The organism is Haloarchaeobius amylolyticus (genome assembly GCF_042678045.1).
In the GTDB taxonomy this organism is placed as follows: domain Archaea; phylum Halobacteriota; class Halobacteria; order Halobacteriales; family Natrialbaceae; genus Natrinema; species Natrinema amylolyticus_A.
In genome coordinates, this window is sequence record NZ_JBHUDI010000011.1 from 227,119 (window position 1) to 284,789 (window position 57,671).

The window sequence follows — 57,671 nt, forward strand, 5'->3', positions numbered from 1 at the left end:
CGTCCCGGCCTGGTCGGCGAGGGACATCGGCTCCTCGGCGAAGTTGACGAAGACGAGGGGCCCGATCCGGTCGGTGTGGACCTCCATGAGGGCGTTTTCCTCGGCGTCGAGCTCGGGGACCTCTTCGTCCTCGAGGTCGGGGTTCAGCCGCGCGTCCTCGAAACTCTTTGGCGTGCTCGCGAGGTCGCCGTCCAGATCGTACGTCCAGAGGTGGTACGGACACTGGATTCGGCTTGCGTTGCCCGGATCGGTCATCGGCGTCTCTTCGACCATCGCGGAGCCCCGATGTGCACAGACGTTGTAAAACGCCTGAACGTCGCCGTCGTGGCTGCGAACGACGATGATCTCTCGATCACCGATCGTCCGGGTGAAGAAATCACCCGGCTCCGGAATGCAGTTCGCGTGTCCCGCGTATACCCAGTACTGGCCGAAAACCGCCTCTTTCTCCATCTCGTGGACATCCGGGTCGGTAAAGTACCGCGCCGGCAAGGCGTTCGTCTCGTCGGTGATGTCGGGACTGACCGGTTCGATCTCGTCGCGACCGTTGTTCCACTGTGACATACTATGTGGTGTGGCTTGCCGTATCACTCAATAAGGGTTGATCGCAGGTAGTTCGTACGTATAAGTGATGGGGGACGACCGCAGCGTCCGGGGGTCGTCGACGGGTCGAGAGATGGTTCACGACCTGCTCTCGGTGACGAACGATCGACGTTCCGGCCTCTATCCACCGACGGTTCAAAAAGGTACGATATGAGACAGACTAACAATCAAGGGATACGTCGTCGAAATCGACGGCAGTATGAGTACGACAGGTGGCCGGCACGATGTCGTCGTCATCGGCGTCGGCGGGATGGGCAGTGCGACGACGTACCACCTCGCCGACCGCGGATACGACGTGCTGGGACTCGAGCGCTACGACGTGCCCCACACGATGGGGTCGTCACACGGCATTACGCGCATTATACGGCGCGCCTACTACGAACATCCCTCTTATATTCCGCTTATCGAGCGCGCGTACGAACTATGGGACGATCTCGCGGCCGAGACCGGTCGCGAGGTGCTTCACCGGACGGGATCGATCGACGCCGGCCCCGAGGGCAACGTCGTCTTCGAGGGCTCGCTGCGCTCGTGCGAGGAACACGACATCCCCCACGAAGTGCTCACGAGCGAGCAGGTCTCCGAGCGGTTCCCTGGATACGACCTTCCGGACGGCCACCGGGCGCTGTACCAGCCCGACGGCGGGTTCGTCGTCCCTGAACAGTCGATCATCGGCCACGTCGAACGAGCACAGGCAGCAGGTGCCGACATCCGTGCCCGCGAACGGGTCCTCGAGTGGGAGCCGACGCCCGACGGCGGCGTCCGCGTCGAGACCGACCGCGGCACCTACGACGCCGAAAAGATGGTACTCGCCGCCGGGGCCTGGAACTACAAGTTCACCGACGCGCTTTCCGGCCTCGCGGTCCCCGAACGGCAGGTGCTAGGCTGGTTCCAGCCCGAGCGCCCGGCGACGTTCGAACCCGCGAATTTCCCCGTCTGGAACCTCAAAGTGCCCGAGGGCCGGTTCTACGGGCTGCCGGTCTACGACGTGCCAGGGTTCAAGATCGGCAAGTACCATCACCGCGACGAGCAGGTCGATCCGGACGACTACGACACCGAACCGAACCGCGAGGACGAACGGCTCCTCCGTGAGGTCACGGCGAATTACTTCCCCGAGGCTGCCGGGCCGACGATGCGACTCGCGACCTGCATGTTCACGAACTCCCCCGACGAGCACTTCATCCTCGATACGCTCCCCGACCATCCGCAGGTGGCCATCGGAGCGGGCTTCTCGGGTCACGGCTTCAAGTTCGCCAGCGTCATCGGCGAGATCCTCGCCGATCTCGCGGCCGACGGCGACACCGACCACCCGATCGAGATGTTTCGATTGGATCGATTCGACGACTGATCGCTCCCTTCCGTCTCCGATTTCGTCGGCTCGAGTCGATGGCCGCCGGCTAATAGAGTCACCACTGACAGTCACTGCACGCCCGATCGCACGACGGGAGTGCGTTCGGAGCGGGCACCGGGAGCGAGACCGCAGACTGTGCGATCGGTGTGGAAATCGGTTCAGCTGCTACTATAGCTCGGCCTGCCGTCAGGCGCCGGATCGGCCGGCGGCGGCCGGTCTGTCTGTGGGGTTGTTATAGGCCACAGATTATTCACCCGGATAGCTATGCTCGGTCGTCTGGCAGTAATTGTGTCACATGAGTACAGGGAACACACTTCCTGATAGCGCAGGAACTGTCATCGTCGGCGCCGGCTGTGTCGGCTGTAGCGCCGCCTACCACCTGACCCAGCTCGGTCGCGAGGACATCGCCGTCGTCGATCAGGGTCCGCTGTTCGAGACCGGGGGCTCCACCTCTCACGCCCCCGGGCTGGTGTTCCAGACGGGCGGCTCCAAGCTGATGACGCGGATGGCGTCGTACACGCGTGAGTTATACGAGGACCTCGAGAGCTTCCGGACGTGTGGCGGCATCGAGGTCGCCTACACCCAGGACCGCTGGGACTTCCTGAAACGAAAACGCGAGCGTGGCCAGGCCTACGGTATCGAGGGTGGAGAACTCCTCTCGCCCGACGCGGTCGCCGACCGCGTTCCCCAAATCGACCCCGAAACCATCCACGGCGGCTACTACGTCCCGACGGACGGGAAAGCGCACGCCGTTGACGCTTCGGCGACGATGGCCGAGCGCGCTCGAGCCGCTGGGGCCGAGTTCTACGGCGAGACGACGGTGACGGACCTCGAGGTCGAGGGCGGCGAGATTCAGGCGGTCGTCACCGACCGCGGCCGCATCGCGGCCGACGAGGTACTGCTGGCCACGAACATCTGGGGGCCGCTGTTCGGCGACATGGTCGACGTCGATATCCCGCTCGTCCCCTGTGCCCACCAGTACCTCGTCTCGGACGACCTCCCCGAACTCGCCGGCGCGAGCCGCGAGATCGAACAGCCGCTGTTGCGCCACCAGGACCGCTCGCTGTACTTCCGCCAGCACGGCGAGCGCTACGGCATCGGCTCGTACAACCACGAACCGCTGCTGGTCGATCCCGAGGACATCTACGGGCCCGATCAACTCGAGGATCTGGGCCTCGAGTATCCCTCGCTGCGGGAGTTCACTGCGGAGCATTTCTACGAAAACACCCATCCAGATCACGAGCAGACGGCCTACGACGCGGCCTGTGAACTCGTCCCCTCGCTGCGAGACGCCGAATTCGAGTCCGCAATCAACGGAATGTTCTGTTTCACTCCCGACGGGATGCCGATCCTCGGCCCGACGGAGGAGATCGACGGCCTCTGGTGGGCGCTCGCGATCTGGGTCACCCAGTCGGGCGGCGCGGGAAGCGTCGTCGCTCACTGGATGGAAGACGGCGTCCCCCGTCTCGACGGCGAGCGCGTCGACGCCACGGGCGCACACCTCTCGCGGTTCCAGCCCCACACGGGCTCGCGGGAGTACACGCGGGGCCGCGGCGCACAGCAGTACCAGGAGGTCTACCAGCTGATCCACCCGCGCGAGCAGCCCGAGGGACAGCGCGGGCTCCGCCGAAGTCCGTTCTACGGACGTCAGGACGAACTCGGCGCGGAGTTCTACGACTCCGGCGGCTGGGAGACGCCGCAGTGGTACGAGACGAACGAGGCGCTGCTCGAGGAGTACGACGTACCCGACCGGCCGGACTGGCTCGATCGCAACTGGTCGAAGGCTCAGGGTGTCGAGCACCAGGCTGTCCGCGATCGCGTCGCGATGGTCGACATGACAACCTACACTGGGATCGAGGTGACCGGCGACGGTGCGACCGACCTCCTCCAGCGGCTGCTGACGAACGATATCGACGTTTCGCCGGGCCGAATCCGTTACGCCGCGATGTGCAACGAGGACGGCGGGGTTCTCGCCGACGTAACGGTCGCACGGTTCGCAGACGATCGATACATGGTGTTTACCGGCGGGGGCAACTCCGCGACGCTGCACTCGCGGTGGATCCGCGAGCACGCGCCCGACGACGGCTCCGTTGCGGTGACGACCCACGACTCGAGCATGTGCGGAATCGGCGTCTTCGGCCCCGACGCACGCAACGTCCTGTCGTCACTCGTCGAGACGGATCTCTCGAACGACGCCTTCCCCTTCTACACCGCCCAGGAGACCTATCTCGAGAGCATCCCGGTCACGATGCTTCGGCTCTCTTACGCGGGCGAACTCGGCTGGGAACTGTATGCGCCGATGGAGTACGGCGCGCAACTGTGGGAGACGATCGAGGACGCCGGCGAGGAGTACGGCATCGTCCCGATGGGCTGGGAAGCGCTCGATTCGACGAGCATGGAGAAAGGGTTCCGGCTGTGGGGCACCGACATTACTCCCGAGTACAACCCTTACGAGGCCGGAATCGGCTTCGCGGTCGACCTCGAGACCGATTTTGTTGGGAAAGAGGCGCTGCTCGAGGCCAAAGAGACGGGCATCGATCGCAAGATCGCCCCGATCACGCTCGACGAGCCCGGAACCGTTGTCGATGCAGGGCACCCAGTGCTCGATCCCGACAGCGGTGACGTCCTCGGCGATGTCGTTCGCGCCGACTACGGCTACACGGTCGACGCCGGGATCGCCTACGCCTACCTGCCGGTCGAGTACGCCGAGGCGGGATGTGATGTCGAGATCAGCTACGAGAACGAGCGCCACGCCGCGACGGTCCGGGACGAGCCGCTGTTCGATCCCGACCGCGAGAAAATGATCCGTTGACAACCATGAGTCAGGAGTACAGCAGTGTCGACATCGCCGACATCGAAGCGGCCCGCGACCGACTCGACGACGAGTCGGTCGTCAAACACACGCCGGTCGAACGGAGCACCTCGCTCGACGAGCTGACCGGCGGCGAGGTCCACCTCAAGATGGAGCACCTCCAGTGGACGGGCTCGTTCAAAACGCGCGGCGCGTACAACAAGATCGCACAGTGCGTCGCCGATGGAGAGACAGATCGGGTCGTCGCGGCCAGCGCTGGCAATCACGCACAGGGCGTCGCGCTCGCAGCAACGGAACTCGGCGTCGACTCGACGATCGTCATGCCCCGTGGTGCACCCCAGGCGAAGGTCGAGGCGACCCGGGGCTACGGTGCCGACGTCGAACTCGTCGGCGACGACTTCCGCGAGGCGATGGATCACGCCAAGGGGCTCGTCGACGACGAGCGGACGACGTTCGTCCACGCCTACGACGATCCGGCGATCGTCGCCGGGCAGGGGACGCTCGGCCTCGAGATGTACGAGGACCTCCCGTCGGTCGACACCGTGGTTGTCCCGATCGGCGGCGGCGGGCTCATCTCCGGGATAGCGACGGCGTTCGCCGACTGTTCACCCGAAACGCGCATCGTCGGCGTGCAGGCAAGCGGCGCAGCGACCGTCGCAGAGAGCCTTCGCAAGGGAACGCCCGTCGCACTCGATTCCGTGGATACGATCGCGGACGGCATCGCGACCGGCGGCATTTCGGAACTGACGCTCTCGCTGATCGACGAGCACGTCGACGAGGTCGTCACCGTCACCGACGGCGAAATTGCCCGGGCAGTGTTGCTGTTGCTCGAGCGCGCCAAACAGGTCGTCGAGGGTGCCGGCGCGGCGTCGGTCGCCGCGATCATCAGCGACGAACTCGACGTCGCGGGCGAGACGGTGATGCCGCTGCTGTGTGGCGGCAACCTCGATATGACGATGTTACAGACGGTGCTCGTCCACGCGCTGACCGACCGTGAGCAACTGCTGCGGTTGCGCGTGCGGATCGACGACCGGCCAGGCAAGATGGAGGACGTCTCCGGTATCATCGCCGAACACGGCGCGAACATTCAGACCGTTCGTCACGACCGCTCGGCACCCGAACTCGACGTGGGTGAGGCGCATCTCGTCTTCCAGATCGAGACCAGCGGCTCGAGCCAGTCGCGGACGATCGTTCGGTCGATTCGCGACCACGGCTACGAGGTCCGCCACGTCAACGCTTGATACGGTCTGCTGTCACGATGTACCAGTGCAACCGCAGTGCAGGTCGCAGTTACACTGGAACTGACTGGCAGTAGTCCGTATGAGGCGGTTTGCTGTCCCGAGTGGCCGGTGCGACCGCAAGACGCTCGCGGTTGCACCGGAACTAACGTACAGTAGTCTGTATGACGATTTTCGTCTCAGTGTCGAACCGGTTCGGTCGACGATTAAAAGTAACGCTGATTATTAAGATGAACCTTGATTGTGGATGTTGTTATCTCTCACCATGGTGTATGGAATCATGGTATGTAATGGCACAGAGCCTGTGCCGGTACAGCACGACGGTGTATCCGGCGATCTGACCGCGTGTGTACTCGACCTGAATCGAACAGACAGACGAGACGCGGCACGCCACGGGCGTGTGATCCGCAATGAGTGAGCGCGATTCGGACGGCGCGGTCGGAACGTTCCTCGACGAACTCGATCCGACCGTCTTCGGGATCGGCTTCGTCATCGCCGTGCTGGTCGTCGCGGCGTTCCTGTTCTGGGAGAGTCGCACGCTCGAGTTCATGGAGGGAACCAACGAGTTCCTCTGGACGAGTTTCGGTTGGGCGTACCTCGTGTCGATGTTCGCCCTCGTGGCGTTCGTGTTGTACCTGATCCTCGGCCCGTGGGGCAACATCAAGTTGGGTGAGGAAGACGAGGATCCGGAGTTCAGCTTCCTCGCGTACTTCGCGATGTTGTACTCGGCGGGGATCGCCGCCGGCATCGTCTTCTGGGGGCCAGCGGAGGCGATCTTCCACTACTCATCCCCCTCGCCGTTCTCGGGTGTCGAAGCTGAGTCGACGGCCGCCGCCGTCAGCGCACTCCAGTACACGTTCTTCCACTGGGGGCTCTCGGCGTGGTCGGCGTACGTGATCGTAGCGATTCCGATCGCCTACTTCGTTTATCGCAGGGACGCGCCAATGCGGATCTCGACGATCATCGGGCCCATCGTCGGGTTCGACAACCTCGACAGTCCCTGGGCGAAACTCGTGGACATCCTCGCCGTCTTCGCGACGATCGGCGGCATCGCGACGACGCTTGGCCTGGTCGGGAATCAGTTCCTCGTCGGTCTCGAGTACGCCGGCGGCGTCGCTTTCGGCGACGCGGGGACCGTCCTCGTGATCACGGGGTTCACCGTGGCCTTCACCGTCTCGGTCGCACTCGGCGTCGAGCGCGGGATCCGCCGCATTTCGTACTTCAACATGGGACTGTTCGCCGTCCTGACGGGCGCAGCGTTTATCCTCGGACCGACGGTGTACATCATGACCGTCGGCACCCAAGCGCTGGGGGCGTACGTCAACGAGTTCATTTCGATGAGCCTCTACATGGGCGCGGGCGAAACCGGCGGCCAGGGAGCCGACGCCGGCTTCGTCGGCGCCTGGACCGTCTTCTATTGGGCATGGTGGTTCTCCTGGGCCCCGTTCGTCGGCCTGTTTATTGCCCGGATCTCTCGCGGGCGGACCGTCAGACAGGTCGCCGCGACCGGCGTCGTCGCCTCGACGGCCGTCACGATCCCCTGGTTCGCGACGATGGGCGGCACCTCGATTTTCATGCAGTCGAACGGTCAGGCCGACATCCTCGGCACGCTCGAGGCCTGGGGCTTCGAGGAGGCCGTCGCCGGCTACCCGCTGTTCGAGGCGCTGCCGGCTGGTGAGGTACTCACCGCTCTCTTCCTGGTGTTAGTGACGACCTTCTTCGTGACGTCGGCGGACTCCTCGACGCTCGCGCTGGGAATGCTCACCACTGGCGGCAAACAGAAACCCTCGACGATCAACCGCGTCATCTGGGGCAGCCTCATGGGCGCGCTGGCCTCGCTGCTGATGGTCGCCGGCGGCACCTCGGCACTGCAACAGGCCGCGATCATCGCCGGTGGCCCCTTCGCGATCATCACGCTGCTCGCCGTCGGCGTCATGATCTGGGTCTTCGGCAGCCGCCGGGCGGTCTTCTTACGCGAGGAAGACCGGTCTACCACCACGACCGGGCCGGCCACCACTGACGACGATTGAAGCGATCGCAGACGACTATCACGTCCCCGTCGCTTCAGGTTCCGTCGACACACTCGCGCGATAATGAGTGCATGACGGATGCCCGCATGACGGATGTCCGGTTCGAACGCATTATGAACCAACGCAACCCCGTCAGCGGACGGCGATCGCTAGTTGACGATTGCGCGCTCGTCGTTGCCGAACAACTGTCCGAGGAGTCGTTGTTGTCCGAATCGGAGGTGGCGGTTGACTGTTGGTTGGGACACATCGAGCAATTCGGCAATATCCTCACCTGTGCTCTCACGTGGCCACTCGAAGAAGCCGGCGTAGTAGGCCGTTTTCATGACCTCGAGCTGTCTCGGTGTCAGCTCGGCTACCAGCGACGTGACCAGCTCTTCTCGGGTGTGCATCGTCCGCTTGACGTCGCGTCTGGCGACGAGGTCGACGCTCGGGTACTGTTCGGAGAGCATCCCGACGAACTCCCGGACGTTGCTCGTTGGCGATACGTCGACGACGGCTTCGAGTTCCGTCTCGGTGGCCCGGATCGACCGCGGGCACGCACCGTGTCGGAGGAGTTTCGAGGCGATGACGCGACCGGTAATCGCCGCTTCGAAGAGACAGCGGTCGCCAGATTCATTGACGAGGGTGTGGCTTCTGACGGAGACGCAGTCTGCGAGATAGTCGCGGATCGCGTCAGGATTGCCACCGATCGTCGAAAAGAACAGGCGCGTTTCATCGACCGAATAAGCCGTGACTCCTTCGTACTCGACGTGACAGCCGGCGTTCCGTGCGACCCGTGCGAGGAACGTCTCTGCCCCGTCGAACCGAAACGTCAGCTCGAGGAGCGTGTCGGCCTGGAGCGCCTGTCGTGTCTTCACGGCGGTGATCGAGTTTGCGATACTCTCTCCTAGCTCTTCGAACACCGTTCGCTCGAGGTCGTCGAAGACGCCCGGTTCAGTGGCATAGACGGAGAGGACGCCGTACGAGTATTCGTCGACCGTGATGGGGACGGCCAGGCAGGACGAGAAGCCGGCAGTGAGGGCGTGCTTTCGCCAGGCGTCGGTTTTCAGATCCTCGAGGACGTTCGTGACGACCGTCGCCCGCTCGGCTCGCGCCGTGCGGACGGACGGCTCTCGAGACGGTCCGGTCGTCTCGAGGGAGACGGCATTCAGATAGTCCTGACTGGTACCGGCCCAACTGTGTGGCTGGAGCGTGGTCTCGCTGGCGTCGAGGCTCCCGATCCAGGCGAACGCGATGTCGTTGTTCGCCACCAGTCGTTCACAGACGGTTCGCTCGATCTCCTCGCGAGTGGTGGCGTTGACGAGTGACTGATTGACCGTCCGAATGATCTCGGTGATCCCCATCTGCCGTTCCAGACAGTCGGTTCGCTCCTCGAGCTCGGCGTCTTGTTCCCGGAGGCTTGCTTCGCTCTCGAGTCGATCGAACGCGGCTTCGGTCGTTGCCGCAAGCGTCTCGACAAGCTTCCGGGTCTCGTCGTCGATCGTCGATGGGGGTGCGAGAACGGCGAAGACACCGGACCCGCTGATCGGAACGAACAACCCACCGTCGATGGGCTCGTCGAACAGCTGTAACTGTTCAGCCGGTTCGGTCTCGTCGACGATCGTCTGTGTTTCCGTGACGAACGTCTGCCAGACGATGGAGTCGCTGTCGCCGATAGGGACGGACGGGGGATCACCGTCTCGGTCGCCGAATCCGGCGGTAGACGCGATGGGCTCGAGCCGACTCACGTCGTTGCTGAGTCGATAGATGCCGACACCGGTGACATCGAGGACGTCCTCGGTCGTCTCGACGATCAGTTCAGCGACGTCGGATGCCGTCGTCGTGTGGAGTAGCTCGTGGGTGGCCTCGTGGATCGAGGCCAGCGCCTGCTCGTATTCTTTTCGGTCGGTGATATCCAGCGAGGAGCAGCTCAAACCGACGATCTCTCCGGAATCGTCGCGCAGTGGTTCGACTGTCAGGTCGTAGGTGACGACGCTGCCGAATAGCTCGTACGTCACCTCCTTGCGGACGCCCTCGCCGGTCGCTAACACCGTTTGCTTCGGCGTCATAAGCGTCTCCGCTGCCGCCGGTGGTAACAACTCGTCGTCACGTTTGCCGAGCACGTCTTCGCGTCGGAACTCCGGGTGTGGATTGCCGATCCACGTGTAACGGAGGTCGGTGTCCATCCTGAACGCGACCATGGGCGAGTTCTCCAGTGCCACGCGGAAGTGCTCTTTCTCGGTTTGCAGTTCCCGCTCGAGGTGTTTGCGCTCGCGTACGTCCCGACCGATTCCCGCCAGTACCGGATTTCCGTCGAGATCTTCGAGTTCGACTGCGGTAAATTCGTGGGGAACGAAGTCACCGTCGGCAGTGCGGACGTCGGCTTCGACTCGAGCGCTCCCCGCCTCGTGAGCCCGCTCGATCGCCGTCCGGATCAGTTCCTCGTCGTCTCCCTCGTAGAACTCGAGGACGTGCATCGACTCGATCTCGTCGTTCGAGTAGCCCGTCATCGCGGGTAGTCGCTCGTTCCAGCGCTGGACGGCTCCGTCCTCATCGAGCACGTAGAACACGTCGTCGATCGCATCGAGCACGTCGTTGGTATGGCCGACCTGGCGCTCGAGCCGCCGTTCGCGATCCCGGACGGTCTCGACCATGGTGTCGATGGCGTTTGCCAAGTCTCCGAGTTCGTCGTCGCGGTCACTCGAGAAGTCCACGTCCTCGCCCGCGTCGAACCGCTCGATTTTCTCCGTCAACCGTGCGATCGCGTTCCCCGTGCCACCGGGGACGACGAGGCCGAGGAGCCCGACCCTCGACGGCCCCGCGAGCAGTGACTGGTCCGCGACGGATCGAATCGGCGCCGTGGTTCCGTCCCAGACGATAGCAAGGGCGACGAGCGTCAGTGCGAAGGCCACCGTCCCCGTCCGACTGGTGGAGAATCTAGCGGCCAACACTCGTCGGCGCGTAGCGTCTCTCATGTGCCTCTCTTAGCCGCGAGCGGCTATTACTGAGAGGGTCACCGTCCCGTACTGCCATCGACCGATCGCGCTCGTCGATCGGACCGCAGCGAGCAGTCGATTCGGATCGAGACGGCTCGAGAACAGTTTCGATGCGCAGCGGATGGCCACGACAGTACTATTCTCCTGACGGCGAGCTACTCGACGACGAATCGGTCGCCGACCAGACGCGCCGGTGTCTCGAGAACGTCGCCGCGATCCTCGAGTCGGACGGCGCGACCCTCGAGGACGTGCTCAAAGTAACGATCTTCCTCGACGATATCGACGATTTCGAGGCGATAAACGAGGCCTACGCAAACTTCTTCGACGGCGAACCGCCGGCCAGAAGCGCCGTCGAGGTCGGTCGCGTTCCGAAAGGAGCCGCCCTCGAGATCGAGGCCGTGGCAGTGCTCGAGTAGCGGCCGCGAGTCGGCGACGGTACGAGTTTCCTACGGCGAGCCACCCTTGATAAGTCGTAACACTGTCACGTGGTCGCTCTCGACCGGCTGGTCCTCGGGGACCGGACGGCCATCGACGAGAACGCTCACCTCGTGGGGACTCAGATCGACCGCATGCAGGAGGTCCGCGTAGGTCGGCGTCGAATCGACAGCGCTGTCGTCGGGACGATCGGACGCGTCGGTGGCCACCGCCTCGAGCTCGAGTTCGTAGGTGTCCTCGCCTTTGACGTCGACGGTGACGTGCATACGCCGGGTTACGAGGCGACAGTCTTGAGCGCGTCGCTCCGGTCCGACAGCGGGGGTCCCGGCGTCTCGTCAGTCCATCGCCGGTTCGTCCGAGCCGGTGCCGGCTCGCCGGTTTCGAACGTTTCGCCGGTGGCCGTACAGCGCCCGTGCGATCGCGCCGAGCCCGAGCAGGAGGACGAGCAGGTTGAACACGCCGCCGACGATCGGCACCCGAGAGAGTGCGGCCCCGACTAGCAGGCCGACGATCAGCGCGAGCCAGCGATTGCCGAGGCCGACCAGCGAGAGTACCCACGACGCGACGGCGAAGAGCCCGTAGACGGCCCCGATCCACAGCAGCAAGGCGAAGATCAGGATTCCGATGATCGACAGCGGAATGCCGATGACGGTGATCGCGAGTGCGATCAGCAGGATCGGCACGCCGACGAACACCCCCAGTCCGACCAGTCCGGTGCGAAGCGGTCCCGTCGCGACGCTGCTGGCGACGCGGCCGGAAAACCGTGGGAACAGCGCGAGCAGTATCGCACCGAGCACGAGGTTCACCGCGAAGGCGTAGGCGGCGAACAGCCACGTCGCGAACGGCTGGATCGTCGGCGCGACGTCGACGCCCAGCGAGGGATCTTCCTCGATGTCGCCCGCGACCGCGTCGGTGTTGCCCTCGAGATCGCCGTCGTAGCGGAGATCGCCCGCGATCGAGGCGGTTTCACCCAGTCGGATCGTCTCGGCTCCGATCTCGGCGTCGTCCTCGAGCGTGCCGTCGATGACCACGGTGCCGGCCCCGGCGGTGAAGGCACCGCCGACGACACCGGTCTCGGTCACCCGCACGCTTCCTGCACCGGTCTCGACGTCGCCGTCGACGGTGCCGGCGATCGTCACACTCCCCGCGCCGCCCTCGAGATTCCCGTCGACCTGGCCGCTCTCCTCGATTCGGACGTCACCACCGGCGGCACTGACGTCGCCAGTGACGGTCCCGCGGACGATGACGGTGCCGCCGACGGCCTGCAGGTCGTCGACCGTCTCCCCTTCCTCGACGACGACCGTCCCGCCGGCCTGGGGGGCGGACTGGCCGGCGACGACCGCCGGGACGGTGCCGATGACGACGACAGCGATCAGCACCGCGACGACGAGCTGTGACCCTCGGCTCTCTCCTCGTCTCATGTCTCGTCCTTCGACGAGCACGACCAAAAACGTGTTATACTGGTGTCAGGACTCGTGTCGGTTTCAACCCCGGCGAGCCGGGGTCCACCCCGGCGTTGATCCGCTCGAGCGTACAGCCCCGATCACCGCTCGATCGTCTCCGTCGGCTCGCGACGCGAGGCTGGCCTTCGGGCGATTTATCTTCCGTCCCGCTCTGTTGCCGGTATGAGCGAGGCCGAGGCCGACGCCGAGGCGGCGGGGCCCACTCCCGGGAAGACTGAAGTCTGGATCGAGAAGTACCGGCCGGAGCGACTCGACGAGATCAAAGGCCACGAGAACATCGTTCCGCGGCTCAAACGCTACGTCGAGCAGGACGACCTCCCGCATCTCATGTTCGCGGGACCCGCCGGCACCGGCAAGACCACCGCAGCGCAGGCCATCGCCCGCGAGGTCTACGACGACGACTGGCGCGAGAACTTCCTCGAACTCAACGCCTCCGACCAGCGCGGGATCGACGTCGTCCGCGACCGGATCAAGGACTTCGCGCGCTCGAGTTTCGGCGGCTACGACCACCGTATCATCTTTCTCGACGAGGCCGACGCGCTCACCTCCGACGCCCAGTCGGCCCTGCGCCGGACGATGGAGCAGTTCTCGAGCAATACCCGGTTTATTCTCTCGTGTAACTACTCGAGTCAGATCATCGACCCCATCCAGTCGCGGTGTGCGGTCTTCCGCTTTACTGAACTCGGTGAAGACGCTATCGAGGCGCAAGTCCGCGAAATCGCTGCCACCGAAGACATCGCAGTGACCGACGACGGCGTCGACGCTCTGGTCTACGCGGCCGACGGCGACATGCGAAAGGCAATCAATGCCCTGCAGGCCGCGGCCGTCATGGGCGAAACCGTCGACGAGGAGACCGTCTTCGCGATCACCGCCACCGCCCGTCCCGAGGAAGTCGAGGCGATGGTCGAACACGCCATCGATGGCGACTTCACCGCTTCCCGTGCCGCCCTCGAGGAGCTGCTGACCGACCGCGGACTTGCCGGCGGCGACGTCATCGACCAGCTACACCGCTCCGCGTGGGAGTTCGACATCCCCGAGCAGGCGACGGTGCGGCTGCTCGAGCGTCTGGGTGAAGTCGACTACCGGATCACCGAGGGTGCCAACGAGCGCCTGCAACTCGAGGCGATGCTGGCGTCGCTGGCGCTCGAAGACGAGACCTAAATTCCGTCGAGCGCTCGCTCGCCGTCGGCGACACCGCGACAGACGACGGCGATTCGACCGTTGGTTTCGACGACATCGACGCTCCAGCCGTGCGCGTCGGCGATGCGCTCGACTGTCTCGAGATCGCCGTCGGCACCGTTGAGCGCAGCCGAGCGGTTAGTGTCTGACTCCGCCGCGTCTGGCTCCGTCTCGAGATCGACAGTTGCCTCGGTGTCCACGTCCGGATCGTACTGTGTGAGATAGAAGCCGTCGGCAGTCACGTCGACGACGACAGCCGGGACTGGGCCGTCCGCGACGACGAGCCGAAACAGGCACTCGAACAATTCCCGCAGCCGGACCGTGTCGGCCGCGAGGACGCGATCGGTCGCGTTCTGCGTGACGAGCCGTGTGTCACCGGTGTCGACACCGATCCAGGCCCGCCGTGCGATGTCGTGGACGCCGACGGGCTCGGGCTCGACGAGTCTGTCTTCCGCGGCGATCGCGGCCACTCGCTCGAGTCGCTCCTCGACGCGCTCCTGTGCGTCCGCGACGGTCGCGACGTGTTCGTCGTTACCGGTGTCGGCAGCGAGGTCGAGGTAGTTGCGTGCGACGTTCAGCGGCGGCCACACCTCGTTGTCGAGTGCGTCCGCGATCCCCTCGAGTCGCGCGTCGGCGGCGGCCCGCGCTCGTCTGCTGCGGTGCAGTTCGGTTACGTCGTGGTAGACGAGCACTCCGGCTGCGTCGCCCGTGACAGTATCATCGGTCGCGGTCGCCTCGAGCGGGACCAGTGTCACCCGGAACTCGCGGACGCCGTCGACGGTGTCGTGGCGGCGCTCGAATTGACTGCGCTTGCCAGCCTGCAACGCCTCGCGCAGCGTCGTCTGCCGGTGCTCGAGGCCGGACGGGACGAGCCACTCGTCGACCGTGTCGCCGACGACTTCGTCGGGATCGGTGCCGAAGACATCTGCGACGGCGTCGGTGGCTGCTCGCACGACGTGCTCGCCGTCTTCACGTTCGTACCACAGGGCAGGGAACGGGAGCGCCGCGACGACCGTTTGGAGGCGGTCGCGGTCCGGTTGGCAGCGCGGTTCGTCACGACAGACCCACTCGATCTCGTCCGCGAGGTGGACCATGGCATCGTCGGTGTCCCGACGGACATACCCGTCGATGCCGTCGGTCGACCGTGCGGCCCCCGGCGTGAACGAGCCGTCGGCAAAGAGGACGACCGGCGTCGACCCGCAGGCCGCGACGACCTCGAGCAGGTTCGCGCCCGCCGCCGTCGTCGGCGTCTCGGCGAAGACGACGCAGTCGACCGCGGGTGCCCAGTTTTCGACCCGTTCGATCGTCGTCGCCGGGCGGACGGACCGACCGGGACCCGAGCCGGACTCGACGGTCTCGAGGCGCTCGGCGCCCTCGCTGGCCGTCGCCTCGCTGGCGGCGACGTAGAGGATCGGTCGCGGTCGCGTGGTCGCGGTCGGCTGTGTCATGCGGTGGGCCAGTGGATACTCCATACGCGTTCCCACTTCCCCTTAAAAATTTACTGGCCGGCTCGAGGCCGATACTGGGCCGTCACTGTGGCTGTCGGATGACAGTTCGTGCTGGCTCTCGTGGTTCGACGCCGCTCGCCTACGACGGCGCCTCACGTTCGACCGCTGCCCGTCCCGTGGTCTTTGCGAGTCTGACTGCCGTTGGCGGGATGGCGATCGGTTTCGGCCACGGTTGCGGAACTGTTTTACGCGCTGCACGGGCAATAGACGCGTAATGAGCGAACTAGAGGAGGAGTACCGCCTCGAGTACTTCGAGGAGGAAGGATTCGAGCGCAAGGAGTGCCCGAAATGTGGCGCTCACTTCTGGACGCGCGACCACGACAGGGAGACCTGTGGTGAGCCGCCCTGCGAGGAGTACGGCTTCATTGACAACTCGGGGTTCGACGACGAGTACAGCCTCGAGGAGATGCGTGAGACCTTTCTCTCCTACTTCGAGGATCACGACCACGAACGCATCGAACCCTACCCGGTCGCGGCGAACCGCTGGCGTGACGACGTCCTGTTGACCCAGGCGTCGATCTACGACTTCCAGCCGCTTGTCACGAGCGGCGAGACGCCGCCGCCGGCGAACCCGCTGACGGTCTCCCAGCCCTGCATCCGGATGCAGGACATCGACAACGTCGGCAAGACCGGCCGACACACGATGGCCTTCGAGATGATGGCCCACCACGCGTTCAACACGCGTGAGGACGTCGACGAAGACGAGTACGCCTACCACGGCGAGGTCTACTGGAAGGACCGGACCGTCGAACTCTGTGACGGTTTCTTCGACTCGCTGGGTGTCGATCTCGAGGAGGTCATCTACATCGAGGACCCGTGGGTCGGCGGCGGCAACGCCGGGCCCGCCATCGAGGTCATCTATCGGGGCGTCGAACTCGCGACGCTCGTTTTCATGTCGATGGAGCAAGACCCCGACGGCGAGTACGAGATGAAAGACGGCAACCGCTACAGCCCGATGGACACCTACATCGTCGACACCGGGTACGGGTTAGAGCGGTGGACCTGGGTCTCCCAGGGGACGCCGACCGTCTACGAGGCGGTCTACCCCGATATGATCGCCTTCCTCAAAGAGAACGCCGACCTCGAACACACCGAGGAGGAAGAAGACTTGATCTATCGTGCGGCGAAGCTCGCGGGCCATATGGACATCGACGAGGCCGAGGACATGGAGACTGCCCGCGGCGAGATCGCGGCCGAACTCGACGTCGACGCCGCCGAACTCGAGGCGCTGATGGAGCCCCTCGAGGACATCTACGCGATCGCCGACCACTGCCGGACACTGGCCTACATGCTGGGCGACGGCATCGTTCCCTCGAACGTCGGGACGGGCTATCTCGCGCGAATGGTGTTGCGACGCACCAAACGCCTCTGTGATACAGCCGGCGTCGACGCGCCGCTTGACGAACTCGTCGACATGCAGGCCGAACGCCTCGAGTACGAGAACCGCGATACGATCCGCGACATCGTCCGTACCGAGGTCGAGAAGTACCGCGAGACGCTCGAGCGCGGTGGCCGCCGTGTCGAAGCGATGGCCGAGGAGTACGCGGAGAAAGGCGAGCCGATCCCGACCGAGGAACTGATCGAACTCTACGACTCCCATGGGCTCCAGCCGGACATGGTCGAAGAGATCGCTGCGGACGCGGGTGCAGAAGTCGACGTACCTGACGACTTCTACAGTCTCGTCGCGAAGCGCCACGACACCCCGGAGGCGGCCGCCGAGACGGAGGAAGGCGAGGACGAACGCTTCGAAGACCTCCCGGAGACGGAGAAGTTGTACTACGACGACCAGAGTCGTACCCAGTTCGAGGCGGTCGTCCTCGACGTCTTCGAGCGTGAGGACGGCTACGATGTCGTCTTAGATCAGACGATGTTCTACCCCGAAGGCGGTGGCCAGCCCGCTGACACGGGGACGCTCTCGACCGACGACACGACCGTCGAGGTCGAAGACGTCCAGATCGAGGACGGCGTCATCCTCCACCGGACCGACGAGAACCCGGGCAAGGGCGAACTGGTCAACGGCCAGATCGACGGCAGCCGTCGCCGGCAGCTGATGCGCCATCACACGGCCACCCACATCGTCATCCACGCCACACGCCAGGTGCTCGGCGAGCACATCCGCCAGGCCGGTGCCCAGAAGGGCGTCGAGAGTTCCCGAATCGACGTTCGCCACTACGACCGCATCAGCCGCGAGGACGTCAAACGAATCGAGGACCGCGCCAACGAGATCGTCATGGACAACACGTCGGTCACCCAGGAGTGGCCCGACCGCCACGACGCCGAAGCCGAACACGGCTTCGACCTTTACCAGGGAGGTATCCCGCCGGGCGAGCAGATCCGGCTGATCCACGTCGACGAGGACACCCAGGCCTGCGGTGGCACCCACGTCGCCCGCACCGGCGACATCGGCACGATCAAAGTCCTCTCGACCGAGCGCGTCCAGGACGGCGTCGAGCGGATCACCTTCGCCGCCGGCGAGGCCGCCATCGAGGCGACCCAGGAAAAAGAGGACGCACTCTACGAGGCCGCCGAGATCCTCGACGTCTCGCCCGAGGCGGTCCCCGACACCGCCGAACGGTTCTTCGAGGAGTGGAAGGACCGCGGCAAGCAGATCGAGGACCTGAAAGAACAACTCGCCGAGGCTCGCGCTGGCGGCGGTGGCAGCGGCGAAGAAGTCGAGGTCGGCGACGCGACGGCCGTCATCGACCGGATCGACGCCGACATGGACGAACTGCGCGCGACCGCCAACGCCCTCGCCGAAGACGGCAAGATCGCCGTCCTCGGCAGCGGCGCAAGCGGTGCCCAGTTCGTCGTCGCCGTCCCCGACGATGTCGGCGTCAACGCCGGCGAAGTCGTCGGCGAACTCGCCGCGAAGGTCGGCGGCGGCGGCGGTGGCCCGGCGGACTTCGCACAGGGCGGCGGCCCCAACGTCGACGATCTCGATGGGGCGCTCGAGGATGCCCCAGAGGTCCTTCGTCAGATCCTGAACGCTTGAGCGAGCGCTAATCCGGCTCTTACTCGAGCGAAACGAAACCGATCCCTTCTTTCAGCGTTCGTCCCCTCGAGTTACCCATGCCCACCGCAACGAACGGAACCACCTCGCTGTACTACGACCGCGCGGGCGAGGGTGACCCCGTCGTCTTCGTCCCCGAGGCCGGCCTCGGCGGCTGGCTGTGGGGGTGGCAACACGCTGCCATCGCCGGCCCGTACGAGGCCATCGTCTGGGATCTCCGGGGAACTGGCCGGTCTGACGCACCGCCTGGCCCCTACAGCCTCGAGACGCTTGTCGCCGACCTCGAGACAGTCCTCGCCGACTGCGAGCTCCGCAACGCCCACCTCGTCGGCTGTGGCCTCGGCGGTGCGATCGCACTCGAGGCAGCCCGGACCTCGAGTCGCGTCGCGACGCTGACGCTGTTCGGCACTGCCGCGCGCGGGGACGCGTTCGACCTCGAGCCCTTGTTCGCACCGCCGGACGACCTCGACGAACTTCGCCGGTCGCTTTCTGCGGGCCTCTCTGACGACTTTCTGGAGGCCCAGCCCGACGTGCGCGATGGCATCGTCGACTGGCGGGCCGACGGCGACGCCGACCGGGCGGGCTGGGCGGCACAGGTGGCAGCGCTCGAGGGCTTCGACGCGACCGACCGGCTGGTCGAGGTGACTCAGCCGACGCGGGTGATCCACGGCGGCGCGGACGAGCTGGTGTCACCCGCCGCCGGCCGGGAGTTGGCGCGGGGACTGCCCCGCGGGGAGTTCCGGGCGCTCGAGGGCGCGGGTCACCTCTGTTTCGTCGAGCGCTCGCGGACGGTCAACGACCTGTTGCTGGGCTTTCTCGAGGCGCAGACCGCCGACGGATAGGTGGAATCGCTCGAGACCGGAGGCGACCGCTTCTCACTTGAATCGCAGGAACTGTCGATCGTACTCCGGGTCGTCCTCTCGCGGGTGGAGCAGGAGGAACGACCCCGGGGGAAGCGCGGCCAGTCGATACGGTAGCTCCCGGAGCTGGTCGTGCCAGCCGACGCTGCCGGGTCGCGAGGAGATCACGCTGACCAGATCGTCCGCCGTCGCCTCGTCCTCGAGGGTCGAGTGCAGCGCCTCCCACGAGTGTAGCTCGCGGAACTCGGCGTCCAGTTCCGGTTCGACGAGAGCGAAGAGCCGTTCGTACTGGTGAGCCGAGCCGCCGACCGCGAGGACGATAAGCGGCGCGCCGAGGCGATCGGCGAGCCGCTTGAGCAGGGCGACGCTCTCGAAGAAGCCCTCGTGGTGGTCGATCCCGTCCGGGAGGACGACGAAGAGTCGGCCGGTCGTGTTCACCGGGTGACCGAGCCGGGCGACCATCACGGGGTCGGTCGTCCGCTCGAGGACCTGGTCGATGACGCTCCCGAACAGCCGCTGGCCGAGCGACCGCTGGGCGTCCCAGCCGAGCAGGAGCAGGTCCGCCTGCACCTCGAGCGCGCCGCGGACGATCCCGGAGGCGGGATTGTGGTCGACCCGGATCTCCGAGGTGACGGGGACCTCGGCCTCGCTCCCGGCGGCGGTGAGTTCCTCGAGGTCGTCGTAGGCCTCGTCGACCGCCCGGTCCGGGTCGCCGCTCCGGTCTGGTCGCACGACGGTGAGGGTGTGGATCGGTCGCTCCCGCTCGTCGCCTTTGAACAGCAAGGCCAACTCGAGCAGTTGTCGCTGGCGATCGGCGGTGTGGGAGATCGGCAACAGGATCCGCGGATCGGTGGGTGCTCCGTCGCCCGGTTCGACGTCTTCGGCCAGTGCGAGCCGCTGCCCCGCTCGCTTCGTCACCCACGGGCTGGCGACGGCGGTCACGAGCAACATGAGGACGACCGCGTTGAGGATCGCGGCGTCGAACAGCCCGACGTCGTAGCCGATCAGCGTGATCGCCAGCGCCGCCGCGGCCTGTCCGATCGAGAGCCCGAACATGACGCCCCGCTCGTCGGCGGTGTACCCCTTGACGCGGGTGACGAGCCACGCGGCCAGCCACTTCAGGGCGACCATGACACCGACGATCACGGCCGCCACCTCGAGCGTTCGCCGACCCCGGAAGACGACCGTCGCGTCGACCAGCATCCCGACGTGCAGCAGGAAGAAGGGGACGAAGAAGGCGTTGCCGGCAAACTCGATCCGTGAGAGCAGCGTCCCGCCCTGGGGGATCAACCGGTTGAGCGCGAGGCCGGCAACGAACGCGCCGAGGATGGGAGCGACGTCCAGCAGCGTCGCGAGGCTGGCCGCGCCGAAGAAGACGGCCGCGACGAAGAGAAACTCGAAGTAGCTCTCCTCGCTGAAGTTCCGGAAGAACCGGCGGGCGACCGGCGGAACGACGAACCAGACGCCACCCAGCAGGACGGCCAGCGAAACGATCTTTCCGACGACGACGCCGGCGGTCAGTCCCGTCTCGGCCGCGCTGCGGACCAGCGCGAGGACGAACAGGGCGAGCGTGTCCGTAAAGAGGATACCGCCGAAAACGGCCGTCACCGCCCGGTTCCCCGTGATGTCGTACTGGTTGACGATCGGATACGCGAGCAGCGTGTGCGAGGCGAAGACGGCCGCCAGCAGGAGGCCGGCGAGCGGATCCAGACCGAGAAGTCCAATCACGGCGATCGTCCCGACGACGAACGGGAGACCGAAACTCACGAGGCCGAACAGGGCCGCGCTGCTCGGATCTTCGGAGAACTGCCGCAGATCGAGTTCGAGGCCCACGGTAAAGAGGAGGTAGATCAACCCGACCTCGCCGAGCAGGACGATCGCGTCGCTGTGAGCGACCAGCCCCGTTCCGCCGGGACCGAGGATCGCGCCGAGCAGGACGACCCCGACGATCCCCGGCTGTCCGAGTCGTCGGACGACCAGCGGGCCGACCAGAAACACCGCCAGCGCGATGGTGAAAACGAGCACCGGCTCCTCGAGTGGGACGTCCGGAACCGCGACGACCGACGGCGCTTCGGACCACGAGAGCTGCATCTGTTTGCTTTCCGGAAAGTGAGGGGGTGCCTTTGATGTACTGTTTTTCGACCGATCTCCGCGGTTGCCAGCCAGCGGGAACGGAGGCTCGTCTCCGGTGCGCGGGTGCTTGCGATCGGACCCCAAGATACTACGAGCGACGACGTTGGAGGAGCTATCGTGACCCTCTCTCTGGCTCGACGGGCCGAGCAGTTTCCGGATCGGACGGCGGTTATCGACATCTCCGAGCGGCGGTTGTATGCCCCCGCGGAGACGATCCACGAGGATCGGGTCTCGTACCGAGAGCTGTCAACGGTCGCGGATCGGATCGCCGAGCGGCTCGCCGCGCGCGAGGTCGGGGCCGGCGACACGGTCTGTCTCGTCACCAGAAACCGGGTCGCCGCGCTCGCGCTGTTTTTCGCCTGTCGGCGACTCGGCGCGACGTTCGCGCCGATCTCGCACCTGCTGACGCCGGCTACCGTCGAACGACCGTTTGACGTCCTCGAGCCCGAACTGGTCGTCGCCGAGGCGGCCCAGCGCGATCTGGTGCGATCGATCCCCTTCGATCGGGTCGTGACGCTCGAGGCGCTGGCCGAGACCGAGGGTGAGCCGATCGACCGCAGCGAGCAACCGACGGACGCGACGCCGACGCTGGTGCTCCACGGTGAGACCGGCCGACCGGTTGCCGGCTATTCGGCTACCGCCATCGAGCGCAACTGCATCACGGGCGTCGTCGCGTGGGGGCTCGCCGCCAACGACGTCGTGCCGCTCACGACGCCGCTGTCGACCCCCGACGGCCTCGTCCGCGTCGCGCTGTCGGTGCTGTACGTCGGCGGCACGCTCTTGCTCGACCGCGCGTTCGATCCCGGCGACGCCACGACCGCGATGGCCGCGGAGAACGCGACGCTCTTGCTCGGCCGTGAACGGGCGATTCGCGATATCGCGGCCGAATCCGGATTCGACGACGCGGTCGACTCGCTCGAGCGCGTCGTCTGCGAGGGACCGGCCGACGACGAGGCGGTCGCGGCCTACCGGGACCACGACGTTCCGGTCGCACCGGTTTATGGCTGCCTCGAGTGTCCGACCGCTATGAGCGGCGGGTTCGACACCGACCCGTCAGGTTCCGACGGCGACGGTGCTCCCGTCGGTCACCCGGTGCCAGGTTGTCGCGCCCGTCTGGTCGACGAGGAGGGGATGGTCCTCGAGGGCGTGGCTGAGGGACAATTGCAACTGTCAGGACCGATGCTCGCCGACGGCTACGTGAGCGCTCTCGGTACCGACGATGGGGACTGGTACGAGCCCGCCGAACGCGGGCGCGCCAAATACGACGAGGCCGACGATCTCGGTCGGTTCACGGACGGCTGGTTCCACACCGGCGAGCAGTTTAGCCGGGATGAGAGCGGCATCTATCGCCCGCAGTGATCGGCATCGCTTTCCCCCGATCGCTGCGGGCCCGTCGGCTCGAGCGACGCGCCCACTCTCGACCTCGTCGGTCACGGCAACGTCGGCACTGTGCACAAGGCCTATTTTTACTGAGTTACCACTAGATCGCAATGAGTCACCTCCGAATCGCCGTCCTGAACGCGGCCCATCAGGACAAGAACACGACGCGGAACTTTCGTCGCGAACTCGACGCCTCGCTGGCGGAGTTCGACGCCACCGATGGGACGGTCCCCGACGGCTTCGACTACGACGGCGCTGTAGTCACTGGCTCCCGGTCGTCGGTCTACTGGGACGACGACTGGATGCGCCCCGTCAAGGAGTGGGTCGGCGAGGCGATCGACCGCGGTGTCCCCTTCCTCGGCGTCTGCTGGGGCCACCAGCTGCTGGCCGACGTCCTCGGCGGCACCGTCGCGGACATGGGCGTCTACGAGGTCGGTTACAGCGAGATCGAGCACACCGGCGAGTCACGGCTGTTCGACGGCATCGACGAGATCTTCACTGCCTTCACCAGCCACTCCGACGCGGTCACTGAGCTCCCGTCCGGTGCCGAGCCCCTTGCCGAAAACGAGTATTCGAACCATGGCTTCCGCAAGGACCGTGTCTTCGGCGTCCAGTTCCATCCCGAGTACGACAGCAAGACCGCCCGGGAACTCGTCCACCGCAAGGACCTCTCCGACGAGCGCCTCGAGTCGATCCTCGCCGAGATCACCCCGGAGAACTATCAGCAATCGTGCGAGGCGAAACTCGTCTTCGACAACTTCCTCGAGTTCGTCCGCGAGGTACGGGCCGGAGACGTTGCATCCGGGGCCGAGAGTCACGACGCGGTGACTCGAGCCAGCGGCTCCGACTGAAGAGCTATATTTTCACGATCCGGGTTCGCTCGAGACGAGCAACACCGTTCAGTAGTTGATTGATCTCCTACGACGAATCGATCACGCTCGAGTCACACCACGAAAACCGGTCGCGAGAGACGTCGTCGAAAACGGGTCGTCGTTAGTCGGCTGCGACCTCGACCTTCGCTTCCTCGGTCTTGCCGATCGCTTCGACGATGAGTTCGGCGATGTCGACGATTTCGATCTCGTCCTCGTAGCCGCCGGTCTTGCGGCCGTCTTCGTACATCGTCATGCACATCGGACAGGCGACGACGAACTTCTCGACGTCGCTACCAGCGTCGGTATCCTCGAGGGCTTCGCGAATCCGTTCTTCACTGGGTTTGGGCTCTTCTTCGAAGTCCATCCAGAGGCCGCCACCGCCGCCACCACAGCAGAAGGAGTTGCTGCGGTTGCGGGGCATCTCGTCTAACGTACAGCCCGTCGCTGTGATGAGTTCACGCGGGGCCTCGTACTCGTCGTTGTACCGGCCGAGATGGCATGGGTCGTGGTAGGTGACCGTGTAGTCGAGTTCGGTGCCGGTCAGGTCGAGTCGACCGTCCTGAACGAGTTCTTCGACGGCCTGGGTCCAGTGGTAGACCTCGACCTCGCCGTCTTTGTTCCACTGCTCGTCGTACTCGAAGGGCATCATGGGGTCGTCGGCGAACTCCTCGAAGTCGACCTCGGGATACTCGTTTTTGAAGGTGTTGTAGGAGTGCGGATCCGTACAGACGATCGTGTCGAACTCACAGTCCTCCCAGGTCTCGACGTGGTGGCCAGCGAGTTCGATGTAGAGGAACTCCTCGCCGACGCGGCGGATGTCGTTGCCGTCGAATTTTTCGTCGTCGAAGAGGATGCCGAAGCTGACGTCGGCCTCTTTCAAAATCGTGGCCAGCGAGCGTGCGACCTGTTTGTTGCGCTCGTCGTAGCTCGGGAAGTCGCCGACGTACCAGAGGTAGTCGACTTCCTCCTCGCGAGCGTCGGCCACGTCGAACTCGAGTTCCTCGGTCCAGTCGCCCCGATTCCGGGGTGAGTCACCGAAGGTGTTGCCGTTTTGCATGACGTTCTGGAAGACGTCCTGCATGCTCGAGTCGATGTCACCCTGATCGGTGAGCTGGCGGTTGAGGCGGGTAAAGCTCTTGAGGTGTTCGATTTCGACGGGACAGGCGTCCATACAGGCCATACAGGCCATACAGGACTCCATCGTCTCGGCGTCGATCACCGAGGTGCCACCGTGGGCGACGATCGGCTGGTCCTCCCCGCCGGCCTCGAGGTCTTCACGGTAGGATTTCAGGTCGAGGATGACGTTACGCGGATCGAGCGGGCGGTCGGAGGCTTTGGCGGGGCAGACCGACGAACACCGCCCACACTTGGTACAGGCGTCCTGGTCGAGGAGTTCTTTCCAGGTGAAATCGTCGATAGATTCGGCGTTGGTCGCGTCCAGATCCGAGGGGACGTTGGGCAGCCGTTTCCCGGCTTTCTCGTCACGGGTGACGACGTTGGCGAACGACGAGAGCATGTGGAACGGCTTGGCGTAGGGGATCCACGCGATGAAGAAGAAGGCGATCAGCGAGTGGGTCCACCACGCGAGCCAGTGGAGGTTCTCGACGTTCAAACCGGCCCCGTTGAGTCCGGCCTGTTCGGGCCCCAGCGTCGCCAGTCCGATCGCGTCGAAGCCCAGTGCCATCCCGTAGGCGACGAAGCTGACGGTCTCGTGGTCGGGAATCCCGGCGCTGTAGACGCGCAATCCCTCGAGCAGGAAGCCACCAATGCCGAGGGCGAACAGCGTCCAGATGAACAGATCGTCCTCGAGAGAGGTGTGGCGATCCCAGAGACGGTGGTTGCGGACCCAGTAGCGCCGATAGAGCGCCATGCCGATGCCGACGACGAACAGCAGGCCCATGGCGTCGACGATGAACTGGTAGGCGAGATAGAAGTCACCGTTCCAGAACGAGGCGTGGAGGAGCTTCTGTGCGCCGTACTCCTCGACCATCAGAATGGAGGTCGCGATAAACAGCGTCAGAAAGCCCCAGAGGATAAACGAGTGCATCAACCCGCCGTAGAGGTCCCTGTTGAACTGCTTCTCGTTCGAGAGGACGATCTTGGCTGCGCTCACGACGCGCCGTTGCAGCTCGTCGAGACGGGGGAGCGAATCGCCGTCACCCTGTGCGTACCGAGCGAACCGGCGGTAGACACCGTAAGTAAAGACGGCGACCGTCACGAACGCAAGGAAGTAAAACACCGCGTACTCGACGCTGGTGATTCCCCAGTACGTCTCCCTTGCGACGTCTGCCTGTGCTAACGTATTCATGCACAATGAGGTGGGTGGCTGTGACTTAATTCTTGTCACACTGAACCGAGGCAAACCCCGTTGCAGTCGTGCGAAAATCCTACAAGTATTTGAAGTTCATAATTCGATCCGCATTCGAACGGCCTCCCTCGACGTTATCTGGCAACAGGCTTAAATAGACTCCCGTCGGGAGTGTCCACCCATGAACGAAAAAACTGAGGAACTCCGTGATATCTTCACCGACGTCACCGACGGCGAGGAAACCATCACCGAATCACAGGAGGACACTCGCGGCTCGCTCGAGCGAGACGAGCGCTCGGACGAGGAACGCCTCCGGAGCGTCGTCCAGCAGATGCGCGAGCGCTACGCGTTCGAGACGCCGCTGTCCGACGACGAGTTGATTGCTGTTGCCAGAGGCTTCTACGACGAGCGAAGCGACGCCGACCTCGCTGCCGAACTCGAGGTCGACGAAGACGTGGTCTTCGACGCGCGGCTGTCCTTGCACCTCATCGACGAGGACGACGCCGACGACCTCGACCTCGCGGCGATCCGCGATCGCGAGGAAGACGACGCGACGCTCGCCGACGAGTACGACGTCAGCGAGGCCCAGATCCGTCGTGCTCGCCGCGTCGCCGAGGCACAGACTCAGTCCCGAACGGCTAACGACCGCTACCGCGACGAGTTCGACAGCATCCTCGCCGACGCCGACATCACCGAACGTATGACCACCGATGTCCGCGAAGACGGCCTCGAGGACGCGACGGAAGGGATGGAGACGGACGTGGACTTCTAACAACCTTTTACGCTGTCGTTCGAGAGAGCTTCGCTCTCTCGTGATGACGAGACGCCTTTGGCGTCTCGAACCACGGTCTGTCACGCTGGCGGCTTCGCCACACAGCGTGACGTCCCTCGGTAAACGGTTGATCAAAAGCACTCCTCCTTCCCCGTCGCTCGCGTCGCTCGCTTTGGGTCAGTCGTCGGCCCACTCGCTCCCTCGGTCGCTCGCGGATGCAGCACTGACTTCCGCCGACCCTCTCACGAACCGCTAGCGGACAGCCGTCGGATCACTCAGCGAGCCTTTTTATGGGAAGCCGCGGCCAGACGACCCGTGACTCGCCCCCACGTTTCCTTTAGCGACCTCCGAACCGCCGCTTACTGTGCGCGGAAGTGTTACTATCAGCGGACGCTGCCGGCCGAAGAGCGTGAACCGCCGCCGGAAGTCGAGGCGATCCGCGCACTCGAGCTCCGGTACGAACCCCTGCTCGAGGCCCCGCCGGATGCCCTCGAGTCCGAGCCGATCGCCGTCCCTCCCGGTCGCTATCGTGAGCGGCTGGCAGCGACGAGACGGCGCCTCGAGGATGCAGGCGACTGGAAGCGGCTCCGTGACCCTGACAAGCGGGACGTGTTCGCAACCGGACGGCACTGTCGCGGCATCGTCCACAAGGTTCTTGCCGAGCCGCTCGAGCCGGCGCTTGTCTCGTCGGGAGAACCACCTGAAACAGGCGTCTGGAAGTCACAGTCTGTTCACGCGGTCGCGGCGGCAAAGGCACTGGCATGGGAACATCAGGAATCGATCGAACGGGTCTGGCTCGAGTATCCGGCCTACGGCGTGATTCGGTCGGTCGACATGACGACCCGCCGGAAAGCACAGTATCGCAGTGCGCTCAGGACGGTTCGCGAGCTGGATGGCCCACCGCCGCGGACGAAGACCCGTTCGAAATGCGAGTCCTGTGAGTTCGCCACCGAGTGTGGGGTCAAGACGCGAACCTTGCGTTCGCTGCTCGGGATCGGATAGCGGTCAGTGCGTCTCGAGCCAGGCTTCGATCTCGTCGGCCTGTGCGCCGCGGCGATGGATCGTCTCCGAGGAGACGTCGACAACGGTGCTTTCAGTGCCATCGGTTTCACCGCCGTCGAGTGCCACTGCGGCGGCCTCGCGGATTTCCGGGTCGAGGTCCTCGAGTTCCCGGACGCTCGGTCGGCCGCTGACGTTCGCGCTCGTCGCCGTGATCGGCGTGCCAGCTTTCTCACAGAGCCTGAGCGCGAGGGGGTGATCTGGGACGCGAACGCCGACGCGGTCGCGACCCGCCGTGAGTTCGTCGGGGACGGCCTCGCGTCGCCGACAGAGGACCGTCACGGGCCCGGGAAGGAACGTCGCCATGAATCGCCGTTCCCGTTCGGTCGCGCGAACGTACTGCAGCGCCGACGGCACCGACGGCACTGCAAACGACAGCGGCTTCGATCGGTCGCGTCCTTTCACCTCGAAGACCCGCTCGACGGCATCGGGCTCGAGTGCCGCCGCGCCGAGGCCGTAGACGGTCTCGGTGGGATAGACGACGAGTTCCCCGGCGTCGATCGCCTCGGCTGCACGGTCGAATTCGCTCATTCGATTCGAAATCGGCCGATCTCGAGCAAAAAGCTGTCGCTCGGGGCCGTGTTACTCGAGGCCGAGGTCGGCCTCGAGCTCGTCGTAGTCGGGAAACTCGGGCCAGTCGGTGGCGACCCACGCGCTCTCGACGGTGTGGTCCGCGTCGAGCGCGAAGACGGCGACGCGGGGTTCGCTGATGCCGGTCATCCCGTCGAGGTCGTGCGCGATGCCGTAGGCCTCGGCGACATCGTTTCCGGGATCGGCGAAGAACCGGAAGGGGTAGTCGTTGTCGTGGACGAACCGTTTGATCTCGTAGGGGGTCGACGCTGTGAGGCCGACGACTTGCGCTTCGTGCTCGTCCCAGCCGCGGGCCGTGAGTTCGTCCCAGACGTACTTCGCGAGGAAGGAGCCGGCCATCGGCGTGAATACGAGGACGGTCGGGCCGTCGTGCTCGTCGACGAGCGCCGACAGCGACTGATCCTCCCAGAACTCGTCGGTGACCAGCGGGCGGGTGAACGCAGGTGCTGTCTCGCCGGGTTCGGGATGATCCGCTGGACCGAGATCGACGACGTCGAAGCCGAGCATCAGTTCTCGCCTCCCGCGTTCGCCGCGGCCGTGTCGGGACGGTCGCCCCCGCTGTAGGTCGTCTCGAGGTAGTCGACGATGTTTGCGCTCTCGGCCATCGTGACGCCGGTGGTGTCGTCGACGATGACGGGGACGGTCCGGACGCCGGCGACGCGTTTGACGACGTCGCGCTCCGAGTGCATCGGTTCGACGAACCGCGAGCGATACTCGAGGTCGTACTCGTCTAACAGCCGGGCGACCCGCTCGCAGAACGGACAGCCCTGCAACCGGTAGAACGTGATCGGTGGCTCGGCGGTTTCACTCATACCCGTTTGTAGCGGAAACGGCCGGGTAAACGTGTCGTCGGCGGCGGCGATGGCCGTCATTCGACCATCAAATAGGAAACTGTTAACCGATTCAGCCATAAGGCTGTATATCAATGGCGTTGTCTCTGCTGTTCGAAGCGCTGGTGGCCGCCTACGCGCTCCCGATCGTGGGCGTCGAGGTCGATCAGTCGCTGGTGACGACTCTCGGTACGGTCGCGATCGTCGTCCTTATTGCTCTCTCCGCGTTCTTCTCTTCGTCCGAGATCGCGATGTTCAACCTTCCGAAACACCGCCTCGAGGGAATGATCGAGGACGGCGTTCCGGACGCAGAACTCGTCAGAGGGCTCAAGGACGACCCACATCGGCTGCTCGTGACGATCCTGGTCGGCAACAACATCGTCAACATCGCGATGTCCTCGATCGCGACGGCGATCCTCTCGATTCACTTCGGGGGACTGGTGGGCGTCCTGCTGGCGACGTTTGGGATCACCGCACTCGTCCTCCTGTTCGGCGAGAGCGTCCCCAAGTCCTACGCCGTCGAGAACACCGAAACGTGGTCGATTCGAATCGCCAAACCGCTGAAGGCGACGGAGTATCTGCTGTATCCGCTCATCGTCCTCTTCGACTACCTCACCCGACAGATCAACAGGCTCATCGGGTCGACGGGCGCGATCGAGTCGCCCTACGTCACCCGCGACGAGATCCAGGAGATGATCGAGTCCGGCGAGCGAGAGGGCGTCTTAGAGGAGGAGGAACACGAGATGCTCCAGCGGATATTCCGCTTTAACAACACGATCGTCAAGGAGGTCATGACGCCGCGACTGGATATGACGGCGGTGCCGAAAGACGCCGCCATCGACGAGGCGATCGAGACCTGTATCCAGAGCGGCCACGCCCGTGTGCCCGTCTACGAGGGCAGTCTCGACAACGTTCAGGGAGTCGTTCACATCCGCGATCTCGTCCGCGACCTCAACTACGGCGAGTCCGACGGCGACGACCTCGAGCTCGCCGATCTCATCCAGCCGACGCTGCACGTCCCCGAGTCGAAAAACGTCGACGAGTTGCTCTCGGAGATGCGCGAGAACCGGATGCACATGGCGATCGTCATCGACGAGTTCGGCACCACCGAAGGGCTGGTGACCATGGAGGACATGATCGAGGAGATCGTCGGCGAGATCCTCGAAGGCGGCGAGGAACAGCCGATCGAGGCGATCGACGAGGACACCGTTCTCGTCCGCGGCGAGGTCAACATCGAGGACGTCAACGAAACCCTCGAGATCGACCTCCCCGAGGGCCAGGAGTTCGAGACCATTGCCGGCTTCATTTTCAACCGTGCGGGCCGCCTCGTCGAAGAGGGCGAAGAGATCACCTACGACGGCGTCCGGATCACGGTCGAGACCGTTGAGAACACGCGTATCATGAAAGCGCGACTCAAGAAGCTCACGGTGCCCGACGACGACGCCGAGGAGGAGGGCGACGAGGCTACCACGCTCGAGGTCGACGATCACGACGAGTAATGTCGTCGGCGGTACGGAATGTCAGTTCTTCGATTTGACGAGCGCCGCGACGTCGCGTGCGACTGCGGGCGGCACGACGAGGCGACGCGGGCCTTCGACGTACTGGCCGTCGGGCTGGGCGTAGCTGAGCGTCAGCAGAGCCGTGTCGCCGATCGTGCGAATCGAAACGTCCTCGATCACCGCGAGGTCGATCGCTTGCTTGGGTTCGTAGAGGTAGATCGTTCCCGCCTCGTGATCGAACGTGCCGACCGACTGCAGAAACGAGGAGAGCACGAGTGCGACGAACGCAAGCGGCAGCAACAGCGTGACCAGCGCGGTGAAGGGGCTGGCACCGACGGTCAACACCTCGTTTTGGGAGACGTATCGGCCGATACCCAGCAGCGTGCCGATCACGATCCCCATTACGACCGTGCCGACGGCGGCGTCTATCGTTCGATCCAGACTCGCCCCCGACGAGACATCGATAGGGAGTCGCTCGAGATATCGCTCGGTCTCGTCCGTGGCGGCGAGCGCGAGAACCGTCGCGGCCAGTGCCGCGATGAGGGCCACGACGACGATGCCACCGCCGATCTCGCTGGCCATCCTGTACAGTCGCCAGCTGACGACGATACTGATCGCGGCGAAGAACGTCCCGACGCCGAAGGTCCAGAGCAGTCGCACAGTACGCGAGGTGCTTGTGTCGCGTCGCCACTGGATCGCGTCGTCTGGGATTTCGGTGCCATCGACGGCGTCCTCGTCCATACTCGATTTCACGACCCGTCGTGTAAAGACCGTTCGATGTCGCTCGACAGGATCTTGATCATCCGACGGCTGCGCTGGTACACCGTTAAATTACTGTCTTACAACACGAGCGCATCGACCGCGATGTAGCCGACGTAGGAGACGACGATCGAGCCAGCGAGCGAGCCGACCCAGGCGAAGACGGTGAAGCCCATCTTGCGAGCGCTGACGCCACCGCCAGCGCCGGCCGCCGCGTAGCCGCTGCCGATGATCGCGCTGACGATAATCTCGTTGAACGAGACCGGGATGCCGAAGAACACAGCGGCTTGCGCGATAATAAATGAGGGGATCAGCGCCGCGATCGATCGGCGCGGCCCCAGCGATGAATAGTCTTGTGCGATCGCCTTGATCATCCGTGGTGCACCGGTCCACGACCCGAGCAGTAAGCCAAAGCCGCCGCCGACGAGCATCGCGAGCAACGGTAACTCGAGGTCGTTCGAGAGCGGAATCAACGGGCCGATCGCGAGCCCGACCTGACTGCCGCCGGCCGAGAAGGCCACGAGGCCGCCGAGGACGAGCAGGAAGTGTCGCTCGCCGCGTTCGGTTCCGTTGCCGAGATCGAGCGCGATCGCGCCCGCCCACAGCGCCGCGATGATCAGCGTGGCAGCGGCGGTACCGGCAGCCGCGGGGACGGGGAGCGAACTGCCAGATACCTGTGCGATCGACGCGCCGCCGGCACCCGCGCCGAGGATCGCGAACTCGATGTTGGCGACGATCGCGCCGACGACGGCGGCCAACCCGATGACGAGGTGTTCCTCCGTGATCGTGTCGGCCCGGAGGGCTCGAGCGACCGCGTACGCGATGAAGCCGCCGACGAACGGCGTGAGCACCCAGAGGGCGGCGATCTCGATATACTTCGCCCACGCGGGGTCGCCGCCCATGGCGAGGCCGGTCCCGATGACCGCGCCGGTGACGGTAAACGCCGTCGCGATCGGATACCCCGTGAAGATGCCGATCGCGACCAGCGCGGCCGCGATGAGCAAGGCGAGCGTCGCGGCGGTCGACGACAGCGTCACGCCGCCGATAAGTTCGGTGCCGACCGCCTCGGAGACGTTTGCGCCCTGTAACACCGCGCCGGCAAAGCCGAGCAGCCCGACGAGAAAGCCTGCTCGCATCACCGAAATCGCGTTCGCACCGACTGCCGGGGCAAACGGCGTCGAGCCGCTCGAGCCGGCACCGATCGCCCAGGCCATGAACAGACTCGCGACCGCGGCTACGGCGAAGGCCCCGACTGTAGCGATATCGACCATCTACTCGTTTTCTATATGGTGTTCCTACAAGTGTGTGCCGACCTTCGGCTGGCAGTACCGCTGTCGGCCGTCCCACGGCTGACATGTTCGCCCGCCTCAGTTCGTTGTCGACTTGGAGTTGTCGTCGGGTTCGGGTGGCGGCTCCGCTCCTTCGATGGCTTCGGCGGCGTCGGTGTCCTTTTCGACTTCGACGTGCCAGCGGTCGATCTCGTCTTCGTACTCGGCGAGGCGGTCGGATACGATCTCTTTGAGCTCGTCGTCGTTGACGTTGATCTCGAAGACGAACTGCTCGCCGTTGTCGCCGTTGCGCGCCGACTGCTGGATGTTGGCGCTGACGAGTTCGTTGTCGAAGTAATACGGCGCGAGCTGGGTCATCACGTTCTGGTAGACCGTGTCTTCGACCCGTCGCAGGGCCTTGCGCCCCGCGGAGTCGGCCGCTCGCGCGACGTAGTCGATCGACTCCTTCCAGTTGCCGACCGCCGCCTCGGCGTCGTCTTCCTCGAGCCGTTCGTACGACTCCGAGAGTTTCTCGCCGGCGGTCTTGATGTCCTCGTCGGGCTCCTTGCCAGCTTTTTCGCCCTTGCCCTCTTCGACGCTGGCCTGATCGGCCGTCTTCTCGCTGACGTCTGAATCGAGCGTTTCGTGGGCCTTCGGACGCCATTCGTCCCACTCCTCGAAGGCAGCGGTGTAGTCCGCGTCGCCGGCCTGCTCGGAGTCGTGGACATCGACCTCTCGAAGCGCGCGCGTGATGCGCTCGCCGTGTTCGACGATGTCGCCCCAGTCACCGCGAACTTTGAATCCCGAGATGCTCTCTTCCATTCGACTGGCCGACTGATAACGTGCGAACAGGTATAAACTTCTCTGCCGGCACTCGTCTGGTGACGACCGCGTCTGCCTGTCACACGGCACCGAGTCGTACGCAGGTATGCTGTACCTGCTGTCTGTGGGTCTCAGTGTGAGCTGGGGCTCGCCGGTGATCGATACTGTGAACTACCCGGCGAGTGGCTGTTGGGATATGCCGATCGAAGACCGGGATAACGCCTATCTCATCACGCACGCACTGGCGAAGGACACGCTCTCGCGCCTGCGCGACGTCGAGACCGAGCAGGTCAGCTTCCGAAAGGGATTGGTCAAACTCGGCCGAATCTGTGGCTACGAGATCATCGACGGCCGGATGGAAACCGAGTACGTCGAGATTGAAACGCCGCTCGAGCCGACGATGGGCGAGCGCGTCAAGGGGCTGGACGACGTGGTCATCATCAACGTTTTGCGCGCCGCGACGCCGTTCGTCGAGGGACTGCTGAAGGCGTTCCCGCGGGCGCGACAGGGGGTCATCAGCGCGAGCCGTGACGAGGAGGCCGGCCGCGACGAGGACGGCTCGTTCCCCATTACGGTCGACTACGTCAAACTGCCCGAGATCACCGAGGAGGACACGGTCATCATCGCCGATCCCATGCTCGCGACGGGGAGTACGATGTGTACTGTTCTGGATCACGTCATCGAGAACTCGCCCGACCCCGAGAACCTGATCGTCCTCTCGGCGGTGTCGGCACCTGAAGGCCTGCTTCGCGTCGGCGGCGAGTTCGACGAGGCCGACCTGCTGACGGTCTCGATCGACGACCGACTCGACGACGACGGCTTCATCGTCCCTGGGCTCGGCGACGCCGGCGACCGCGCGTTCCGGACGACGTGAGCCGCGTGCGCGCCAGCTCTCACTGAACGGGACAACGGACTTTTGCGGATCGCCCCGAATCGAACTGTGATGAGCTACAGCGTTGTCGATCCGGACGACTGCGAGTACGTCGATAACCGCCCCTGCGATCTCAGACGGCTGAGCGACGCAGCCGGGATGGACGCGATCGCGATCAATCGCTTCGACGCAGCACCGGGCGAGCAGCTCCCGCTTGCCTACCACTCCCACGAGACTCAAGAGGAGGCATTCGTCGTCCTCTCGGGGACGCTGCACGTCGAGACGCCCGAGAAAGAGTTTACCGTCCCCGAGGAATCGATGTTCGCAGCCGAGCCCGAAGCACCCCACCGGGCGTACAACCCCGACGACGCCGACGAACCGGTCTCGGTGATCGCGATCGGTGCACCGCCGGTCGACGACGACGCGGTCCCGTACGAGCCCGACGAGGGGAGCAGCCGCTGATGGAATAAGTTGAGAGCCGCCTGGACTCGAGTGTCCGCTCTTTTGCTACGGTGTGGTGTCGCAGGTGTCGATCCCAAGCAGCGCGTTTACCGGGCAGCGCTGAATGACCGCGGTGGCGAGGAGGTCGCTGCCGGCGACGAACGCGAGCGTGCCGAGCGTCCGCTGTCGGGTACGATAGCCGACGATGAGGAGCCCCATCGCGAGAAGCACACGGCCTGCCCGGTTGACTCCACAGACGTTCCTGTCCATGCTCAGTCGAACATGACGAAGCGGGGTATAGATTCCCCTGCCACAATCGGGGTCAGACGGATTCGGTCGCTACTCGCAGTCAGAATATAAATAATATACCTTATATTACACAATATGGATAATATTAGTTAACAAACACTTGTTGGATGTCCACAATCAGTAACAGATGTGGAAACATGACCCTTCGAAATTGATAATGCATAAATAGCCTCGCTATTATCGTGCAAGTATGTCATACGATCTCAACAGACGACAATTCGTGACGGCAGCAGGTGCTGCCGGGTTGACGGCACTTGCCGGCTGTAGCAGCGATAGTACGAGTGGAAACACGCTCTCGTGGCACGCCGGCGGCACCGGCGGCACGTACTACCCGCTCTCGAACAACTTCAAGACGATCGTCGAGGACAACACGGACTACTCGCTGCAGGTCAAGTCGACCGGTGCGAGCCTCGAGAACGTCGGGAACCTCAACCGCGAGGACGCCGACTTCGCGCTGATTCAAAACGACGTCGCCTACTTCGCAGTCAACGGCACGGGCCCCGAGGACCTCGAGGGCAACGCGATGGAGAACATTCGCGGCGTCGCGACGCTGTACCCCGAAACGATCCACGTCATCACGCAGGCTGACTCCGGGATCGAGACGGTCGAAGACCTCGACGGGAAGACGGTCAACACCGGTGACGCCGGCAGCGGGACACAGGTCAACGCCCTGCAGATCCTCGAGACCGCCGGCATCGAGGAGGGCGACTTCACCGAGCAGAACACCGGCTTCGATACGGCGACCGACCAGATCCGCGACGGTGATGTCGACGCGGCGTTCGTTGTGGGCGGGTGGCCGGTCGGTTCCGTCGAGAATCTCGCGACCAGCTCGGATATCTCGCTCGTCGAGATCGGCGGCGAGACCCGCGAGGACATCATGAACGACGCCGAGTGGTTCGCCGAGGATATGGTTCCCGCCGACACCTACGACGGCATCAGCGAGGACCTTGAGACGGTGTCGGTCCAGGCGATGATCGCGACCCACGCGGAGGCCGACGAGGCGGTCGTCGAGGACGTCACGACGGCGATCTTCGATAACGTCGACGATATCGACCAGAAGTCGGACTTCATCGATGCCGACTCGGCACAGGACGGAATGCCCATCGACCTCCACCCGGGCGCTGCGGCATACTTCGGCTGAGCCAAACGGCGCAACCGACTACGTACTTTATCGACCGTGACTCGCCTACCATACCGTTATCTGGCCGTGGTCGTGGCCGTCCTCGTCCTAGTCGGAGCGACAGCGACCGTCACCTCGACCGCGTCGGCACACCGGACGCTCGTCGTCACCGATACCGACACCGACGAACGACTCCTGTCTGTACCGGTCGACGACGGGGACGTCGTCACGCTCTCGTACACCCACAGCGTCGAGAAGACGGCCATCGAGGATATCTACGTCGTCGACGGGACCCAGCTCCGAATGGACCGGATGGTTTTTCATTCACACGGCGCTGGCCTGCCCTCGGATGCGCCGGTCGAGACGACCGAGGAGGGACTCGTTCTCGAGGTCGACGAATCGTACGACGAAATCGGCGTCGTTCCGGGCTCGATCGCTGGGCACGAACTCATCGTCGACGGTGAACGCTACGACCTCGTCTCGCTGTCCGATGGCGACGTCACCCTCACAGTGACCGAGCAGACGCTCGTCGGCGACCTCCTCGAGTCGACGGCTCGAACCGTATCGATAGACGAACCGAAATCAGCACACATGATACCATGAGTACAGATTCACGAGACGCAGACTCCCTTTCGAATGAGGAACAGGACGAACTACTACAGGAGGTCGAGCGAAGTCGATCTCATCAGGGGCTGTCGGCTGCACTCGTCGCCCTGATCGGCATCACGTTCTCGGCGTTCCAGATGTGGATCGCGGCCCGCAGCTACAAGTTCAGTGCGACGCTGCCGGGTATCGGAACTGTCGAAATCGCGTCGCTCCAGCCGCTGCAGGTGTACGCGATCCACGTGACCTTCGCGCTCGTCCTCGCATTTCTGTTGTTCCCGGCAAGTACCGGCGACGAGTTCGTCGCTCGCCGACTCGGCGCGATCGCCTCCGCCGTTAGTAGTCGGTTCGGTCCGGACAGCCCCGTCACGCACGCCGTCGAACGGCTCCGGGACGGCGTCCGATGGGCGGCCGTTGATCCGAGCCTGAGTCGGATCACGCCACTCGACGCCCTCCTCGCCACCCTCTCGCTGTTCCCGGCGTACTACTTCGTGACTTCGTACGAGGAGATCCAGGAGCTGGCGACCTTCGGCATCCAGTCGGGTGCGCCACTCGACGAGGCCGTCCCGCCACTCGCGCCTCTCGTCGCCGGACTGACCACGCTCGGCGTGCCGATCGACGGACAGTCCGGCGCGTTCTTGCTTGGCGTGCTTGGAATTCTGCTCGTGCTTGAGGCGACGCGCCGGACACTGGGCGTGGTCCTCATGTCGCTGATCGCGTCGTTCATCGTCTACGCTCGATGGGGGTATTTCATCTCGAGCGATTCGGTGATCGGAGCGCTGGCGATCCAGCCCGAAACCTGGGGGAGTATCGTCTACGACCTCTGGTACACTACGGAGGCGGGCATCATGAGCACGCCCGTCGCCGTCAGCGTTCGCTTCATCTACATCTTCATCCTCTTCGGGGCCTTCCTCGAGATGAGCGGCGCTGGTAAGTGGTTTATCGACCTCGCGTACTCGCTGACCGGCACTAGAAAGGGTGGTCCGGCGAAAGCGAGTGTCGTCTCGAGCGGGTTCATGGGGATGCTCAGCGGTTCGTCGATCGCTAACACGGTGACGACGGGCGCGTTCACGATCCCGCTGATGAAGCGCTCGGGCTACTCGCCCGAGTTCTCCGGCGCGGTCGAAGCCTCAGCGTCGTCGGGCGGCCAGGTCCTCCCACCAGTGATGGGCGCGGCCGCGTTCCTCATCGTCGAGTTCACCGGAACGTCCTACTCCGACGTGATCATGGCCGCGACCCTACCCGCGATCGCGTTCTTCTTCGGGATGTGGGTCATGGTTCATTTCGAAGCGGTCCGCGGTGGGATTGGCGGCCTCGCACGCGGTGAACTTCCAAACGGTCTCGAGAACTTCCGGTCCGGCTGGTTCTACCTGATTCCGCTCGCGCTCCTGATTTACTTCCTGGTCGTCGCTCGCCTGTCGATCAACCGCGCCGGTTGGTACGCGATCATCGCTATCACCGCGATGATCGCCGTCGTGGCCGCCTACGACAAGCGCAGCCGCGTGCCGCTGCTCGGCTCGATCACGGCGCTCACGCTTGCCAACGCCGCGGCCTTCGCGACGTACGGCGTCGGCCTCGGGTCTGTAGTGCAGGTCCTACTCGGCCTCGAGTCGGCGGCTGACCCGTACGCGCTCGGTGCCGCGGCGGGCGCGGCCGTCTCGGATCTCGGAACGATCGCGATCCTCGTCAGTGTCGCCTTCCTGTTCGTCCGTCCGCGTGCCGATGCGCCGCTGCTCGAACTCGACGACTCGATCGACAACTCCGCGCGTCGGAGTGCAGAATTGCTCAGCCGCCCGTCACTCGGAAAAAACGCCGGCTACCGGTTCGGGACGTTCATCCTGAAATCGATGGATTCGGGTGCACGGACCGCGACCACCGTCGTCATCGCCGTCGCAGCCGCAGGCGTCGTTCCGGGCGTGATCAGCGTCTCTGGACTCGGCCCGAACCTCGCAGCGCTCATCGACGCCGTCAGCGGCGGTTCGATCCTGATCCTGCTCAGCCTGACGGGCGTTGCGGCGATTATCTTCGGGATGGGAATGCCCACGACTGCGATGTACATCATCCTAGTCGCGATGCTCGGCGGGCCGATGGAGGATCTGGGCGTCTGGGTCGTCGCGGCTCACCTCTTCGTCCTCTACTTCGGCCTGATGGCTGACGTCACGCCGCCAGTCGCCGTCGCCGCCTTCGCCGGCGCAGGCGTCGCCAAAGCCGACGAACTCAAGACCGCGACCGCCGCGTTCCTCCTCTCGCTGAACAAGATTCTCGTCCCGTTCGCGTTCGTGTTCTCTCCGGGCATCCTGCTCGCACGGAACGTCAACGGCGAGTGGGGACTCATCGGCTGGAGCGACGTCACGGATCTCGGCTTCTTCCTCCCCGAAGTCGTCGTCCCCATCCTCGGGATGTTCCTCGGCGTCTACGCGCTCGGGGTCACGATCATCGGCTACCAGTACTCGTCGGTCGGCGCCGGCAAACGCGCGCTGTACGCGATCGCCTCGATCCTCCTGATGGTACCCGAGGTGCCGCTGCTCGTCCTCGAAGGCGTGCTCGCGCTCGTCGGCGTTTCCACCGGTCTCACCGGCCTCTCGGCGACGCTTCTGCTTCGCATGCTTGGACTCGCGATTCTCGTCTCCCTGTCACACCGTAACTACACGCGACCGTCCGGGTCCGAGTTCGAATCCGCCGCGCCGAGCCCGGCCGACGCGTAAGCGTTCGTCACGGTTCCGTTTTTTCGACGTGCCGACGGCTGGTCGGATACTGTACCATCAGTCAAGCCAGCGGGTCCGAGACCGTGTTGTGGGTGCACTAGTCACTCGGGGCACTCGCTGTCTCACTCGAGGTCGGCCCGGCCGCTCGTCGCGCTGCGGAGCCGATCCCGAAGCGCCTCGGCGTCCGCACGCGGGACCCGCACGTCGAAGGAGACCGTGGTCTCGTAGTCGGCGTCGAACTCGTAGCCTTCGCTTTCCAGAATCGAGCGGACCGTTCCCGAGTCGTCGTAGTCGACGGTGATCCCGACACGCTCGTGTGGCCGCTCCTCGACGACGCCCGCCGCTTCGACGGCCTCTTTCACTGCCCGGGAGTAGGCCCGAACGAGCCCGCCGACGCCGAGGTTCGTCCCGCCGTAGTAGCGCGTGACGACGACCGCACAGTTCTCGAGTTCTTGCTGGGTGAGGACGTTCAGCGCTGGCTTGCCGGCCGAACCGGAGGGTTCGCCCTCGTCGCTCGAGTACTCCCGGAGGAAATGTCCGTCGGAGCCGCCGTCGCCGGTTCGCACACGATAGGCGGGGACGTTGTGGGTCGCGTCGGCGTATTCGTCTTTGACGGCGTCGATAAACGCCTCGGCGGCGTCGACGGAGTCGACTGGCCGGACGTGGCCGATGAACTCCGAGCCCTGGACGAAGAACTCGGCGGTGGCGGCCTCGGCGACCGTCCGGTAGGCATCGCTCACTGCCACTCACCTCTTGGGGCGTCTTCCCACTGTCGGCGCTCGAGACTGGCCATGGCGCCACTATTCTGGCCGGTGAAAAGAGCCCGTCGGTCCCCTCGTCTAGCGGCTACAGATGGGCCGTCAGGTATGTTTCGCCCCGACCAGTACGTTATTATTTCTCTATGCGGTGTGTGGGCACATGGAAAGCGAGGCGATCGATCCCCAACTCGCGGACGAACTCCGCAGCGTCTGTCGGACGACGGTGGGCGACGAACTGCGTAGTATCACCTACTTCACCGAGGATGTCGTCGAACAGCTCTATCTCCGGTCGGATCTGGAACAGACGGCCGATCTGGTCGGATTCGCCGACCACGAACGGCTGGGTTTTCACTCCCAGTCGGCCTACCGCAACACGCAACTCGGCGAGTACCAGGCGACGATCCGCATGTTCGAGAACGGCTACCTTTCGCGAGTCATCCGTGGTCCCCACGGCGTCTGGGTGACGGTCGACGCCATGTCGATCGACCGATTCGAGGAACTCACGAGCGCGCTCGAGGCAGTGCTCACCGACTTCGCTGACGTCGTCGATAGCGAGCCCACCGACTACTGAAGTTCGATCTTCCGGACGAACGCGAGGTCGCGGAGCTCGGTGATGACCTCGCCCGGCAGTTCCTCGTCGGTGATCAGGTAGAGTCGCGGTTCGTCGGTGAACTCCGGGTCTTCGCTGATGGTCTGGCGGATCGAGATGCCGTTGTCGGCGAGTGTCCCCGTGACCTCGGCGACGATCCCCTCCTGTTCGGCGTCGTCGGGCGTGATCGTCAGCACCGTCAGATCGAGCACCGGCGCCAGATCCATCAGACTCGGCACCTGCGAGATGTTCTGGAAGATGCGCCGGAGTTCGGGATCCTCGAGGATGACGTCGGTCGTCGAGTCGACGACCCGCCGATCGACGCCGATCTCGCGGGCGATTCCCGTGTTCGGGATTTCGATACCGCCCGAGACGACCCGCCCCTCGTCGTTGACGGAGAAGCCGCGCTCGAGCAACAGCCGGATTACAGCCTGCTGACTCGGCGAGCCCTCGAACTTCTCCATGATCTCGTCGAACATTCGTCGTCGACCCTACGGACGCACCGGTATAAGGTCCAGCGGTCGGGCATGCTCACAGTGGTCGCCCGCGAACGCGTCCGGCTCCATCGCCGTCTGACGGATACTTTTTGCTCTCGGCGACGTGACCCATCAGTATGCGCGAACTTCGGACCTGTGACTTCTGTGCCGCCGACGCCGTCGGCACGTTCGAGATCGTCCCGCCCGAACTCGAGCCGACGGAGGCCGAACAGCGCCGCGTCGTCTGCTGTCCCGACTGCCGGGATCGTCTCGAGACATTACTCGAGCCGCTGCTGGCCCGCGCCGGGGTCACGGACCGCGACTCGACTGATAACAGCCGACCCGCTGGCGACTCGGTCGTCACCGCTGCGGACAGCGCGACGACGACCCGCTCCCGAACCGCGTCTTCGAACGCGACCGTCACGGACGCTGCCACCGACGGCAGCACTGCTTCCGACGCGTACGACCCCGAATCCGCTGACAGCGAGGCCGATGCGGATGCCGCCGAGTCCAGCGCGGACGCCGACGAACCCAATTCGGACACCGCGACCCTCGACGGAGGAATCACGCTCGAGCGCGACGAGCAACCGGACGAGACAGTGGACGACACAGCGAATGAGACAGCAGACGACATAGTGGATGACACAACGGACCAGGCCTCTTCGTCGGCGAGCCGGCCACGAGCCTACAGCAAGGTCATCCGGCTCCTGCGCAACCGCGAGTTCCCCATGAAACGCAGCGCTGTCGAGGAACTGGCGTCGGGAGCCTATGATCTCGAGAACGACACCGCCGCGGCGATCGTCGACTACGCGATCGAGGACGGCGAGTTCGTCGAAAACCGAGGGAAACTGCGCCGGCCATAGTGAACCGGCAGCCGCGCCCCGCTACAGCGTGCCTTTGGTGCTCGGCGTTCCCTCCCGTCGCTCGTCGATCCGCGTCGCATCGTCGAGGCTCCGGGTTAGCGCCTTGAACAGCGCCTCGACCTCGTGGTGGGCGTTCTCGCCGGTGACCTCGAGGTGCAGCGTCAGTCCGGCGTTCATCGCCAGCGACTCGCCGAAGTGACGCGCCATGTCGCTGGTGAACCCTCCGATCTGTTCCTGGGAGAACGCCCCGTCGAAGTAAAACCGTGGCCGACCGCTCACGTCGACGACAGCCCCGGCGACGGCCTCGTCTAAGGGAACCTTCCGGTCGGCATATCGGACGATCCCCGACCGATCACCCAGCGCCTCGTCGAACGCCTCGCCGAGGACGATCGCGACGTCTTCGACCGTGTGGTGGTCGTCGACCTCGAGGTCACCGTCACAGTCGATCTCGAGGTCGAACAGGCCGTGTTTGGCGAACGACGTCAGCATATGGTCGAAAAAGCCGATGCCAGTGTCGATCGCGGCCGTCCCGGTGCCGTCGATCGCGAGCGTACACTCGATCGACGTCTCGGCCGTCTCGCGCGTGCGGGTTGCCGTTCGCTCGCTCATGTCGAACGCATATCGCCCCCGGTACAAGGCGGTTCCGCTCGCCTCCGCAGATGTCGGTTCGGATTCCCTCTCTACCCCGTTCGACACCGATTCGGGAAAATCACCTCAAAGGCAGTTATAAAATGTCTAAACGGTTCTTACACTGTATAAAAACATTAGTGAGGTTACAACATTCACGTAAAACGGACCGAAACCACGCCAACCTTCGACCCGTTATATGGGCTCTGGGGTGAATGGTGTATTCGAGAAGAGGTACTCCGCTCCGATGTCAAACTCTCCCGTTTCAAACGACTCGATCGCTCCCTCGAGCCCCGAACCGGAGGCTCAGCGCGATCGATCGAAATGGCTCCTCCGTTCACTCAAGGGTCCAACGCAGTTTCTCTCGTTCTGGGCCGCGATTGCGCTCCCGTTCGTCCATCTCCCCCTGCTCGCACAGGGCCTTGGCGATCCCGACGTGACGCTGGTGTTTCTCCTCTTGCTCGCCGCCAACGTCTTCGCGCTCTACGTCGGCCACGGATACAATCAGGAATGATACGAACTCCTGTCAGTCAGTTCCGGCGCACCCGCGACCTGTCCTGCAGGTGCGCCAGTATCGGGACAGCAGACCGTATGAGTCACTCCGCCGTTCCGAACCGTTATCCCGTCCGCCATCTACATGTCTCCGTAGATGACGTTTCGCGTCGACTGGCGCTCGAGTTGTAGCCTCACCGGGACGGTCCTGAAGTGGCTCGCGGTCCCGACGATCGCGCCGCTCGCGCTGGCCGTCGTCGACGGGGACGATCCGCTGCCGTTTCTCGTCACACTCGTCGTCACCGTCGTCCTCGGAGCGGGCCTCGAGGCACTGACCGACGAGCGCGAGATCGGCCAGCGGGAGGCGTTTTTGATGGTCGCGCTGACGTGGCTCGGCGTCGCGCTGGTCGGGGCGATCCCCTTTCTCGTCGCGGGGACGGGGGTGTTCACACAACCGGTCAACGCCGTTTTCGAGAGCACGAGCGGCGTGACGACGACGGGAGCGACCGTGATCGCCGAGTTCGGGATCCACTCCCGTGCGATCATGCTCTGGCGGGCTATCCTCCAGTGGCTCGGCGGCCTCGGCATCCTGATCGTCGCGATCGGCCTGTTCTCGCACCTGCTCGTCGGCGGTGCCCAGCTGATGGAGACCGAAACCCAGACCCAGAACGTCCACAAGCTCCATCCCCACCTCGACGAGACGGCTCGTCTCATCTGGGGACTGTACGTCGGGATGACAGTGCTTACGACGCTCGCCCTCGTCTCGCTTTCGCTGGTCGGGCTCGCACCGGAGATGGACCTCTACAACGCCGTCGCACACGCCCTGACCAGCGTCTCGACTGCCGGGTTCTCCCCGCAGCCCGACAGCATCGGCGCGTTCTCGCCGGCCGTCCAGTGGACGCTGATTCCCGTGATGGTCGTCGGCGCGACCAACTTCGTGTTGCTCTACGCCGTGACGCGAGGCGAGTTCCGACGACCTTTCGAGTCCGCCGAGTTCCGGTTCTACGCCGCCCTCCTCGCGTCGATTGCGACGATCGTCGTCGCCACCCTTGCTCTCGATCCCGAGATCGCGATGGGGCTCGAGCCGACGATCCGCCACGGCCTATTCAACGTGGTGTCGATGGTGACGACGACGGGCTACGCGTCGGCGAATTTCGACCTCTGGTCGCCCGGTGCGAAGCACATGCTGTTTCTCTGTATGTTCACCGGCGGGATGGCCGGCTCGACGACGTGTTCGATCAAGTCGCTGCGCTGGCTGGTGATCCTCAAGGCGTTCCGCCGCAACCTGTTTCTGGCCGTTCATCCGGACGCCGTTCGACCGCTCCGCCTCGACGAGACCGTAGTCGATGAGGAGACCATCGGCGACGTCTTTACGTACGTCACCCTCGCACTGGTTATCTTCTTCCTGCTGACGGTCGTCATCGTCGTCGACGCTGCCCGCGTCGGCAACCCGGTCGACGAGTTCGACGCGCTCGGGGCGGCCGCCTCGATCTTCCTCAATATCGGCCCCGCGTTCGGCGTCGCCGGCCCGTTCGACAACTACCTCGCGTTCTCGCCGCTGACCCGGGCCGTGATGATCGTCATGATGTGGATCGGCCGCATCGAGATCATCCCCGTGCTCGTCCTGTTGACCCCCGAGTTCTGGGAACGCTGAACGCTGGGTCGGTCGGCGGTCTGCTTACGGGCGCGCTGTGACCTCGAACGGAGCGTCCCGCTCGAGTCGCCGGCCGCGTCTACTCGTCTCCGTCGATCGCAGCCTGCGCTTCGTTGAGCGTGAACTTGCCCTCGTACAGCGCGCTGCCGACGACGACTGCGGCCGCGCCAGCGTCTTCGAGCGCCCGCACGTCCTCGAGGGTCGCGACGCCGCCGCTTGCGATCACCGGGATGTCGGTTGCCTCGACCAGCTCGCGGACGGGCTCGGTCGCGACGCCCTCGAGTTGGCCCTCGACGTCGACGTTCGTAAAGAGGATCGCGGCGGCCCCGAGGTCGTCGTAGCGTTCGGCCGCTTCGACGGGCGAGATCCCGGCTCCTTCGGTCCAGCCTTCGACGACGACCTCGCCGTCTTTCGCGTCGAGGCTGACGACCACGCTGTCGGGATGCGCTTCGCTGATCTCGGCCACGATCTCCGGGTTTTCGACCGCTGCAGTGCCGAGAATGACCCGGTCGACGCCGCGCTCGAGGAGGTCGATCGCGTCGTCGGCAGTACGAATCCCGCCACCCAGTTGGGTCGGGACGTCGACGGCGTCGATGACCGCATCGATGGCATCGGCGTTCGCCCGCTCGCCCTCGAACGCGCCGTCGAGGTCGACGAGGTGGAGCGTCTCCGCGCCGGCGTCGATCCATCGCCGGGCGGCCTCGACGGGCTCGCCGTAGGTCTTCTCGGTGCCGCGTTCGCCCTGGACGAGCTGGACGACCTCGCCGTCCTGGATGTCGACCGCCGGGATCACTTCGAACGCCCCGCTCGCGTCGTTGGCATCAGTGCGCATACTCGAGTGCGCGAGGCCGGCGCGAGTAAAGGCGACGGTTTCGTCGACCGCCATCGCCGCGACACTGTTCTCGATAGTAACAGAATCCTTACAAGTGTGGTCGGTGTCGGTCGCCCTATGCCGGTGTCGGCGTGCGATTTCCTCGCACAGACGACTGTAACTCGACCCGACCTGACGACGGACGCCCTCGTCGTCTTCGGCATCGTCGGACTCGCGCTCGTGCTCTTTCTCACCGAGCGGCTGCCGATCGACGTGACTGCGATCCTGTCGATCGTGGTGCTGGTCGTCCTCGAGCCCTGAACGGGCGTCGATCCCGCGACCGGTCCCATCTCGGGCTTTTTGAATAACGTTCGAGTTTACGAAACTCGCGTGGTCGTCCTCCTCGTCGGCTCGCTGTACCTGATCTTCGTCAGCCACTACCTGCTTCCCGAACGCGTGAGTGGACGACGGAACGACTGACTGCCGGCAGCGGACGGCAGTGCGAACGGATTCCGGTTCGAATCGCCGAACAACCTGCGGCCGACGGCCCGACATCCCACCGTTATCTGGTTCGCTCTCGCCACCAGTGACAGCAGTTTCCCCAAACTGATTTCACACGCTGCCCTGAAATGACACTACGACATGCGCTCCTGTATCGCTCGAATTCGACACCGACCCGCGACACTGGAGGGGCCACGCGAGCGATGAATTCGCGCCGTATCGACGCCATCATCGATCTCGCCTACGGAGCACTGATCTTCGTCTCGGTCGTCCTGATCGTCTCCGTCGGAACACAGGTCGGGTTAGCGTTCGGATTAGGCGTCTTAGTCTCGTACGCACTGCACGTCATCTGGAAGATGGCTCGCTTCGATCCGGAGTGGATGACGACGGCAGTCGAAGAGACGGTCGAAGAGACGGTCGAAGAGACGATCGGCGAACAGGTCGACGCGGTCCAGGACCAGATCGAAACCGTCGACCGTCGCATCGATCGTCGTCCACGTGAAGACGAGATCCAGGACTTACTCGAAGAGACGGCCAAGGACGAACCGCGACGGGAATCCGATCGGTGAGGTGAGTCTTGGGAATCGCTCGACCAATTTGGGTGCCCCGGCTAATTCTGCCCCGCGATGTAGTTCGAATCAGGAACGGTCGAACCTTGATCAAGTAACGAAACTCATGCGCCACGGGTAGTTCAAACCCCGTCAATGCCCGGTACAGCGCGGCACAACGCATATGCGAATGCACGTGAAATCCGTACAACATATGAGCACGGTGTTGCTTCTCGTGGGGGTCCTCGTGGCGGTCTTCGTCGGCTACAACATCGGCGGTGCAACGACGGGACCTGCGTTCGGTCCAGCCGTCGGTGCTGACGCCATTTCGAAGGTCAGTGCCGGTGGGCTGATGACGATATTTTTCTTCGTCGGCGCGTGGACCATCGGCCGTCGCGTCGTCGATACCCTCGGTACCGAACTCGTCACCGACACCGCCGTCTTCACGCTCGAGGCGAGCGTTGCCGTGCTCTTCTTCATCGGCATCGCACTCTTCGTCGGTAATTTCTTCGGCGTCCCCGCGTCGACGTCGATGACGGCCGTCGGCTCGATTGCAGGACTCGGACTCGCCGCCGACGAACTCAACTGGGCAGTCATGGGCGAGATCGCCATCTGGTGGATCGTCTCCCCCTTTATCGGCTTCTGGGTCTCGCTGATAATCGGCCGCTACTTCTACTCCTCTCTCAATCGCGTGATCGCGATGGAGCGAAGCCAGGGGCCGTTGTTCGAGATCGACCGATCCCGTCCCGTTCCGATCCCAGTCCCGAGGGACACGACGAACCGGCGCGAATTGGTTGGTGTAACGATGGTGATCGTCATCGGCTGCCTGATGGCGTACAGTTCCGGAACCTCGAACATCGCGAACGCGGTCGCCCCGCTCGTCGGAAGCGGTGAACTCGCGATGAATCCCGCCATCATCATCGGCTGTCTCGCGGTCGGGATCGGCACGTTCACCATCGCGCGGCGTACCCTCGAGACGATGGGCAACGATCTCACGGAACTCCCGCTGCCGGCGGCGATCGTCACCGCGACGGTCAGCGCCTCGCTCGTCATCTTCCTCTCGGCGATCGGCATCCCCGCGAGTTTCGTCATCATCGCGACGATGTGTATCATCGGCCTCGGCTGGGGACGGGCGACGCGGCCGGTTACGGTGGCCGAGGCGGTCCGCGGCGAGGAGACGGTCTCGGTCTCTGTCGACGCCCTGACCGCCGACGAAGCGGGAGAAGAACTCCCGCCGATCGGCGAAGAGGAACCCGAACGGATTCCGAGCGCGGCCGATCTCTTCGATCCGGCGACGACGGCCCGCGTGGTCCTCATGCAGAACGTCGTCCCGCTTATCGCGACGATCGGGGCGTACGCGACGTTTCGGTTCGTTCCCGTGTTCGGACTCTGACTCGAGACGGTCTCTCGTACGACCACCTGTCAGTCAGTGTCGGCACACCCGCAACCCGCTGTGCGGGTATGCCGGTACCCAGTGACAGGGGGCCCTCCAGGAATCAGATCTCGCGCTCGGCCGAGTCACAGGCTGTGTGCTGCACCCGATCGAGCCCGGGTCTGTGCCTCCCCTGCGTGTTTGTACTGGATAGCAAGACGAATACCCGCCCCGCCGTAGGCGGGGTAACATTCACTCGTTCCGGCGTGGAAGGGGACGTATGGTCTCACGTATCTTGGTTCCGATGGAAGACTCGGAAATGAGCGAACATACCCTCGAGTACGCCCTCGAGGTCTTTCCGGACGCCGAGATAACCGTCTTACACGTCGTTGGCGAACCGTCCCAGATGTGGGGGCACGCGACGGGGCTTGCGCTCGCCGACGATCTCGAGGAAGCCGCGGAGGAACACGCGAAGAAAGTGTTCGATCGCGCACGCGAAATCGTCGCGGACGCCGACGGCGACGCGGAACTCGAGACCGCGATCGAATTTGGCCATCCCGCTCGTGCGATTATCAACCGGGCCGACGACTACGAGACGGTCGTCATCGGTACCCACACTGGGTCCGTTGCGGATCGCATCTTCGTCGGCAACATCGCCGAGAAGGTATTCCGGAGTTCCCCGGTTCCGGTGGTGGTCGTCCGGTAAGCTGACGACCCGCAGTTGTTCGTGAGCCCCAGAACTATGCGCGTCTCGGATCGCCCCGCACGTCTTCGGTTCGACGACGGGAATCACAAATAGGCGCGTTTTTACCATCGGACGTACGAGTTGTCTGCCGTGACGGAAGTACTGCTTATCGTAGGGATTCTCACCGCGATCTTCGTCGGCTACAACATCGGCGGCTCGACGACGGGCCCCGCGTTTGGACCTGCTGTCGGCGCGAACGTGATCACGAAGGTGATGGCTGCCGGGCTGATGTCGGTGTTCTTCTTTCTCGGTGCCTACACGATCGGCCCGCAGGTCGTCGATACGCTCGGTAACGAACTCGTCACCGACACCGCCGTCTTCACGCTGCGGTCGAACGTCGCCGTGCTCTTCTTTATCGGCGGCGCGCTGTTCGTCGGCAACTACGCGGGCGTCCCCGCCTCGACGTCGATGACCGCCGTCGGGGCAATCGCCGCGCTGGGGATGGCGACCGGCGAACTCAACTGGGACGTGCTCGGCGAGATCGTCGTCTGGTGGATCGTCGCGCCGATCCTCGGGTTCTGGGTGGCCGGCGTGGTCGGGCGATACTTCTACCCCCGAATCAACGCCTGGGTCGCCATCGAGGAAAAAGAGGGCGGCCGACCGATGGTGTCGATCGACCGATCGGGACTCGTGCCCCGCCTCCAGTTCGGCGTCGACGCCAGCCGCCGAGAGATCGTCGGCGCGCTGACCGTCGTCGCTATCGGCTGTCTGATGGGCTTTTCCTCGGGAACGAGCAACATCGCCAACGCGATCGCGCCGATCTACGGCACCGGCGACGTCGACATGGTGCCCCTGATCCTGATCGGCTCCGTGGCGGTCGCGGTCGGCTGTTTCACGATCGCCCGCCGTACGCTCGATACACTGGGCAACGACATCACGAACCTCCCGCTGACGGCGGCGATCGTCGTCGCCGTCATCAGTTCGGGAATCGTCATCTTTCTCTCGTCGATCGGCGTCCCGGCGAGTTTCGTCGTCATCGCGACGATGAGCATTGTCGGCCTGGGCTGGGGCCGGGCGACGCGAACGACGACGCTGTCGGAGGCCGCCCGCGGCGAAGAGACGCGCGTCTCGGTCGGTGCCCTGACCGCCGAAGCGGAAGGCGAACGCTCACCTGAAATCGGCGAAGAAGAACCCGAGGACATCCCACAGGCGTCGGACCTATTCGATCCCTCGACGACGGCCCGCGTCATCCTCATGCAAAACGTCGTGCCGGCGATCTCGACGGTCGGTGCCTACCTGACCTTCCGATTCCTGCCGATCTTCGGGTTCTGATCGGGACTGGCCGGGACGTGGTCGGAATCACGTGCCCGAACCGGCAAGTATTTCGATCAACTGGCTGTTCGTGGGAAGGCTTCTCGTTTCTCTCCCGTATTTCGCACTATCGTTCAACGAACCCTGTCTGTCTTGGGTTCGAATTGGTCGATCCTGACTCAAAGACGATTGAGGACTGAACAGCAAGCTATACCAGTACGGCGCTCGAACCGGGGAGTGATGCCCACGGTAGAATACCTCAACTACGAAGTACTGGACGACCAGGGCTGGGACATGGACGACGACGACCTCTTCGAGAAGGCCGCTGACGCTGGCCTCGACGGAGAGGACTACGGCTCGCTCGACGTCGCCGAGGGCGAATACATCCTCGAGGCGGCCGAGACCCAGGGCTACGACTGGCCCTTCTCGTGCCGCGCCGGTGCCTGTGCGAACTGTGCCGCGATCGTCAAGGAAGGCGAGATCCAGATGGACATGCAGCAGATCCTCTCCGACGAGGAGGTCGAAGAGAAGAACGTCCGTCTGACCTGCATCGGCTCGGCCGAGACCGACGAGGTCAAAATCGTCTACAACGCAAAGCACCTCGACTACCTGCAGAACCGCGTCATTTAAACGGCACACCGCGTGTCGACAGGTGACCGTCGCCCCCATTGTGGGGCTGTTTTTCGCGCCGACCGTCACAACCGCTCGAGTAGCGACCGGGTCGAACGGGCAACTGTGGCTCGATGTCGCCCGACAGTCTCAGTGCTCGACTGACATGTAGTCACCGAACGCCCGTTCGTGCGTGACGAACTCGTGTGCGCCGACGAGGACGACCACGGCGACGACGATGAGTGTCGCGTCGACGAGCGATGGGAGCAAGCCGAGTGCGACGATCAGCGTCGTCGCGCAGGCCGGCGGGTGGCCCGTCTCGGTCGCGAACATTCCGCCTGTGGTCAGTGCGACGGCGACGACGCCGCTGGCGACGAGTCGGAGCTGGGCGGTGGCGAGCATCGGTGCAGCCACGGTCACCTCGAGCCCAGGTGCGATCGTATGATAGGAGAGCAGGCCGGCGACGACGGCGGCGAGGTGGCCGCCGATCACCCGTCGCGGCGTGACCGTTTCGCCGCTGCGGACCGTCGCCAACAGGAACGCGGAGGGTCCGAGGCTCGGAAAGATCAGCGCCTGCCCGCTCACCCAGGCCAGGACACCCGGAACTGCGAGCAACACGCCGACGTACAGAGTCGCAAACGGCGCGTCCTCTCTCATTGCGGTCGCGTTAGAGATGTGAACGGATAGACGCAGTGTTTCGGCCTCGTCTCGAGTCGCCGATCACTCGAGGCATGCTCGCTGTGAGTCTCCGAGAAACACTCTATCGTCTGGCGGCGGTCGCCATCACCGAACTGTCAGGAGTTCGGCGTGGGGGAGCATCGGGTGTGGCACGTGAACCCCGAGGGCCATCAGCCCGTGACCGACCAAGACGTATCCGAGCGCGACGAAGACGACGCCGAGGGCGCGGTGCAACCGCTCGGTGTGGAGCGGGTCGAGCGAGTTGATCGCCGTCCCGTAGAGGAAGACGGCCGGGAACGTCCCGAGACCGAGCGCCGTAAGCGCGGCAGCGCCGGTCGCGGGGGACCCGATGGCAAACGAGTAGACGAACGCGGAGTACAGCATCGGACAGGGAAGCAGGCCGTGGGCCAGTCCCAGCCCGAAGATGTGCCGTCCGGACGCCCAGTCGTCGATGCGGCTCGAGGCCGCGCGCAGCAACTGATCGATCCCGAGACCCGGGAGCGGGAGGCTGTGCAGGCCGACGTCGGACTTGCCGACGACGTGTCCCAACCCCAGACCGATCACGAGAACGCCGAGCGCGACGCCGACCGATCCTCGGATGACGTTCGTGACGGCGAGAACCGAGTCGGTCGTCACGTACAGGACGCCACCGAGCGCCCCGAAGAGGCCTCCGAGCGTCGCGTAGCTGACGGTTCGGCCGAGATTGAACAGGCCATGGCGATACATCGCCCGTCTGGACGGCTGACGCGAAGCGCCGCCGTCGGTTCGCACCGATCCCGCCCCGTCGTACAGCGTTATCAGCGGCCCACACATGCCGAGACAGTGGACGCCGCCGAGCAGGCCGATGCCGAATAGCAACAGGAAGTCAGTTCGTACGATCGCGACGGGGTCGATCATACGCGATCTTCCTCCCGCGCCGGCGACCGGCCGAGCGCCGCCGGACGACTCTTCGCCTGCCGCGTTCGTTCTCTTCGTCGAGTCGAATTCATGGTATCGATACCCAGGGATCGAGCGAGCAAGGTGTCTCGTTACCACTCGATAGTTGTTGGAAGACCGGGCCTGAGATGCCGCCAAAAAGGCCCTCTGATCCGGCGGCAGCGGCCGGTCGGGCTGCCTCCGCTACTCAGTCATCACACTCCGCACAGTCGTCGCTCGGGGCCGTGATGTCGTAGTCGGTGTGACACGGCTCGGGCGGCAGCGAGATCGACGGGTTGCTATCGAGGAACCCTTCGGGTTTGAGGTGGAAACTCGCGATCTCGACCGGGAGGATGGGCCAGTCCTCAGCGCTGGGGACGTGGTTGACCCCCTGCGTGTACCAGACGACGAGGTCCTCGTCGACGAGCGACCGGTCCTGTTCGGTCCACTCCGGCAGCCCGGTCGTGTCGTCGTTGAGGTTCGGATAGTCGCCCGCGGCGAAGCGCTCGTCGTCGTCGTACGGCGTCACCCAGAAGTTGTTCTGGATGAACCCCGAGCGCTCCATGTAACTCGAGGTCGGCTTCATCGGCGCGGCGACGTTGGTGTGGGGCTCGAGTTTGTAGCCACAGCTGCGTCCGTAGGAGTTTTCGGTCTCGCTGCTGGCGATCCGCCAGTACCGGCCGCGAAGCGGATCGATGTCCTGCCGGGCCTCGTTTTCCCGCTCCAGCAGTGTCTCCTTCGCACGGAACGCGTTCTTCCGGTTTCGTTCGCTGCCAGTCGGTTCGTTGTGGACTTCGTAGGCCCGCATCGGGCCGCCGTCGATGTCGAAGTCCAGCCGGAAGTTGAAGAAGTGCTGATGGATCGGGGCTTTCACCTGCGGTGCGACGATCGCGTACTGCCCGTAGGTATCTTCGGCGGTCTCGTCGGCTGGGATGACACCGTTCGAGTCGACGCCGGTCAGGCGCACTTCGGCCTCGATACTGCCGTCGGGGTAGAAGTACCAGTAGAACCCGTAGTCGTAGTTGTACACGGTCGCGATAAAGGAGATGACGAGACGGCGGCGACGCCGCACCTCGGTGTGGGGCTTGCGCTCCTCGGTGTGTTTCCAGAGGACGCCGTCGTCTTCCTCGTGCATACAGATCGCGCTCTCTAACGTCTCGGCCTCGCCCTCGATGGTGTTCATCTCGACGTCGAAGTACCTCATGACGCCGAGACAGTCACAGCCCTCGGTGAGCCGGTTGGCCATCCGACCGACGTGATATTCGCCGATGTCGAAGGCGTTCTTCCAGGAGTGGTTCGGGTCCGGATCGCCGTACGGAACGGCCATCTCGCAGGCAGACGCACGGTGGAGGACCCGGCGCGACTCGTCGCCGTCGTCGAATTTGACATCGTGGAAGACCAGCCCCTCGCGGGCGGTCCAGCCGACTTGCATCTCCCAGTCGAGCCACTCGACCGTGTTGCCGTCGACCTCCCAGCTCGGACCGTCGGGCTGGACGACGTCGAGGTGCTCGAAGTCGTCCCTGGTTTCGACCCTGTCGGCACGGTAGTCGGCGTCTTCGGGTGGCAGCGGGTTGTCCGGATCGGGAACGCCGTTGTCTTCGATCTCGACGACCTCCATCTCGTCGAGATCGACGAACGCGAACAGCCCCTCGATCGGCCGTGCACGACCATTGTCGTGCTCGCTCGTGCGAATCCACGAGATCGCCCGACAGAGGCGTTTCCCCTTGTGTTCCTCGGGTTCGAATCCGCTGGCCGACCAGGGGTCGACCATGACCAGCTCGAAATTCTCGACGCCGCGTTTCGCCGCCGCGGCTTGCCAATCGGGATCGGTCTTGACGACCTCGCGGGCTTCCTCGATTTCTTCTGGCATTACCGCGGGCTCAGCATCCGGCAGATGGTCGCACTCGAGAACGGTTTCCTCAGTCAGAGAGACGGTCGCTTCGTACGTTTCCCCCGCCTCCCGCGCGACGATCAACACTTTCCGATCGAACGCATCGCCGGGCTCGAACGCCCGGATATCTGCTTTCGGCGGCTCTGCGAGCGTGACGTTATGATACTGTACTTCGTCGCCGAGATCGGTTTCCGTCTCGAAGATTTCGACGGCTCCCTCGATCTCGTCAGCAGTGAGCGGATCGAGCGGATGATCGACAGCTGTGTGTTCTCGTTGTGTACTCATGGGCTAATCTGGCTCATTCACCGAACGTTCGTCGAGTGAACGAGCCGACGATCTACTCTGTGGTCGGTTTCGTCTTGGCGGTTGTTTACAACCCGGGCGTAGTAACCGACGAAGCGCCGCTGGCGAGGAGAGACCGACGGCTCACCGGACGATGACGACGGGAGAATTGAGGGGGTGAGCGACTGACAGTCGGGAGACACCCACCTGCACGGCAACTCGAGCGGTGTCCCTCAGGGAGTCGACGAGACGTCGAGACAGCATCGTGTTCGGCTATCGTTCCGCCAACGGGTATAGGCGCGGCCTCGAGCGCCCGTCGCCGCTGTCACACGCCGTGCGAGCGGCCAGTCAGGCGGGCGCTCGTCGCGTCCGCGATCGGCTTAGACCGCGTCAGTCCCGGTGGCACCGGTTCGAATCTGGGTGGCCTGCTCGACCGGCAGGACGAAGACCTTGCCGTCGCCCGGCTCGCCGGTGTGGGCGGCGTCGGCGATGGCGTCGACGACAGCCCCAGCGGGCACGTCTGCGACGACACACTCGAGTTTGAGCTTCTGGTGAAGGTCGACGGTATATTCCTCGCCACGCCACTGACCGGTCTTTACCGGCTGGGACCCGCGGCCGGAGACGTTCGTCACCGTCAGCGAGGGCGCGCCGATTTCTGCGAGGGCCGTCTTGATCTCGCCGAGCCTGTCGGGACGAACGTACGCGACGACCTGCTGGACGTCAGTCATCGTCGGATACCTCGCCGCCGTCGGCCGCGGGCGTCCCCTCCGGCGGGCGGCCGGGTGAGGTGACGTCGTCGACGATGTTCTTTCCGAACTCGGGGTACGTTTCGATGCCGTGCTCCGCTGCGTCGAGTCCCTCGATCTCTTCGTCGCGGCTCACGCGCGCCCAGCCGACGGCCTTCAACGTCCCGTAGACGAGCAGCGTGATCCCGGCAGCCCAGACCCCGAGGACGACGACGCCGGCGATCTGTGCAACGAGTTGGGAGACGGCAAACGCCGATGTCGTGTCGACGAAGGGGACCGCGAGAGCACTGAGGAGGCCTGCCGACCCGTGGACCGGGAAGACTGCGCACACGTCGTCGATACCGGCTCGCTCGAGCCCCTCGAACACCAGCGGGACCTGTATGCCGGCGATGAGGCCGACGACGAGCGTCCCGCTCCAGCCCGCGACCGCCGCGATCGAACAGACGCTGACGAGGCCGGCGAGGAGACCGTTGGCGGTCATGAGGGTGTCGACCTTACCCTGGCGGGCGTAGCCGACGGCCGCAGCGCCGATGCTGCCGGCTCCCATCACCAGGGCCGTGTTGAGCGCGACCCGACCCGCGTAGGCATAGTCGCCAAGCGCCAGTTCGCCGCCTTCGGAGACCTGGAAGACCTCGACTGCGGTCCCGACGTTGAAGCCGAACCAGCCAAAGGCGAGGATGAGCGTTCCGAGGATCGCGTAGGGCAATGAGTGGCCGGGAATGACGTTTGCAGAGCCGTCCTCGTCGTACTTGTCGATCCGTGGGCCGATGACGTACGCCGCGGTCAGGCCACAGACGCCGCCGGTCATATGGACGACGGCTGCCCCGGCGAAGTCCTGGAAGCCCAGTTCCGCCAGGAACCCGCCACCCCAGGTCAGCCCCGTTGCGACGGGGTAGATGAGCGCCCCAACGACCACCGTGAACACGAGGTAACCGCCCAGCTGTGCCCGCTCGGCGACGGCACCGGAGACGATCGACGCGGCGACCATCGAGAACGCCGCCCCGAACAGCCAGTTCGCCCAGACCGTCGAGCCGCCGTTGATGTAGCCGAACGCACCTGCTGTACTCCCGCCGGTCGTCACCGCGGCGACGAGCGCCGACACGCCAGCGCCTACGAAAAAGTAGGCCATGACGCCGACCCCCCACGTGAGTACGTTCTTCGTCAGCTGGTTCGCGACGTTTTTCGACCGGACCTGACCGGACTCGAGCATGCCGAAGCCAGCGTGCATGAAGAACACGAGGAAGGCTGCGACGAGGACCCACACGAGGTTGACCCCTTCGGCGACCGTCACCGGATCGGCCTGGAGCGGGGAGACTAGCATCCGTCCACCCTCCCGGCGTCGATCGGTGACTGGTACTGGGCCGACGACCGTCCACCGGCCCGCGTGCGTACGTGCTTACGCACCGTCTGACTCCGGCTCGACGCGGCGACGGGTCCGTTCCGGCAACCGGTATCTGAACATCTTCTCCCTATCCCAATATTTTGCACACACATGTTTTGATTACCTCGGACAACCGAAACGGTTGTAGTCCGATGGGGGAGTGTATAGGTGATTGTCTGTTATACGCTGGTCACAACTGGCCGGTAGTAAAACCGTCTTGGCGAGTAACTGTCTTCACGATTCTACGATCATTCTCTTTTGCCAGTATAATTCGGATGTATGTGTGATGTATAGTCGGATATGGAACGTATGATCCTCTTATTTGTACTATAGGGAAAACACTTCAATCGACTCCCACAGTCAATTTCGTATGGGTACCGAGCCGTCGATGTATCTGAAGGAACTAGGGTTGTCCGAATACGAGGCGTGTGCATACGCCTGTCTCTTGCGTCGGGGGGTATCGACTGCACAGGAGGTCTCCGACGGAGCTGGCGTTCCGCAACCGCGGGTGTACGACGCGCTGGACGACCTCTCACGGAAGGGCTTCGTCGACGTCCAACCGGGCCGGCCCAAGAAGTTCGGGCCGGTCGACCCCGACGCCGCGATCGAGCGCTTCTGTGAGTTCAAACAACGCCAGTACGACGACGAACTGGCCCGCATGCACCGACTCGGCGAACAGTTG

At 64.4% G+C, this 57,671-nt stretch carries 49 protein-coding genes and 2 pseudogenes (2 of these 51 only partly in view); 29 read left to right on the forward strand and 22 right to left on the reverse strand.

The features are described 5' to 3' along the window. Positions 1-561, reverse strand: partial view of an aromatic ring-hydroxylating oxygenase subunit alpha gene (locus tag ACFR99_RS17205; RefSeq protein ID WP_390289949.1) — the 5' portion only. It extends 579 nt beyond the left edge of the window; only the first 561 of its 1,140 coding nucleotides appear in the window; it begins with the start codon at positions 559-561; its stop codon lies off the left edge, out of view. A 238-nt stretch (positions 562-799) separates the two neighbouring features. Here ACFR99_RS17205 and solA point away from each other — a divergent pair, with 238 nt between their 5' ends. The 4 genes from solA to ACFR99_RS17225 all read left to right on the forward strand — a co-directional run bounded on the left by solA (position 800) and on the right by ACFR99_RS17225 (position 8,028). Then, positions 800-1,945 carry an N-methyl-L-tryptophan oxidase gene (gene solA, locus ACFR99_RS17210; RefSeq protein ID WP_390289952.1) on the forward strand — a complete coding sequence of 382 codons (1,146 nt, stop codon included), beginning with the start codon at positions 800-802 and terminating at the stop codon, positions 1,943-1,945. Between the two features lie 298 nt (positions 1,946-2,243). Continuing rightward, on the forward strand, positions 2,244-4,760 hold the full coding sequence (locus ACFR99_RS17215; RefSeq protein WP_390289955.1) for a GcvT family protein: 2,517 nt from the start codon (positions 2,244-2,246) through the stop codon (positions 4,758-4,760). A 5-nt stretch (positions 4,761-4,765) separates the two neighbouring features. Further along, entirely contained in the window at positions 4,766-6,001 is a 1,236-nt protein-coding gene (ilvA, locus tag ACFR99_RS17220) for a threonine ammonia-lyase (protein ID WP_390289958.1), read from the forward strand. 407 nt (positions 6,002-6,408) lie between these two features. Further along, the gene (locus ACFR99_RS17225) at positions 6,409-8,028 is read left to right on the forward strand and encodes a BCCT family transporter (protein ID WP_390289961.1); all 1,620 of its coding nucleotides are present in this window, start codon (positions 6,409-6,411) and stop codon (positions 8,026-8,028) included. Between the two features lie 149 nt (positions 8,029-8,177). On the opposite strand, the gene ACFR99_RS17230 is transcribed toward ACFR99_RS17225, so the two are convergent. Beyond that, entirely contained in the window at positions 8,178-10,919 is a 2,742-nt protein-coding gene (locus ACFR99_RS17230; RefSeq protein WP_390289964.1) for a bacterio-opsin activator domain-containing protein, read from the reverse strand. 194 nt (positions 10,920-11,113) lie between these two features. Here ACFR99_RS17230 and ACFR99_RS17235 point away from each other — a divergent pair, with 194 nt between their 5' ends. Further along, positions 11,114-11,419: a RidA family protein gene (locus tag ACFR99_RS17235; protein ID WP_390289967.1), complete on the forward strand. Its 306-nt coding sequence runs from the start codon at positions 11,114-11,116 to the stop codon at positions 11,417-11,419. 30 nt (positions 11,420-11,449) lie between these two features. Here the strand turns inward: ACFR99_RS17235 and samp2 are convergent, their stop codons facing one another. Both samp2 and ACFR99_RS17245 read right to left on the reverse strand, forming a co-directional pair. Next, positions 11,450-11,704 (reverse strand): ubiquitin-like small modifier protein SAMP2, encoded by a 255-nt coding sequence (gene samp2 / locus ACFR99_RS17240; RefSeq protein ID WP_390289970.1) that lies wholly within the window; start codon positions 11,702-11,704, stop codon positions 11,450-11,452. Positions 11,705-11,773: 69 nt separating this feature from the next. After that, the gene (locus ACFR99_RS17245; protein WP_390289972.1) at positions 11,774-12,859 is read right to left on the reverse strand and encodes a DUF8173 domain-containing protein; all 1,086 of its coding nucleotides are present in this window, start codon (positions 12,857-12,859) and stop codon (positions 11,774-11,776) included. Between the two features lie 204 nt (positions 12,860-13,063). Between ACFR99_RS17245 and ACFR99_RS17250 the strand changes: the two genes are divergently transcribed. Then, on the forward strand, positions 13,064-14,062 hold the full coding sequence (locus tag ACFR99_RS17250) for a replication factor C small subunit (RefSeq protein ID WP_390289975.1): 999 nt from the start codon (positions 13,064-13,066) through the stop codon (positions 14,060-14,062). On the opposite strand, the gene ACFR99_RS17255 is transcribed toward ACFR99_RS17250, so the two are convergent. Continuing rightward, entirely contained in the window at positions 14,059-15,552 is a 1,494-nt protein-coding gene (locus ACFR99_RS17255; protein ID WP_390289978.1) for a PAS domain-containing protein, read from the reverse strand. The genes ACFR99_RS17250 and ACFR99_RS17255 overlap by 4 nt on opposite strands. 250 nt (positions 15,553-15,802) lie before the next feature. On the opposite strand from ACFR99_RS17255, the gene alaS reads away from it, so the two are divergent. Then, a complete protein-coding gene (alaS, locus tag ACFR99_RS17260; protein WP_390289981.1) occupies positions 15,803-18,580 on the forward strand; it encodes an alanine--tRNA ligase in 2,778 nt (925 codons plus the stop codon). A gap of 77 nt (positions 18,581-18,657) precedes the next feature. Continuing rightward, positions 18,658-19,440, forward strand: a complete 783-nt coding sequence (locus tag ACFR99_RS17265) for an alpha/beta fold hydrolase (RefSeq protein WP_390289983.1) — start codon at positions 18,658-18,660, stop codon at positions 19,438-19,440. A gap of 33 nt (positions 19,441-19,473) precedes the next feature. Here ACFR99_RS17265 and ACFR99_RS17270 read toward each other — a convergent pair whose 3' ends face one another. Beyond that, positions 19,474-21,549: a cation:proton antiporter domain-containing protein gene (locus ACFR99_RS17270; RefSeq protein WP_390289986.1), complete on the reverse strand. Its 2,076-nt coding sequence runs from the start codon at positions 21,547-21,549 to the stop codon at positions 19,474-19,476. Positions 21,550-21,708: 159 nt separating this feature from the next. Here ACFR99_RS17270 and ACFR99_RS17275 point away from each other — a divergent pair, with 159 nt between their 5' ends. Together ACFR99_RS17275 and ACFR99_RS17280 are read left to right on the forward strand one after the other, a co-directional pair. Continuing rightward, the gene (locus tag ACFR99_RS17275) at positions 21,709-22,950 is read left to right on the forward strand and encodes a class I adenylate-forming enzyme family protein (RefSeq protein WP_390289989.1); all 1,242 of its coding nucleotides are present in this window, start codon (positions 21,709-21,711) and stop codon (positions 22,948-22,950) included. A 131-nt stretch (positions 22,951-23,081) separates the two neighbouring features. Next, positions 23,082-23,822: a type 1 glutamine amidotransferase gene (locus ACFR99_RS17280; protein WP_390289992.1), complete on the forward strand. Its 741-nt coding sequence runs from the start codon at positions 23,082-23,084 to the stop codon at positions 23,820-23,822. 142 nt (positions 23,823-23,964) lie between these two features. Here the strand turns inward: ACFR99_RS17280 and ACFR99_RS17285 are convergent, their stop codons facing one another. Continuing rightward, positions 23,965-26,151 (reverse strand): heterodisulfide reductase-related iron-sulfur binding cluster, encoded by a 2,187-nt coding sequence (locus ACFR99_RS17285; RefSeq protein WP_390289995.1) that lies wholly within the window; start codon positions 26,149-26,151, stop codon positions 23,965-23,967. 181 nt (positions 26,152-26,332) lie between these two features. On the opposite strand from ACFR99_RS17285, the gene ACFR99_RS17290 reads away from it, so the two are divergent. Together ACFR99_RS17290 and ACFR99_RS17295 are read left to right on the forward strand one after the other, a co-directional pair. Continuing rightward, a complete protein-coding gene (locus ACFR99_RS17290; RefSeq protein WP_390289998.1) occupies positions 26,333-26,923 on the forward strand; it encodes a conditioned medium-induced protein 4 in 591 nt (196 codons plus the stop codon). Positions 26,924-27,238: 315 nt separating this feature from the next. Then, a complete protein-coding gene (locus tag ACFR99_RS17295; protein ID WP_390290001.1) occupies positions 27,239-27,925 on the forward strand; it encodes a hypothetical protein in 687 nt (228 codons plus the stop codon). 3 nt (positions 27,926-27,928) lie between these two features. On the opposite strand, the gene ACFR99_RS17300 is transcribed toward ACFR99_RS17295, so the two are convergent. From ACFR99_RS17300 to ACFR99_RS17310, 3 genes are read right to left on the reverse strand one after another with little or no spacing between them, the layout of a single operon-like run. Further along, positions 27,929-28,513 carry an L-threonylcarbamoyladenylate synthase gene (locus ACFR99_RS17300; protein WP_390290004.1) on the reverse strand — a complete coding sequence of 195 codons (585 nt, stop codon included), beginning with the start codon at positions 28,511-28,513 and terminating at the stop codon, positions 27,929-27,931. Between the two features lie 51 nt (positions 28,514-28,564). Next, positions 28,565-29,080, reverse strand: a complete 516-nt coding sequence (locus tag ACFR99_RS17305) for a redoxin domain-containing protein (protein ID WP_390290006.1) — start codon at positions 29,078-29,080, stop codon at positions 28,565-28,567. Continuing rightward, positions 29,080-29,385 (reverse strand): glutaredoxin family protein, encoded by a 306-nt coding sequence (locus tag ACFR99_RS17310; RefSeq protein ID WP_390290009.1) that lies wholly within the window; start codon positions 29,383-29,385, stop codon positions 29,080-29,082. Before ACFR99_RS17310 ends, ACFR99_RS17305 begins: the two co-directional genes overlap by 1 nt. Positions 29,386-29,498: 113 nt before the next feature. On the opposite strand from ACFR99_RS17310, the gene ACFR99_RS17315 reads away from it, so the two are divergent. Next, on the forward strand, positions 29,499-30,902 hold the full coding sequence (locus ACFR99_RS17315) for a hemolysin family protein (protein WP_390290012.1): 1,404 nt from the start codon (positions 29,499-29,501) through the stop codon (positions 30,900-30,902). Positions 30,903-30,923: 21 nt separating this feature from the next. Here ACFR99_RS17315 and ACFR99_RS17320 read toward each other — a convergent pair whose 3' ends face one another. The 3 genes from ACFR99_RS17320 to ACFR99_RS17330 all read right to left on the reverse strand — a co-directional run bounded on the left by ACFR99_RS17320 (position 30,924) and on the right by ACFR99_RS17330 (position 33,751). After that, a complete protein-coding gene (locus ACFR99_RS17320) occupies positions 30,924-31,643 on the reverse strand; it encodes a hypothetical protein (protein WP_390290015.1) in 720 nt (239 codons plus the stop codon). 98 nt (positions 31,644-31,741) lie between these two features. Then, complete coding sequence (locus ACFR99_RS17325; protein ID WP_390290018.1) at positions 31,742-32,932, reverse strand: inorganic phosphate transporter; 1,191 nt, start codon at positions 32,930-32,932, stop codon at positions 31,742-31,744. A 96-nt stretch (positions 32,933-33,028) separates the two neighbouring features. Then, on the reverse strand, positions 33,029-33,751 hold the full coding sequence (locus tag ACFR99_RS17330) for a DUF5828 family protein (protein ID WP_390290021.1): 723 nt from the start codon (positions 33,749-33,751) through the stop codon (positions 33,029-33,031). A gap of 196 nt (positions 33,752-33,947) precedes the next feature. Between ACFR99_RS17330 and upp the strand changes: the two genes are divergently transcribed. Both upp and ACFR99_RS17340 read left to right on the forward strand, forming a co-directional pair. Beyond that, on the forward strand, positions 33,948-34,625 hold the full coding sequence (gene upp / locus ACFR99_RS17335; protein WP_390290023.1) for a uracil phosphoribosyltransferase: 678 nt from the start codon (positions 33,948-33,950) through the stop codon (positions 34,623-34,625). 69 nt (positions 34,626-34,694) lie between these two features. Further along, positions 34,695-35,084 carry a cupin domain-containing protein gene (locus ACFR99_RS17340; protein WP_390290026.1) on the forward strand — a complete coding sequence of 130 codons (390 nt, stop codon included), beginning with the start codon at positions 34,695-34,697 and terminating at the stop codon, positions 35,082-35,084. A 45-nt stretch (positions 35,085-35,129) separates the two neighbouring features. Here the strand turns inward: ACFR99_RS17340 and ACFR99_RS17345 are convergent, their stop codons facing one another. Beyond that, a complete protein-coding gene (locus ACFR99_RS17345; RefSeq protein WP_390290029.1) occupies positions 35,130-35,333 on the reverse strand; it encodes a YgaP family membrane protein in 204 nt (67 codons plus the stop codon). Positions 35,334-35,562: 229 nt separating this feature from the next. On the opposite strand from ACFR99_RS17345, the gene ACFR99_RS17350 reads away from it, so the two are divergent. From ACFR99_RS17350 to ACFR99_RS17360, 3 genes are all read left to right on the forward strand, one after another. Next, positions 35,563-36,513, forward strand: a complete 951-nt coding sequence (locus tag ACFR99_RS17350) for a TAXI family TRAP transporter solute-binding subunit (protein WP_390290032.1) — start codon at positions 35,563-35,565, stop codon at positions 36,511-36,513. 66 nt (positions 36,514-36,579) lie between these two features. Continuing rightward, entirely contained in the window at positions 36,580-37,095 is a 516-nt protein-coding gene (locus tag ACFR99_RS17355) for a DUF1850 domain-containing protein (RefSeq protein ID WP_390290035.1), read from the forward strand. Beyond that, complete coding sequence (locus tag ACFR99_RS17360) at positions 37,092-39,800, forward strand: TRAP transporter permease (RefSeq protein ID WP_390290038.1); 2,709 nt, start codon at positions 37,092-37,094, stop codon at positions 39,798-39,800. Before ACFR99_RS17355 ends, ACFR99_RS17360 begins: the two co-directional genes overlap by 4 nt. A gap of 122 nt (positions 39,801-39,922) precedes the next feature. On the opposite strand, the gene ACFR99_RS17365 is transcribed toward ACFR99_RS17360, so the two are convergent. Continuing rightward, positions 39,923-40,540 (reverse strand): IMPACT family protein, encoded by a 618-nt coding sequence (locus tag ACFR99_RS17365; protein ID WP_390290041.1) that lies wholly within the window; start codon positions 40,538-40,540, stop codon positions 39,923-39,925. Positions 40,541-40,718: 178 nt separating this feature from the next. On the opposite strand from ACFR99_RS17365, the gene ACFR99_RS17370 reads away from it, so the two are divergent. Continuing rightward, positions 40,719-41,129, forward strand: a complete 411-nt coding sequence (locus ACFR99_RS17370) for a DUF7522 family protein (RefSeq protein WP_390290044.1) — start codon at positions 40,719-40,721, stop codon at positions 41,127-41,129. Here ACFR99_RS17370 and ACFR99_RS17375 read toward each other — a convergent pair. Further along, the gene (locus ACFR99_RS17375) at positions 41,123-41,626 is read right to left on the reverse strand and encodes an amino acid-binding protein (RefSeq protein WP_390290046.1); all 504 of its coding nucleotides are present in this window, start codon (positions 41,624-41,626) and stop codon (positions 41,123-41,125) included. The two genes, ACFR99_RS17370 and ACFR99_RS17375, sit on opposite strands and share 7 nt — an antisense overlap. A 134-nt stretch (positions 41,627-41,760) precedes the next feature. Here ACFR99_RS17375 and ACFR99_RS17380 point away from each other — a divergent pair, with 134 nt between their 5' ends. Then, entirely contained in the window at positions 41,761-42,486 is a 726-nt protein-coding gene (locus ACFR99_RS17380; protein WP_390290049.1) for a hypothetical protein, read from the forward strand. A 21-nt stretch (positions 42,487-42,507) separates the two neighbouring features. Here ACFR99_RS17380 and hisB read toward each other — a convergent pair whose 3' ends face one another. After that, positions 42,508-43,095, reverse strand: a complete 588-nt coding sequence (hisB, locus tag ACFR99_RS17385; protein ID WP_390290052.1) for an imidazoleglycerol-phosphate dehydratase HisB — start codon at positions 43,093-43,095, stop codon at positions 42,508-42,510. Between the two features lie 265 nt (positions 43,096-43,360). On the opposite strand from hisB, the gene ACFR99_RS17390 reads away from it, so the two are divergent. Together ACFR99_RS17390 and ACFR99_RS17395 are read left to right on the forward strand one after the other, a co-directional pair. Next, on the forward strand, positions 43,361-43,627 hold the full coding sequence (locus tag ACFR99_RS17390; RefSeq protein ID WP_390290055.1) for a DUF8028 family protein: 267 nt from the start codon (positions 43,361-43,363) through the stop codon (positions 43,625-43,627). Positions 43,628-43,762: 135 nt separating this feature from the next. Then, complete coding sequence (locus ACFR99_RS17395; RefSeq protein WP_390290058.1) at positions 43,763-45,259, forward strand: TrkH family potassium uptake protein; 1,497 nt, start codon at positions 43,763-43,765, stop codon at positions 45,257-45,259. Between the two features lie 79 nt (positions 45,260-45,338). On the opposite strand, the gene hisA is transcribed toward ACFR99_RS17395, so the two are convergent. After that, entirely contained in the window at positions 45,339-46,091 is a 753-nt protein-coding gene (gene hisA, locus ACFR99_RS17400; protein WP_390291292.1) for a 1-(5-phosphoribosyl)-5-[(5-phosphoribosylamino)methylideneamino]imidazole-4-carboxamide isomerase, read from the reverse strand. A gap of 117 nt (positions 46,092-46,208) precedes the next feature. Between hisA and ACFR99_RS17405 the strand changes: the two are divergent. The 6 genes and pseudogenes from ACFR99_RS17405 to fer form a co-directional block, all read left to right on the forward strand. Next, positions 46,209-46,481 (forward strand): annotated as a pseudogene (locus ACFR99_RS17405) (SLC13 family permease); the annotation flags it as partial. A gap of 293 nt (positions 46,482-46,774) precedes the next feature. After that, complete coding sequence (locus tag ACFR99_RS17410) at positions 46,775-47,140, forward strand: hypothetical protein (RefSeq protein ID WP_390290060.1); 366 nt, start codon at positions 46,775-46,777, stop codon at positions 47,138-47,140. A 193-nt stretch (positions 47,141-47,333) separates the two neighbouring features. Next, positions 47,334-48,512, forward strand: coding sequence for an inorganic phosphate transporter (locus tag ACFR99_RS17415; protein WP_390290063.1), 1,179 nt, complete (start codon positions 47,334-47,336; stop codon positions 48,510-48,512). Between the two features lie 259 nt (positions 48,513-48,771). Continuing rightward, positions 48,772-49,197 (forward strand): universal stress protein, encoded by a 426-nt coding sequence (locus ACFR99_RS17420; RefSeq protein WP_390290066.1) that lies wholly within the window; start codon positions 48,772-48,774, stop codon positions 49,195-49,197. Positions 49,198-49,326: 129 nt separating this feature from the next. Next, entirely contained in the window at positions 49,327-50,508 is a 1,182-nt protein-coding gene (locus ACFR99_RS17425; protein ID WP_390290069.1) for an inorganic phosphate transporter, read from the forward strand. A gap of 219 nt (positions 50,509-50,727) precedes the next feature. Next, the gene (gene fer, locus ACFR99_RS17430) at positions 50,728-51,117 is read left to right on the forward strand and encodes a ferredoxin Fer (protein WP_390290072.1); all 390 of its coding nucleotides are present in this window, start codon (positions 50,728-50,730) and stop codon (positions 51,115-51,117) included. Positions 51,118-51,246: 129 nt separating this feature from the next. Here fer and ACFR99_RS17435 read toward each other — a convergent pair whose 3' ends face one another. From ACFR99_RS17435 to ACFR99_RS17450, 4 genes and pseudogenes are all read right to left on the reverse strand, one after another. Further along, on the reverse strand, positions 51,247-51,753 hold the full coding sequence (locus tag ACFR99_RS17435) for an HPP family protein (protein ID WP_390290075.1): 507 nt from the start codon (positions 51,751-51,753) through the stop codon (positions 51,247-51,249). A gap of 126 nt (positions 51,754-51,879) precedes the next feature. After that, positions 51,880-52,671 (reverse strand): sulfite exporter TauE/SafE family protein, encoded by a 792-nt coding sequence (locus ACFR99_RS17440; protein ID WP_390290078.1) that lies wholly within the window; start codon positions 52,669-52,671, stop codon positions 51,880-51,882. 226 nt (positions 52,672-52,897) lie between these two features. Next, positions 52,898-54,865 (reverse strand): primary-amine oxidase, encoded by a 1,968-nt coding sequence (locus ACFR99_RS17445; RefSeq protein ID WP_390290081.1) that lies wholly within the window; start codon positions 54,863-54,865, stop codon positions 52,898-52,900. Positions 54,866-55,242: 377 nt separating this feature from the next. Next, a pseudogene (locus ACFR99_RS17450) lies at positions 55,243-56,929 on the reverse strand (ammonium transporter). 430 nt (positions 56,930-57,359) lie between these two features. On the opposite strand from ACFR99_RS17450, the gene ACFR99_RS17455 reads away from it, so the two are divergent. Beyond that, positions 57,360-57,671, forward strand: partial view of a TrmB family transcriptional regulator gene (locus ACFR99_RS17455; protein WP_390290084.1) — the beginning only. It continues 516 nt past the right edge of the window; the window shows 312 of its 828 coding nt (coding positions 1-312); the start codon lies at positions 57,360-57,362; its stop codon lies off the right edge, out of view.

Bases quoted from the DNA above. Each gene is read 5' to 3' on its own strand.
- solA (WP_390289952.1), top strand. From the start codon at position 800: ATGAGTACGACAGGTGGCCGGCACGATGTCGTCGTCATCGGCGTCGGC.
- ACFR99_RS17215 (WP_390289955.1), top strand. From the start codon at position 2,244: ATGAGTACAGGGAACACACTTCCTGATAGCGCAGGAACTGTCATCGTC.
- ilvA (WP_390289958.1), top strand. From the start codon at position 4,766: ATGAGTCAGGAGTACAGCAGTGTCGACATCGCCGACATCGAAGCGGCC.
- ACFR99_RS17225 (WP_390289961.1), top strand. From the start codon at position 6,409: ATGAGTGAGCGCGATTCGGACGGCGCGGTCGGAACGTTCCTCGACGAA.
- ACFR99_RS17235 (WP_390289967.1), top strand. From the start codon at position 11,114: ATGCGCAGCGGATGGCCACGACAGTACTATTCTCCTGACGGCGAGCTA.
- samp2 (WP_390289970.1), bottom strand. From the start codon at position 11,704: ATGCACGTCACCGTCGACGTCAAAGGCGAGGACACCTACGAACTCGAG.
- ACFR99_RS17245 (WP_390289972.1), bottom strand. From the start codon at position 12,859: ATGAGACGAGGAGAGAGCCGAGGGTCACAGCTCGTCGTCGCGGTGCTG.
- ACFR99_RS17250 (WP_390289975.1), top strand. From the start codon at position 13,064: ATGAGCGAGGCCGAGGCCGACGCCGAGGCGGCGGGGCCCACTCCCGGG.
- ACFR99_RS17255 (WP_390289978.1), bottom strand. From the start codon at position 15,552: ATGGAGTATCCACTGGCCCACCGCATGACACAGCCGACCGCGACCACG.
- alaS (WP_390289981.1), top strand. From the start codon at position 15,803: ATGAGCGAACTAGAGGAGGAGTACCGCCTCGAGTACTTCGAGGAGGAA.
- ACFR99_RS17265 (WP_390289983.1), top strand. From the start codon at position 18,658: ATGCCCACCGCAACGAACGGAACCACCTCGCTGTACTACGACCGCGCG.
- ACFR99_RS17270 (WP_390289986.1), bottom strand. From the start codon at position 21,549: ATGCAGCTCTCGTGGTCCGAAGCGCCGTCGGTCGTCGCGGTTCCGGAC.
- ACFR99_RS17280 (WP_390289992.1), top strand. From the start codon at position 23,082: ATGAGTCACCTCCGAATCGCCGTCCTGAACGCGGCCCATCAGGACAAG.
- ACFR99_RS17285 (WP_390289995.1), bottom strand. From the start codon at position 26,151: ATGAATACGTTAGCACAGGCAGACGTCGCAAGGGAGACGTACTGGGGA.
- ACFR99_RS17290 (WP_390289998.1), top strand. From the start codon at position 26,333: ATGAACGAAAAAACTGAGGAACTCCGTGATATCTTCACCGACGTCACC.
- ACFR99_RS17300 (WP_390290004.1), bottom strand. From the start codon at position 28,513: ATGAGCGAATTCGACCGTGCAGCCGAGGCGATCGACGCCGGGGAACTC.
- ACFR99_RS17305 (WP_390290006.1), bottom strand. From the start codon at position 29,080: ATGCTCGGCTTCGACGTCGTCGATCTCGGTCCAGCGGATCATCCCGAA.
- ACFR99_RS17310 (WP_390290009.1), bottom strand. From the start codon at position 29,385: ATGAGTGAAACCGCCGAGCCACCGATCACGTTCTACCGGTTGCAGGGC.
- ACFR99_RS17315 (WP_390290012.1), top strand. From the start codon at position 29,499: ATGGCGTTGTCTCTGCTGTTCGAAGCGCTGGTGGCCGCCTACGCGCTC.
- ACFR99_RS17320 (WP_390290015.1), bottom strand. From the start codon at position 31,643: ATGGACGAGGACGCCGTCGATGGCACCGAAATCCCAGACGACGCGATC.
- ACFR99_RS17325 (WP_390290018.1), bottom strand. From the start codon at position 32,932: ATGGTCGATATCGCTACAGTCGGGGCCTTCGCCGTAGCCGCGGTCGCG.
- ACFR99_RS17330 (WP_390290021.1), bottom strand. From the start codon at position 33,751: ATGGAAGAGAGCATCTCGGGATTCAAAGTTCGCGGTGACTGGGGCGAC.
- upp (WP_390290023.1), top strand. From the start codon at position 33,948: ATGCCGATCGAAGACCGGGATAACGCCTATCTCATCACGCACGCACTG.
- ACFR99_RS17340 (WP_390290026.1), top strand. From the start codon at position 34,695: ATGAGCTACAGCGTTGTCGATCCGGACGACTGCGAGTACGTCGATAAC.
- ACFR99_RS17345 (WP_390290029.1), bottom strand. From the start codon at position 35,333: ATGGACAGGAACGTCTGTGGAGTCAACCGGGCAGGCCGTGTGCTTCTC.
- ACFR99_RS17350 (WP_390290032.1), top strand. From the start codon at position 35,563: ATGTCATACGATCTCAACAGACGACAATTCGTGACGGCAGCAGGTGCT.
- ACFR99_RS17360 (WP_390290038.1), top strand. From the start codon at position 37,092: ATGAGTACAGATTCACGAGACGCAGACTCCCTTTCGAATGAGGAACAG.
- ACFR99_RS17370 (WP_390290044.1), top strand. From the start codon at position 40,719: ATGGAAAGCGAGGCGATCGATCCCCAACTCGCGGACGAACTCCGCAGC.
- ACFR99_RS17375 (WP_390290046.1), bottom strand. From the start codon at position 41,626: ATGTTCGACGAGATCATGGAGAAGTTCGAGGGCTCGCCGAGTCAGCAG.
- ACFR99_RS17380 (WP_390290049.1), top strand. From the start codon at position 41,761: ATGCGCGAACTTCGGACCTGTGACTTCTGTGCCGCCGACGCCGTCGGC.
- hisB (WP_390290052.1), bottom strand. From the start codon at position 43,095: ATGAGCGAGCGAACGGCAACCCGCACGCGCGAGACGGCCGAGACGTCG.
- ACFR99_RS17390 (WP_390290055.1), top strand. From the start codon at position 43,361: ATGTCAAACTCTCCCGTTTCAAACGACTCGATCGCTCCCTCGAGCCCC.
- ACFR99_RS17395 (WP_390290058.1), top strand. From the start codon at position 43,763: ATGACGTTTCGCGTCGACTGGCGCTCGAGTTGTAGCCTCACCGGGACG.
- hisA (WP_390291292.1), bottom strand. From the start codon at position 46,091: ATGCGCACTGATGCCAACGACGCGAGCGGGGCGTTCGAAGTGATCCCG.
- ACFR99_RS17410 (WP_390290060.1), top strand. From the start codon at position 46,775: ATGAATTCGCGCCGTATCGACGCCATCATCGATCTCGCCTACGGAGCA.
- ACFR99_RS17415 (WP_390290063.1), top strand. From the start codon at position 47,334: ATGAGCACGGTGTTGCTTCTCGTGGGGGTCCTCGTGGCGGTCTTCGTC.
- ACFR99_RS17420 (WP_390290066.1), top strand. From the start codon at position 48,772: ATGGTCTCACGTATCTTGGTTCCGATGGAAGACTCGGAAATGAGCGAA.
- fer (WP_390290072.1), top strand. From the start codon at position 50,728: ATGCCCACGGTAGAATACCTCAACTACGAAGTACTGGACGACCAGGGC.
- ACFR99_RS17435 (WP_390290075.1), bottom strand. From the start codon at position 51,753: ATGAGAGAGGACGCGCCGTTTGCGACTCTGTACGTCGGCGTGTTGCTC.
- ACFR99_RS17440 (WP_390290078.1), bottom strand. From the start codon at position 52,671: ATGATCGACCCCGTCGCGATCGTACGAACTGACTTCCTGTTGCTATTC.
- ACFR99_RS17445 (WP_390290081.1), bottom strand. From the start codon at position 54,865: ATGAGTACACAACGAGAACACACAGCTGTCGATCATCCGCTCGATCCG.